Source organism: Pseudomonas sp. TNT3 (assembly GCF_010095445.2).
In the GTDB taxonomy this organism is placed as follows: Bacteria; Pseudomonadota; Gammaproteobacteria; order Pseudomonadales; family Pseudomonadaceae; genus Aquipseudomonas.
On record NZ_WFGV02000049.1, the window covers coordinates 1 to 43,084 of the forward strand.

Consider the following 43,084-nt stretch of genomic DNA (forward strand, 5'->3'; position numbering starts at 1 on the left):
CACCAGCCGACTGTGCAGATCCGCTCCGGCACCGCGCAAGATGTCCCGCTCACCGAGCAGTGCCGCGACATCGCAAGCCATGTCCGCCAAGCCCAGCGCCTGGCCACGCAATAACAAATGCGCGATACGCGGATGCGCCGGCAGCTCGGCCATGGCCTGGCCGTGACGGGTCAACGCCTCACCCTCCAAGGCACCCAGGCGGCCGAGCAGGTCCTGCGCTTGTGCATAGGCTGCAGCTGGCGGTACGTCGAGCCAAACCAGTTGCGTCGGCACCACACCCCAGCGCCCGAGTTGCAACGCCAATCCGGCAAGGTCCGCTGAAAGAATTTCCGCGCTGGCGTATGCCGCCAGCTGTTCGTGCTGATCCTGGGACCACAGGCGATAACACACACCCGGCTCCAGTCGCCCGGCCCGGCCCGCGCGTTGAGTGGCACTGGCGCGGGAGATGCGTTGAGTATCGAGGCGAGTCATGCCGCTGCCGGGATCGAAGCGCGGCACCCGTGCCAGCCCTGCATCGATCACCACGCGCACGCCGTCGATGGTCAGGCTGGTTTCGGCGATGTTGGTTGCCAGGACCACTTTGCGCTTGCCCGCAGGCGCGGGGTCAATGGCAGCGCGCTGCGCAGCCAGGTCCAGCTCACCGTGTAAAGGGCAAAGCAGTACCGGCGTGTGATCACCCAGCGCGTCGATCAACTGCTGGTGCACCCGACGGATTTCCGCCTGCCCCGGCAAGAACACCAGCACACTGCCGGTTTCATCGTTCAATGCTTCGAGAATGGTCTGCACCACCCGCGGCTCGATGAATTCACCGGGCTGGAACGGCCGCCCCCAACGCATCGCCACCGGGTACATGCGGCCTTCGCTGCGCAGGATCGGTGCGTCATCGAGCAATCCGGCCAGACGCTCGCCTTCCAGAGTTGCCGACATCAACAGGATTTTCAGCGGTTGATCATCGCGGAACAGCTCCCGGCCGTTCAGGCTCAGGGCCAATGCCAGGTCAGCGTCGAGGCTGCGTTCGTGGAATTCATCGAAGATCAGCAGGCCTACGCCTTCCAGTGCAGGATCGTCCTGCAAGCGCCGGGTCAGAATGCCTTCGGTGACCACTTCGATGCGGGTGTTGGGGCCTACCTTGCTGTCCAGCCGAATACGATAACCCACGGTTTCGCCGACCTTCTCGCCCAGCTCGCTGGCCAGACGCTCCGCCGCTGCCCGCGCCGCCAGACGACGCGGTTCAAGCATCAGAATGGTCTGCCCGGCCAGCCATGGCTCGTTGAGCAAGGCCAAGGGAACGCGAGTCGTCTTACCAGCGCCGGGCGGTGCTTCGAGCACAGCTTCGTGGCGTGTAGCCAGGGCTTCACGCAGGGCGGGTAAAACATCATCGATCGGTAAAGAAATCATGCTGGCTCCAAAACAGAGCGGCGAGTATAACGGCGAACTGCATCGCGTTTATCACGGTCCTAATTCATACCGACGACGCTTCGTTTCCAGATGACCCAAGGAGGTTTCCCATGCGTGTTCCCTTTCGCCTGATTGGCGGTGTTTTGGTGGCGACTCTGCTGACACAAGTCACCGCGTGCGGATCGATCTTCTACCCCGATCGCCGCGGGCAGATCGACGGCAAGATCGACCCGGCCATTGCTGTGCTCGATGCCGTCGGTTTGCTGTTCTATGTCATTCCCGGGCTTATCGCATTTGCCGTCGACTTCGCCACCGGCGCGATTTACTTCGAACCGGGCAAGACGGCCCAGGTGGCACCGGAAAAACTTCAGGAAGCCATCGGCGCTGACGGCAAGGTCGATAACCGCAAATTGCAGACTATTCTGGAAACCGAACTGGGCCGCAGCTTCCCGCTGGACGACCCACGCCTGATCCAGCACAAGGGCAGCACCCAGCAACTGGCCATGTTCGGTCTGCAACCTGCCGCCTAAGAACCTGTATTGAAAGGAATCGCCGGACTCATGATCTCCAGCGCAGAACACGCCCGCCTGTTGCGGCTGGCGACCCGAGCCTCGGTGGCGGTGGCGTGCACGCTGATCGTCGCCAAAGCGATTGCCTGGTGGTTGAGTGGTTCGGTGAGCATGCTCGCCGGCCTGACCGACTCGGCACTCGACGGTGTGACGTCGTTGCTCAATCTGCTGGCGGTGCATTACGCCCTGCGCCCGGCGGATGACGATCACCGTTACGGGCATGGCAAGGCTGAATCACTGGCGGGCATGGCTCAGGCGCTGTTCATTGGCGGCAGTGCGGTGCTGATCGCCCTGCAGGCGTTTGAGCGGTTAAAAAATCAGGAGCCGGTGGGAGCGCCCTGGATCAGCATCGGAGTGATTATCTTCTCTCTGGGGCTGACCCTGGCGCTGCTGATCCTTCAGCACCGGGTCGTCAAGGCGACCGGCTCCAATGCCGTGCACGCCGACTCGCTGCACTACCGCTCGGACATGCTGCTCAACGGCAGCATTCTGGTGGCACTGATACTGGCAGGATTTGGCTGGCATCAGGTGGATGCGTGGTTTGGCTTGGGCATCGCCGTCTACATACTCTGGAGCGCGATTCAGATCGCCCGGCAAAGCTTTACCGTGCTGATGGACGAAGAGCTGCCGGCGGATGTCAGCCAGCACATGCTCGAACTGGCCTGCAACGTGCCGGGCGTTCTGGGTGCGCATGACTTGCGCACGCGGGTCTCCGGCAACCAGTGGTTTGTGCAACTGCACCTGGAGTTGCCGGGGGACCTGACCCTGTCAGTCGCCCACGGCATCAGCGACCAGGCCGCCGATGCCATTCATGCCGTCTACCCCAAAGCCGAAGTGCTGGTGCACGCCGACCCGCAGGAAGTGGTGCAGGCCGCCCGGGCTCAGAACGTTACCCGGTAACCGCGACTGCTCAGGCAGTTGCCCTGGGCCTGTCGGTACGCTTGCACGGCCGACGGGTCTGGCTGATAGGTGTCGGCACGGGGATCAAAGCCGCTCTGCTCGACGGCGAATCGATAACACTCGTAGCCATCCTGATTGACCACTTCTGGTGGCTGCCCATTCGCCGGATACGCTTCCACGTCGTAACTGTTGCTGGCCGATTGCGGCAGCGGCTGGCCCGCAGGCTCGACCACGACGTAATCCTGAGTGTTCTCCTGATAGGCGTAGTACGAACCTGCCGCCAGGAACAGCAACGAACCGCCAATCCACACTTCCCGTGCGTAGTCGGGCAGGTAACTGACGCGAATGCCACGCGGTGGCTGCACCACCACATAACGCGGTCCCTGCGGGCGATACCAGTAGCCACCGGAATAAAAGTAATCCCGACCACCGTAAGGCACTCGATAATCACGGTCCGGGAAGCGGTCGATCACGTGACCTGGACGATACTGTGGTCCTGGGCCCCAACCGTTGCCGTGGCCATCCGGACGACCCGGCCAGCGATGGTCATCGGGACGTGATCCCGGACCGCCCGCCTGCCAGTGCTGGTTGTTATTGTTGCGCTGTGGAACATCCTGGTAGTAACCACGCTGCGGCTGCTGAGTCTGGCGCACGCTGTCGGGCCGGCCCTGTATCGGCAGATCATTGGCTGGCAGCTGAGGCGGCGGAGGTGGCGATCGAACCCGGCTGTTGTAGTCGGGTTGCGGACGGTTTTGCCCGTTCTGATGCTGGCCGTTCTGTTCGAATTGACGGCTGTTGTCGCCACGAATGATCTCGTTGTTTTGCGGGCGCGGTTGATTCTGCTGCGGAGCGTTCTGCCCATGCGGCTGATTATTCTGTTGAGGATTGTTCTGCGGGCGCTGCTGGTTATTGTTGCCACCATGCCCCTGATTGTTGCCCTGACGGCCGTCACCCCCGCGTTGCCCGCCATCGGGGCCGTGGTTTGGCGGGTCATCGGCCAGCGATTGCGCAGTGACACTGATACACAGCAAACCAACACCGGCCAACTGCCAGATGCGCGACTTCATGCTTTTCCTCACTGCGGGTTAGGGCTTGTACATAAGACTGGGAAAGCACAGGCCGGTTCTGCGACAGGTTATCAGTCACGCAACTTATTTATTGAGGGGCTGGCGATAAATAGCGGGCAAAAGAAAAGGGAGACCCGTCGGCCTCCCTTTGAGAACTTCGTCCGTGCTCGACGCTTTTGACGTCGGCTCACCTCACGCCGTCTTCTGGACAGTGTGTAGCTCGGGGGCCGGCACATCCCCTGTGGGGGTGGCGACCGCAGCTGGCCTGATTGGGCGAGCCGCACTGGACTGTTTGTCCGAGCAGTGATTCTGGTGATAAGAATAGGCTCGTGACGCCGGCAGAGGATTGCGAAGATTGCTGAATTAAACATCACTTGCGCAATTTTTAACCCTGGATAGATAATCCGCCGCAATAGTTATGACAAAGGCCTGACTGATGAGCAAACTCGACAGATACGACTTGAGCATTTTGGCGGAATTGCAGCGTGACGCGCGCATCTCCAATCAGGAGCTGGCCGAACGCATCGGCCTGTCGCCTTCGCCCTGTTCCCGTCGGGTCAAGCAACTGGAAGACGACGGCTACATCTCGCGCCAGGTCGCTTTGCTGGATCGCAAGATGCTGGGCCTGAGCCTGACCGCGTACGTGCTGATCGGCATGGATCGCCACACCCCTGAGCGGTTCGAAAACTTTGAAGCCGCGATTCGCACCTTGCCCCAGGTGCTTGAATGCAGCCTGGTGACCGGGATGGATGCCGACTATCAGCTGAAGGTCGTTGTGCCGGACATGGACCACTATCAGAAATTGCTGCTGGGGCATCTGACGCGGATTGAAGGCGTGACGAGCGTGCGGTCGAGTTTTGTGTTGAATCAGGTGTTGAACAGCACTGAGTTGCCGTTGACTCATCTGCGCAGCTGATTGGTGTGTGTGTTTTCTGTGGCGAGGGGATTTATCGGAATGCCGCACCACCCCGTTCCAGTGCGTAGCGCTGTTAGACAATACTGGGGTCGCTGCGCAACCCAACGGGGATAAATCCCCTCGCCACACAATGCTCCGCCAATCCCCCTGGCGTATACTCGCCCCCGCCCTTATTAGCCCCGCCCGCGCTGGAGATGTTCGATGGATCCTGCAGTATTCGAAGAGTGGATGATGACCGGCCTGGTCTCCATCCTGATCATTTTCATGGGTTTCATCGTTTGGGATCTGGCGAAAAAGTCCAAGGCCGGACGCTTCGGCTCGATGATTCTGTTCTTCGTGCTGGGCCTGGGCGTGGCTGCGTTCATCATCAAAAGCGTCGTGATCGGCCTGATTGAATCCGGCGCCTTATAAGCGCGCGGGCACTTCCTTCCACTGGCCCTGATCGAGCCCTTCGATCGTCCAGTTACCGATCCTGACCCGCACCAGCCGCAATGTCGGCAATCCGACGGCCGCGGTCATGCGCCGCACCTGGCGGTTGCGACCTTCGCGGATGACCAACTCCAGCCAACTCGTCGGCACGCTTTTACGAAAGCGTACGGGCGGGTGGCGTGGCCACAATTCTGGCTCTTCAAGTAGCCGTGCCTCGGCGGGCAAGGTCATGCCGTCGTTCAGTTCAACGCCATCGCGCAAACGCTGCAACTGCTCGGAGCTCGGCTCGCCTTCCACTTGCACCCAGTAGGTCTTGGCCAGTTTGTGTTTCGGATCGGCGATGCGTGCCTGAAGCTGTCCGTCGTTGGTCAGCAACAACAAGCCTTCACTGTCACGGTCCAGGCGTCCTGCCGGATAAATCCCGGGAACATCGATGTAATCCTTGAGCGTCGCGCGCCCTTCTGCGTCGCTGAATTGCGTCAGCACATCAAAAGGTTTGTTGAACAGAATCAGTTTCGGCTCGGCAGGCGGCGCTTTGGCAACCCGGCGAGGGGCTGAGGAGGATGGTGCAGGCTTCACGCCAGGGCGGTGTGAAACAGGACGAGGTGGACGGGGCATGGCGAAATGAACATCTAACGGTCAGGGCTGCTAATGCTAGTAGCCCGACCGTTAAATAACCATCGGCAAATCAGCGGAACGGCGGCTCGTCGAAGCTACGCAGTTTGCGTGAGTGCAGCGAGTTGAGTTCGGTGCGCAACAAATCCACCGCCTCGATGCCGATCTTCAAGTGCTGACTGACCGCGCGCTCGTAGAAAGCGTTGGCCGATCCCGGCAACTTGATTTCGCTGTGCAGCGGTTTGTCCGAGACGCACAGCAACGTGCCATAGGGCACCCGCAAACGATAACCCTGGGCGGCGATGGTGCCGCTTTCCATGTCTACCGCCACGGCGCGAGACAGGTTGATCAGCGGACGCTCCTGAGCCCAGCGCAGTTCCCAGTTACGGTCGTCGTAGGTCAACACGGTGCCGGTGCGCAGACGCTTCTTCAGCTCGTCGCCCTTCTCACCGGTGATGTTCGCCGCCGCTTGCTGCAGGGCCATCTGCACTTCGGCGAGGGCGGGAATCGGGATGTTGGGCGGCACGACCCGGTCAAGAATCCCGTCGCGACGCATATAGGCGTGAGCCAGGACGTAGTCGCCGATGGTCTGGGACTGACGCAAGCCGCCGCAGTGGCCGATCATCAACCAGCAATGCGGGCGCAGTACGGCCAGGTGATCGGTGATGTTCTTGGCGTTGGACGGGCCGACGCCGATGTTCACCAGCGTCACGCCATGGCCATCGCTGGCGATCAGGTGATAGGCCGGCATCTGGTAACGATGCCAGACAACGCCTGCGGCAATCGCCGAGGCTTCGCCGTGGTCCATGCTCTTTTCGATGATCACATTGCCCGGCAGGACCATTCGTACGAAGCGCGGGTCACTGCGCAACTGTTCCAGGCCATGGACGATGAACTGGTCGACATAACGGTGGTAGTTGGTCAGTAGAATCCACGGCTGCACATGACGCCAGTCGCTGCCGGTGTAATGCACCAGACGACGCAGGGAGAAATCCACCCGTGCCGCATCGAACAGCGCCAGGGGCAACGGATCGGTGTTTTCCCAATCGTACAAACCATCGGCAATACCGTCGGTAGCGGCGGACAGGTCGGTACTCGGGAACACGCGCGCCAGCACGGCGGCGGTTACGCCGGAACCGGCCAGCTCATCGCCCTGCTCGACGACGTATGGATACGGAATGTTCTGCTGACTGACGCCGACTTCCACGGTCACGGTAAAGTCGTGCATCAGGGGAACGAGCTGTTCCAGCAAGTACTTACGGAAGGCGGCCGGATGAGTCACGGTGACGCTGTAGGTACCTGGCAGTTGAACCTTGGCGTAGGCGCGAGTGGTTTGCGGGACTTCGCCCTGGCAGTGATAGGTCAGGCGCAGCTCAGGATAACGAAACATCGCACGCTGTTCGGCATCCGGCTCGACACGATCCTTGAGGTAACGCTTGAGCGCCTGGTTCAGCGCGGTGGTTGCACGATTGTGCAAGAGCGCAAGCCGGTCCACGGCTTGCTCGGCGGTTTGAACGACAATAAAAGCTTCGGTCACGATCAGCATCCTGTGTTCTGACTTGCAGAGCTTCATCTTGCCTGTATCGGTGCTTCACGGGAACAGTGGCCTCAACACAAATGCCAAGTCCAGCGCAGATCCATTGTGGGAGTGAGCCTGCTCGCGATAGCGGCGTGTCAGCCAACAATTGTGTTGACTGACACACCGCTATCGCGAGCAGGCTCACTCCTACAATAGGTTTTTGGTGGTCAGAACCTTTGCGGAGTCGAACGCGCCACAATCGCTTCCACATCCAGACCCCGTGGTAACGCACCGTACACCCGCCCCGCCGAACCCAGCCGGCTGGCGATGAATGCGTCACTGACCGCGGCATTGCCGGCCTCCAGCAACAGCTTGGCCTGCAACCCCAACGCAATGTCCTCGGTGAGCTGCCGCGCACGGTATTGAATGTCGCCGGTGTCCTTGAACGCCGCCTGCAATTGGTTGATGTGCGCGGCCAGACGCTTGTCGCCATGGCCGTCACCCAACTCGCTGAACAGCACATCAAGCACGCCCGGCTCTTTCGACAAGGCGCGCAGCACATCGAGGCATTGCACGTTGCCGGAGCCTTCCCACGTCGAATTCACGGGCGCCTCACGGTACAGCCGCGGCAGGATGCTTTCCTCGACATAACCCGCGCCGCCCATGCATTCGGCCGCTTCGTTGATCATCGCCGGCGCGCGTTTGCAGATCCAGTACTTGCCCACCGCGGTCACCAGTCGGGCGAATTTCGCTTCATGGCCGTCGTCCAGATGGTCCAGCGCGCGCCCCATGCGCAGACTCAAGGCCAGGGCCGCTTCGCTTTCCAGGGCCAGGTCGGCCAGGACGTTCTGCATCAAGGGCTGCTCGCTGAGCAGTTTGCCACCGACACTGCGGTGAGCGCAGTGATGGCTGGCCTGGGTCAGGGCCTGACGCATCAGCGAGCTGGAACCGACCATGCAATCGAAACGGGTCATGGCGACCATTTCGATAATGGTCGGCACGCCGCGCCCCTCTTCGCCGACCATCCAGGCCAGCGCTCCCCGAAACTCCACTTCGCTGGACGCGTTGGAACAATTGCCGAGCTTGTTCTTCAGGCGCTGTATGTAGAACTGGTTTCGCGTGTCGTCCGGACGATGCCGTGGCAGCAGAAAGCAAGTCAGTCCCTTGTCGGTCTGGGCCAGCGTCAGGAATGCATCACACATGGGCGCCGAGCAGAACCACTTGTGCCCCACCAGTTCATAGGCCTGGCCCGGACCGCTCGCGCCGACCGGATAAGCCTTGGTGGTGTTCGCCCGAACATCCGTGCCGCCCTGCTTCTCGGTCATGGCCATGCCAATGGTGACACCCGCCTTGTGGGCCATGCCGACGTTGCGCGGGTCATATTCGGTGGCGAGGATTTTAGGCAGCCATTGATCCGCCAGGTCCGGCTGCAGACGCATCGCCGGAACGCTGGCGAAGGTCATGGTGAGCGGGCAACCGCTGCCGGCTTCGGCCTGGCTGTGCAGATAGGTCATCGACGCGCGAGCAACATGGGCACCGGCCTGTGGATGCGCCCAAGGCAATGAGGTCAATCCGTGTTCGACTGCTGTGCGCATCAACTCGTGATAGGCCGGGTGAAACTCCACCAGGTCGATGCGATGGCCGTAACGGTCATGACTGACAAACACCGGTTTGTTCTGATTGGCCAGAAACCCTGCTTCCATCAGCGGCCCGCCGGCCAATGCGCCATACGCGTCGATTCGCGACTCGGCCCAACCCGCGCCAAACCGCCGCGACCACTCCTGCAACGTCAGGTCGATGCGGTACAGGTTGGTACCGTCCAGCGACGGGGGCTGGTTGGTGACTTCGTGGGTTTCGGCGAACTGATGCAAGTTCATGACGGGGCTCCTTTGGGTCAGCCAAGGGGTTTAGTTAAGCACCGCCCCATGGCCGATCAAAGTGTCATATCCGCCTAACTGCCGGCGCTTTCGCCTTGTTGCGGACTGAGCACACGACGATAGAGGGCTGCTTGCAACACCTCGAATTTCACCGGCTTGCTCAGATAATCGATCAAATCGCCAGCTGGGCAGCGCTCCCGATCATTGCTCAGCGCCAGCATGAAGACGGGCAATTGCGCACAGCCTGGCAAGGCCCGAATCTGGCAGCAGACAGAGATACCGTCAGAGGCAGGTAACTGACAATCCAGCAGCACCGCATCAAAAGTTTCACGCTGCAGGTAATCGATCGCTGCAGCTTCATTGTCGGCGGTACGCACCTGGAACCCGAGTTTGAGCAACATGCCGCGCATCACCAGCTGGTTGATGCTGTTGTCATCCACCACCAACACCGTGCAATCGCGAGGCAAACGCAGGCGTGGGAAATGACGGTCCTGCATTGGCGGCTCTATTTCCGGCAGTTCGAACTCGACGTCGAGCTGGAAGCGACTTCCGCGCCCTGGTTCGGAACGATGAGTGAGCCGTCCACCGAGCAATTCGACCAGTTGCCGACAGATCGCCAGCCCCACACCCAGACCGCCGTGTTCGCGCGTCATCGAGCCGTCGAGCTGGAAAAACCGCTGGTACATCGTTGCTTCGCCCAAATCGGTGAAGCCGATGCCGGTATCGATCACGGCGAACGAGAGCGCCAATCGACCCGGCTCTGCAGGTTTGCCTGTCACTCGCAGTGCCAGCCCGCCAATCCGGGTGAATTTGATCGCGTTGTCCAGCAGGCATTCCAGGCATTGGGTCAATTTGGCGCTGTCGCCGTGCAACCGGTCTGGCAATCCGGTTGCGATATCCACTTTGAAATCCAGAGACTTGCTCAACGCGTTGCCTTCGAACTGCACGCGCAGGGCTTCAACCACGCTGCGCAGGCTGAATGACGACGCAGTGGCCTTCAGTTTGCCGGCCTGCAATTCAGTCAGGGTAAGGATGCCGTTGACCATGCGCATCATGTCGCGCGCAGACCCGGCGGCTGTCTGCTGATACTGCGCCAGCTCCTGATCCATCTCGACGGTCTGCATCAACTCCAGCGAACCGATGACACCATTCATTGGCGTGCGCAGTTCATGGGTCAGGGTGGCGAGGAATTCATCCTTGAGCTGGTTGCTGTGCGCCAGTTGCTGGTTCAGTACTTCGAGCTTTTGACCGGCATCGAACAGGGTCTGTGCCTGCTGCTCGCGCATGGAATTGATGCGGTCAGCCAGGGCCAGGGACAGCAACGCCACTTCGATCGCCGAACCGATCTGGCTGGAATACATGGTCAGGAAAACATTCGGCAGGTAACCCAGCACCATCAAGGTGTTGATGATGCCGCCGAGCAAAAAAGCCGACCAGGCGATGATGAAATAACGCGCGACGCGCAGTCCGCGGACCCAGGCGAAAATACCGGCTGCGAAAATCACCACGGTGAAGGTCAGCGCCAGCGCCGTCGCCAACCGCAGGGCCAGGGCGTAACTGGTCATCAATGAGAGCCCGACCACCACCGCCCCAAACGTCACCAGTGCCAACAGCAAGCGGTCGAGCCAGCGACTGTGCACCGCCGTCTGCAGGAAGCTGCGGGCGAACTGACTGCCAAACAGACCGGCACATCCAATGAAGAACGGTGTCGAAGCGTTGGCCCACCAGGGGTTGTTCGGCCAGAAGTACTGTACCGCCGCACCGTTCACCGACAGCTGATACAGGCCGAACGAGGCGATGTAGAAAATGTAATAGAGGTAGCTGGTGTCGCGCACGCTGAGATAGATGAACAGGTTGTAGACCAGCATCCCGAGCAATACGCCATAGATCAGCCCAAGTACATAAAGGCGCAGAGGCTGTTCTTCGAGGAACGCGGTGCTCGACCACAACGTGACAGGGGCCTGAATGGAGCCTTCACTTTGCAGACGCAGGTACAGGGTTTGCACTTGGTCCGGGGTGAAGTTCAGATCAAACAAATAGTTGTTCTGGCGAATTTCGCGACTGTCGAACGGTAATGCGTCACCCGTCTGTCGGGCCAACTGGTAGGTGCCGGCAGCATCGGGCAAGTACAGATCAAGGTGATCGAGGGGCGGATAGGCCAATTCGAGTAACCAGGTCCGTTGCGCAGCCGGATCATGCGGCCGGTAATGCAGGTCGATTTTGAGCCAGAACACCGAACGCGAATAACCGGCGTTCAAGGTGTCTTTATCGTGGGGTTTGAAGTTTCCGGCCGCCGCTTGCGCACGTACGTCGGCAATGGTCGCCTGACCACTCGGGTCTTCGAACACTTGCAAGGCGCGACCCAATGGCAGGCTTTGGGTGGACTCGTCGAACTCGACTGCGCTCGCCAAAAGGGGCAAGCAAAGCAGCAACATCAGCAAATAGCGCATTTAAGCCCCAGCGTGGCCGCTCCGGTTATCCAAGGAAGCCCCTCATTCCTTTTGAGTAGACGTAAAACCGGTATTACCTGTTATTGGTTTGGATCCACTCTAGCATGGCGTTGATGGCCTTTGAACACCATTGTAAAAATTCGTACAACGGCTCTAGCACGGGCGTTTCAGCGAAAAACATCGAAAAATAACTGTTTGCCAGGCTATACGCCCTGGCCCCCTGTAGCAGCTGGCGAAGCCTGCGTTCGACTGCGCAGCAGTCGCAATACCGCCCTCCACAGTGTTTCGGTTAGATCGCGGGTGACGTATAGGCGACTGCTACGCAGTCGAACGCAGGCTTCGCCAGCTGCCACAGGACGGTGGTTGACGCAGGTGTCGTCTTGAGCCAAATGGACCTTCATGACTGATGGGTCGACTGGTGGTAAGCTCGCGCACCATGAATATCTACAGCTCTCGCCCCGTTGTCCTCTGTCTCTCCGGCCACGACCCCAGTGGTGGCGCCGGCTTGCAGGCAGATATCGAAGCCTTGCTCGCGCAGGGTTGTCATGCGGCTCCGGCCGTCACCGCCCTGACCGTGCAAAACACGGTCAACGTCACTGACTTCCGCGTCCTCGACCGCGAATGGGTGTTGGCCCAGGCCAATGCCGTGCTCGACGATTCCGAAGTCGCCGCCGTCAAACTGGGCATGCTCGGTTCTCTGGAAATGGTCGACACCGTCGTCGAACTGCTTCAGGCGCACCCGCATTTGCCGATGGTCTGTGACCCGGTGCTGCGCGCAGGTGGCGGAGGACGACTTGGCAAGGATGAAGTCGGTTACGCCATGCGCGAGCGCTTGCTGCCGCTGGCAATCATTGCCACCCCTAACCTTCCCGAAGCCCGCATCCTCGCCGAACTGCCGGAAGGCACCGCGGACGAGTGCGCTGAAAAACTCCTGCCGTTCGTCAAACACCTGTTGATCACTGGCGGTCACGGCGATGAACAGGACATCCACAACCGTCTATACAGCCGCGACGGGCTTCGCAAGACGTTTACCTGCCAGCGCCTGCCCGGTAGCTACCACGGTTCGGGCTGCACATTGGCGAGCACACTGGCCGGTCGTCTGGCCCTGGGTGAAAACCTCGTCAGCGCTGTGCAGACCGCGCTTAACTACACGTGGCGCACCCTGCGCGATGCAGAGCAGTTGGGTAAAGGGCAGTTCGTACCGCGGCGTCTACCGCTGGATTTCTGCTCGTAACTTCCTATTGGTTAGTAATGCGGTGAGGCTTGTCCGATGAAATTACGTGGCCTTTACGCCATTACCGACAGCCAGTTGCTGGCCGGGAAATTCCTGTCGTATGTGGAGGCGGCGCTGGAAGGCGGTCTCACCCTGCTGCAGTACCGCGACAAGAGCAGCGACGAGGCCCGCCGTCTGCGTGAGGCCGAAGCCCTGCGCGACCTGTGCGATCGCTACAAGACCCGGCTGATCATCAATGACGATGCCGAATTGGCTGCGCGCCTGAACGTCGGCGTCCACCTGGGACAGACCGACGGCCCACTGACCCCGGCCCGCGCCCTGCTGGGTCGTTCGGCGATCATTGGTTCGACGTGTCATGCCCAACTCGATCTTGCCGAACAAGCGGCCAAGGAAGGCGCCAGTTACGTCGCCTTCGGCCGCTTTTTCAACTCCAGTACCAAACCCGGCGCGCCGGCGTGCGATCTCGAACTGCTCGACCAGGCCCGCAGCAAACTGCACCTGCCGATCTGCGTCATCGGCGGTATCACCCTGGAAAACGCCGCGCCATTGGTTGCCCACGGGGCCGATCTGCTGGCGGTCGTTCACGGTCTGTTTGGTGCCGAGAATACGGCGCAAGTGACCCGCCGCGCCCGCGCCTTTAACGAATTGTTCAAATCCTGATTTTTGAGAGCCCGATCATGTCTCGTTCCGAAACCCTGTTTGCCAACGCCCAGAAACACATTCCCGGCGGCGTGAATTCGCCTGTTCGCGCGTTCAAGAGCGTGGGTGGCACGCCACTGTTTTTCAAACACGCTGAAGGCGCCTACGTCACTGACGAAGACGACAAGCGTTATGTGGATTACGTCGGTTCCTGGGGCCCGATGATTCTCGGCCACAGCCACCCTGACGTGCTGGACGCCGTGCGCAAGCAACTTGAACACGGGCTTTCCTACGGCGCACCGACCGAAATGGAAACCCAGATGGCTGATCTGGTGTGCTCGCTCGTGCCGTCGATGGAAATGGTGCGCATGGTCAGCTCCGGCACCGAAGCGACCATGAGCGCCATTCGCCTCGCCCGTGGTTTCACCGGTCGCGACAGCATCATCAAATTTGAAGGCTGCTATCACGGCCACTCCGACAGCTTGCTGGTAAAAGCCGGCTCCGGTGCGCTGACCCAAGGTGTGCCGAGCTCGGCCGGTGTGCCGGCAGCATTTGCCAAACACACACTCACCCTGCCGTTCAACGACATCGAAGCGGTCGAAACGATGCTCGCCGACGTCGGCCAGGACGTAGCGTGCATCATCGTCGAGCCGGTTGCCGGCAACATGAACTGCGTGCCTCCGGCCCCCGGTTTCCTCGAAGGCCTGCGCACATTGTGCGACAAGCACGGTGTGGTGCTGATTTTTGACGAAGTGATGACCGGTTTCCGCGTGGCCCTCGGCGGCGCGCAGGCGCACTACGGTGTCACGCCGGACCTGACGACCTTCGGCAAGATCATCGGCGGCGGCATGCCGGTGGGCTGCTTTGGCGGCAAGCGTGAAATCATGTCGCACATCGCACCGCTGGGCCCTGTGTATCAGGCCGGCACATTGTCGGGTAACCCGCTGGCGATGGCGGCCGGTTTGACCACCCTGCGCCTGATCAGCCGCCCTGGTTTCCACGCAGAATTGACTGACTACACCAGCCGTCTGCTCGATGGTCTGCAACAGCGCGCCGATGCAGCAGGCATTCCGTTCGTGACGACCCAGGCAGGTGGCATGTTTGGTCTGTACTTCAGCGGTGCCGACGACATCGTGACCTTCGATGATGTGATGTCCAGCGACGCGAAACTGTTCGGACGCTTCTTCCATCTGATGCTGGAAGGTGGTGTGTACCTGGCGCCGAGTGCATTCGAAGCCGGCTTCACCTCGATCGCTCATGGCGAAGCCGAGTTGAAACTGACGCTGGATGCCGCCGAACGCGCATTCGCTGCATTGAAATAACGCAGTGCCGCTGACGTTGGCGAGTGCCAGCGTCAGCTTTCACCTACATCCGTGCCCATTTTCCTACTCATCTGCCAGGAATCACCCATAAAGTGGGCGATATATTCCCCGTGCAGCAGAAAAACGAGTAAAGACTTTGTAAGGTTGGCCCTGCTTATTTCATAATGCGCGCTTATTGGATCCCCTCGATGGGTCCGCGTGCCCTTCAGAGGTAAGTCGATTCCCATGAACCGCACCGGCCGCGCCCTTGCATTGGGCTGCCTGTTGCTCCTTCAGCCCTTGCTTGTACAAGCAGGCGGCAACTCGTTGTTAATCCCAGCGATGGGTCGTTGCACCCTCAATACTCAGCCGCAAGATCTGGCACAGGCCCTCGCTGCCTGCCAGAAGGCGTCGGATGAAGGGGATGCGCAGGCACAATACGAGTTGGGTGAGTTCTACTACGACGGCAAAAATGCGCCGCGCGACCTCAATAAAGCCCTGAGCTATTTCGAAAAAGCCTCGCTGCAAGGCCATGCCCAGGCGCAATTCAAACTCGGCACCATGTTCTTCCACGGTGAAGGCGTGACGGCCAATAATGTTCAGGCGTATATCGTGCTGAAGATGGCGGCGGTCAATGGCGCAGAAGATGCGCTGGACACCGCGGATGAAGTGGCCGAGAAAATGCCGCGCGAAGAACTTGAGGTTGCCACTCAGGTGCTCGGGCAGATCTTTCGTAAATACCTGATGGAATTGCAAAGCGCGGACGGGCGTACGCCGTTTTCGCCGCTGCCTTGATCCCGACTCGACCATTGTGTTGAGGGGATTCTGTGACCAGAAGAGAGCTCTGTCAGCTTTCTGTTACTTCTCAGGCATCGGCATCGGGAACGGCATGACATTGCCGACCGCGCCGCGGGCTTCGCTGATTTTCGGCGTACCGAGACGTTCCACTTCATCGATGCGCACAATCGAGTGCATCGGCACAAAACTGCGAACTACACCCTCGAACTGAGCCTTGAGCTTCTCTTCGCTCGGATCGACGACCACTTGCGTGCGCTCGCCAAAGACGAATTCTTCCACTTCCAGGAAGCCCCACAGATCACTTTGATAGATCTGCTTGGCATACATTTCGTACACCTGGCCCTGGTTAAGAAAAATCACCTTGTAGATTGGAGCTTCACGTTTGGTCATGGCGGGCGAGCAACACATCGGGGGATAAAAATGAGGGCGCGAACTATAGCATAGCCGCCGGACGCACAGCGGTAGGAACCTTGGAACATGTTCCCTATAATGCGCGGTTCTTTGAATCACGTGATGACTCTGTCCATGGCCAAGAAGCTTTACATCGAAACCCACGGTTGCCAGATGAACGAGTACGACAGCTCGCGCATGGTCGACTTGCTGGGCGAACACCAGGCCCTGGAAGTCACCGCTCGCGCTGAAGATGCCGACGTGATCCTGCTGAACACCTGCTCCATTCGCGAACGCGCCCAGGATCGGGTGTATTCCCAGCTCGGCCGCTGGCGCGAACTCAAACTGGCCAACCCGGACATGGTGATCGCCGTCGGCGGTTGCGTGGCCAGTCAGGAAGGCGCCGCCATCCGCGATCGCGCGCCGTACGTCGACGTGGTGTTCGGCCCGCAAACACTGCACCGTTTGCCGGAAATGATCGAAGCCGCGCGCGCCACCAAGCTCCCGCAAGTTGATGTCTCGTTCCCGGAAATTGAAAAATTCGACCATTTGCCCGAGCCACGCATTGATGGCCCGAGCGCTTATGTGTCGGTGATGGAAGGCTGCAGCAAGTACTGCACGTTCTGCGTCGTGCCTTATACACGCGGCGAAGAAGTCAGCCGCCCGTTCGACGACGTGATTGCCGAGATCATCCACCTCGCCGAGAACGGCGTGCGCGAAGTGACCCTGCTGGGTCAGAACGTCAACGGCTACCGTGGCAACACCCATGATGGTCGCCTGGCTGATCTGGCCGAGTTGATTCGGGTTGTCGCCGCTGTCGATGGCATCGATCGCATCCGCTACACCACCTCGCACCCGCTGGAATTCTCCGACAGCCTGATCCAGGCCCACGCCGATGTCCCGGAACTGGTGAAACACCTGCATTTGCCGGTGCAATCGGGTTCCGACCGGATTCTCTCGGCGATGAAGCGCAACCACACGGCGCTGGAGTACAAGTCCAAGCTGCGCAAACTGCGCGCGGCTGTGCCAGGGATCTGCATCAGTTCGGACTTTATCGTCGGTTTCCCGGGCGAGACCGAAAAAGACTTCGAACAGACCATGAAGCTGATTGAAGACGTCGGTTTCGACTTCTCCTACTCGTTCGTCTATAGCCAGCGCCCGGGCACCCCGGCCGCTGATCTGGCGGACGAGACCCCGGAAGCGCTGAAGAAAGAACGCCTGAATGCGCTGCAACATCGCCTGAACCAGCAAGGTTTCGAGATCAGCCGACAGATGGTCGGTTCGATCCAGCGGATCCTGGTGACCGATTACTCGAAAAAAGACCCTGGCGAGCTGCAAGGCCGGACCGAGAATAACCGGATCGTCAACTTCCGCTGCGACAATCCAACCTTGATCGGCCAGTTCGCCGACGTGCACATCGATGCCGCGCAGCCGCACTCGCTGCGGGGCTCGTTGATCCAATAGCACCGCACGAATTTGCGGTACGAACTTTTTGTGGCGAGGGGATTTATCCCCGTTGGGCTGCGAGGCAGCCCCAAAAAACAGGACTGCTACGCAGCCCAACGGGGATAAATCCCCTCGCCACAGTCAAAGCGTCAAAATCAGGCGCTTATTTAAGAGCTTTCGCACCTGCTCCACTGGCGTTATCCTTGATTTCATCTTAATTGCCCCAGGGCGGCTAAATACGACCTTGAACGCACCCATCGAACCACATCGTTTCATGCTCGAGCCCTTTGAGGCTCGCCGCTTCGCCAATCTGTGCGGGCAATTCGACGAGCATTTGCGCTTGATCGAACAGCGCCTGACCATCGAGATCCGCAACCGCGGAAACCAGTTCGAACTGATCGGCGACCCCAAGCACACCACCTCCGCGGAAAACCTCCTGCGCCGCCTGTACCGGGAAACCAAAGGTACCGAGCTGTCGCCGGACATGGTTCACCTGTTCCTGCAGGAATCGGCCGTCGAAGAGCTGGACAACGTTTCCCCGTCCGAACCCTCCGTTGCCCTGCGCACCAAGAAAGGCATGATTCGCCCTCGCGGCTTGAATCAGCTGCGCTACGTGAAGGAAATTCTCGGTAACGACATCAATTTCGGCATCGGCCCGGCCGGTACCGGAAAGACTTATCTGGCCGTTGCCTGCGCGGTAGACGCGCTGGAACGCGAGCAGATCCGCCGCATTTTGCTGGTGCGTCCGGCGGTTGAAGCGGGCGAAAAGCTCGGCTTCCTGCCTGGCGATCTGTCGCAGAAAATCGATCCGTACCTGCGCCCGCTCTACGACGCACTCTACGAAATGCTCGGCTTCGAACACGTCGCCAAGCTGATCGAGCGCCAGGTGATCGAAGTTGCACCGCTGGCTTACATGCGCGGCCGGACCCTGAACAACAGCTTCATCATTCTCGATGAAAGCCAGAACACCACCGTCGAGCAGATGAAGATGTTCCTGACGCGGATTGGTTTCGGCTCGACGGCTGTCATCACAGGTGACATCACCCAGGTCGACCTGCCGAAAGGCACCAAGTCCGGGCTGCACCATGTCATCGAAGTGTTGAAAGACGTTCCGGGCATCAGCTTCACCCATTTCAAGCCCAAAGACGTAGTGCGCCATCCATTGGTGCAACGCATCGTCGAAGCCTACGAGCGCTTCGAAAATCGCGTGGCCGACGAAGCCCCCAAGGACAGCCGCCGCGATGCTTGAGCTTGATCTGCAACTGGCTACCCAAGCGTCTGCCCCGAGCGAAGCCGAGTTCCGCCAATGGTGCGAACTGGCCCTGCGCCAGCGCACAGCCGACTCGGAAATGACCATTCGCCTGGTCGATGAAGAAGAAGCCCGGGAGCTCAACCACACCTGGCGGCAAAAGGATTACGCCACCAACGTCCTGTCGTTTCCGGCCGATGTGCCAGACGAATTCCTCGACATTCCACTGCTGGGCGATCTGGTGATCTGCGTGGCGGTGGTCGAGCGCGAAGCGGCTGAACAAGGCAAGGAACTAAAGGCCCACTGGGCGCATCTGGTGATTCATGGCTGCTTGCATCTACTCGGTTACGACCATATAGATGACGACGAAGCCGAAGAAATGGAAGCACTGGAACGAACGTTGCTTGCCGAACTGGGTCATCCGGACCCATACGCGGACGACGAAATTGAAACATCCCCTATCGTTACAACAAAGGATTCAGAGTAATCGCTATGAGCGAAGATCGATCGAGCAACGGGCAGAAGTCATGGCTGGGTAAGCTCACCCAGGCTTTTGCCCACGAGCCGAAAAACCGCCAGGAGCTGCTTGAGCTACTGCGCGATGCACACCAAAACAAGTTGCTGGACAGCGAAGCGCTGGCCATTGTCGAAGGCGCCATTCAGGTGGCTGACCTGCAAGTACGGGACATCATGGTTCCGCGCTCGCAGATGATCAGCATCAAGGCGACCCAGACCCCTCGCGAGTTCCTGCCTGCCGTGGTCGATTCGGCCCACTCCCGCTACCCGGTGATCGGCGAAAGCCACGATGACGTGATGGGCGTGTTGCTGGCCAAGGACTTGCTGCCGCTGATCCTCAAGGAGAACGGCGACAGCTTCAACATCAAGGACCTGCTGCGCCCGGCCACGTTCGTGCCAGAGTCCAAGCGCCTGAATGTGCTGCTGCGTGAGTTCCGCGCCAACCACAATCACATGGCCATCGTCATTGACGAATACGGCGGCGTGGCCGGTCTGGTGACCATCGAAGACGTGCTGGAACAGATCGTCGGCGACATCGAAGACGAGCACGACGTCGAAGAAGACAGCTACATCAAGCCGCTGCCAAGCGGTGATTTCCTGATCAAGGCCCTGACGCCGATCGAGAACTTCAACGAGTTCTTCGACAGCGAATTCTCCGACGACGAGTTCGACACCGTCGGCGGTTTGGTGATGAGCGCGTTCGGGCACTTGCCTAAACGCAACGAAATCACTGAGATCGGCCCTTATCGCTTCCGCATCCTGAATGCCGACAGCCGTCGGATTCATCTGCTGCGCCTGACGCCCATTGCCCGTTAAGGAATGACATGCCCCGCGTAACCCGCCCCGGCTGGCCCGGTAACCTGCTGGCCGTGGTGGCCGGTGCACTGACTACCCTGGCCCTGGCGCCGTTTGATATCTGGCCGTTGGCGTTGCTGGCGGTCGGGTTCTTTTATGCCGGGTTACGCGAACTGAATCCCCGCCAGGCCTTGGGTCGTGGCTGGTGTTACGGTTTTGGCCTGTTTGGCGCCGGCACCAGCTGGATCTACTACAGCATTCACCACTTCGGTGGTGCTTCTGTGCTGCTCGCCGGCTTCCTGATGCTGATTTTCACGGCGGCCATTGCCTGGTTCTTCGCCCTGCCCGCCTGGATCTGGGCGCGCTGGCTGCGGCGTAACGAAGCTCCGCTGGCCGACGCACTGGCGTTCGCAGCGCTGTGGGTCGGCCAGGAAGCCTTTCGCGGCTGGTTCCTGACCGGTTTCCCGTGGCTCTATTCCGGTTACAGCCAGCTGGACGGCCCCTTGTCCGGACTTGCACCACTCGGTGGCATGTGGCTGATCTCATTCACTCTGGCACTCACCGCCGCGCTCCTCTACAACGCGTTGCCGTTGGTTCGTACCGGACGCAAGGGCTTCATTGCTGCTGGCGCAGTGCTGCTGATTGGACCTTGGGTGGCGGGCATGGCGCTCAAGGAACACGCCTGGACCAGCCCCTCGGGCGCGCCACTGACCGTGGCAGCAATTCAGGGCAACATCGAACAAAGCATGAAATGGGACCCTGCGCAGTTGAACGCGCAACTGGCCCTGTACCGCGACATGAGCCTCAGCTCCAAGCGCGTGGACCTGCTGATCTGGCCGGAAACGGCCGTCCCGGTGCTCAAGGAGTCCGCCGAGGGCTACCTCACCATGATGGGCAAGTTTGCGGCGGAACGTAATTCGGCGTTGATTACCGGCGTACCTATTCGCGAAGAAGTCCGGCACGAGAAACGCTTTTTCAACGGCATTACCGTGGTCGGCGAAGGCGACGGTACGTACCTGAAGCAGAAGCTCGTGCCATTTGGCGAGTACGTACCGCTGCAGGACGTGCTGCGCGGTCTGATCGCTTTCTTCGACCTGCCGATGTCAGACTTCGCCCGAGGCCCGGCTGATCAGGCTCTGTTGCAGGCGAAGGGCTATCAGATTGCCCCGTTCATTTGTTACGAGGTGGTGTACCCGGACTTCGCCGCCAGCCTTTCGGCGCGTAGCGATCTGCTGCTGACCATCAGCAACGACACCTGGTTCGGCACGTCAATCGGCCCGCTGCAACACTTGCAGATGGCGCAGATGCGCGCGTTGGAAGCCGGCCGCTGGATGATCCGTGCGACGAACAACGGCGTGACTGGCTTGATCAATCCGTTTGGCCAGATCACCGCTCAGATCCCGCAATTCGAACGCGGCATCCTGTACGGCGAAGTGGTGCCGATGCACAACCTGACGCCGTATTTGCAGTGGCGCTCGTGGCCACTGGTCATCGTCAGCGTGCTGTTGTTTGGTTGGGCGTTGATTGCGAGCCGGATAGCCAAGACCGTTTGAGACTGCTGAGCATTTGTGGCGAGGGGATTTATCCCCGCTGTGCAGCAGGCCCATTTCAGGGCTGCTGCGCAACCCTATCGGTAAAACAACGAATACCCCACCTGCCCCACCGCCTCGTTCATCAACTGGCCGCTCTGCCAGATCGACTTGAACTCCGGCATCCAGCCGCCCAACGGTCGGGCATTGTCGCCGCCCAGAAACCCAACCGGCGCCGGCACTACCTCAAACCCGGCCTTCTCAAAACTCCAGACCGATCGCGGCATGTGGGCAGCTTGAGTCACGACCACCACGCGCTTGATGCCTTGCGGCAATAAGACCTGCGCACTCAACTGCGCATTCTCCCAAGTCGTGCGGCTGAGCCCTTCCTGCCAACGCACGGTCACGCCGAAATCATCCAATAACGAATCGGCCATCATTTTGGCTTCACTGGGTGGTGTGCCGTAGTGCAATCCGCCACTGGTCAGAATCGGCAGCCCCGAGGCCTTGGCAAGTCGCGCCGCATAACGCTCGCGCTCCAGGCCAATGCCCGTAGGTTGATCCGAGCCCCAAGCCGGATCACCCCTTTCGCGCCCCGAACCCAGCACCACGATGGCGTCCGCTCGCTGCCCAAGCGTCGCCCATTCATCGCGAGCCAATGGGGGCATTCGCTCCAGGGCATTCGCGCTCCATTGCACAACGACCGGCAAGCTCATCAACCAGAAACCGCCAAGGCCCAGCGCAAAACACACGCCGGCAAAGCGCGGTCTAGAGCGGCGGAACCACCAGGCAAGCACCAGCAACAGCAGAAGAATGCCGGGCGGCAGCAGAAGTTGTTTCACGAAATAACGAAAAGGCATCGAGCATCTCCAAAGATGCCCGAAGCCTAAGTGCGTTGACGCCTTGCGACAACATATTCGAAAGGACTGTGCGTTGAACTACAGTTGAAAAAGCAGTCGGGACATCGCCTCAAGTGCCCTTATTTGAATTGCAGAGACCGGACCTTTACCGCGTCCCTGCCAGGTGCCTTGTCCTTGAGCCAGATGATCTTGGCCGAACGTGGTGCGTCGAGTTGCTTCACTGCATCTGACAAGCATCCCTGTGTTTCACGTTCACTACGGTCCAGATACGCTTTGACCAGTGCAAACTCTGCAGGACTCAGGCCACGTAGTTCCAACTCCAGGGGGCGCTCATCGCGCAGCCGGTCAGCAGTTTTTGCCGCGTCCAGGGCCATCCCCAGACGATCGATCAGTCTTTCATACAGCTCCGGTTTTGTGACTTTTCGCTGTGACTCAACCATCCCTCACCTCATTGAAGATAAGTCTTGCTCCCCATTTAGAGCTTAGCTTCCATGATCAAACCAGCTGAGTGCTGCGACCAACGGCCCTCGCAGCGTGTTTCACAAGACCTGCGGCAGCAATCAGGGTTTCCCTCGGTAGAGCGCGGTCATGTATGCTACGGCGCTTCCTGTAACTCCACTTCCAGCTCGTCTGGACACCGAAACGCCGATTTGGCGTGCTCACCGTCCAGCGTCGCATTGAAGAGGATTAGGCCACCCCTATTCAGTTCAAAAGTAGCCATGCACGAACAATATCAGCCCCGTGAAATCGAAGCCGCCGCCCAGTCGTTCTGGGACGAGCAAAAGTCCTTTGAAGTCAGTGAACAGCCAGGCAAGGAGACGTTCTATTGCCTGTCGATGTTCCCTTACCCCAGCGGCAAGCTACACATGGGGCATGTGCGCAACTACACCATCGGCGACGTGATCTCCCGCTATCAGCGCATGCAAGGCAAGAACGTCCTGCAACCCATGGGTTGGGACGCCTTCGGCATGCCGGCAGAAAACGCCGCCATGAAGAACAACGTAGCGCCCGCCAAGTGGACCTACGAAAACATCGCCTACATGAAAACCCAGCTGCGCAGCCTGGGCCTGGCGGTGGACTGGTCCCGTGAAGTGACCACCTGCAAGCCGGATTACTACCGCTGGGAACAATGGCTGTTCACCCGCCTGTTCGAAAAAGGCGTGATCTACAAGAAAAGCGGCACCGTGAACTGGGACCCGGTCGACCAGACCGTTCTGGCCAACGAGCAAGTGATCGACGGTCGCGGCTGGCGTTCCGGCGCGCTGATCGAAAAGCGCGAAATTCCGATGTACTACTTCAAGATCACCGCGTATGCGGATGAGCTGCTGGAGAGCCTCGACGATCTGCCGGGCTGGCCTGAACAGGTCAAGACCATGCAGCGCAACTGGATCGGCAAGTCCCGCGGCATGGAAGTGCAGTTCCCGTACAACGTCGATTCCATCGGCGAAGCCGGTACGCTGAAAGTCTTCACCACCCGTCCAGACACCCTGATGGGCGCGACTTACGTGGCCGTGGCCGCCGAACACCCGTTGGCCACCCTGGCCGCGCAGAACAACCCTGAGCTGCAAGCGTTTATCGCTGAATGCAAAGGCGGCAGTGTGGCCGAGGCCGATGTTGCCACCCAGGAAAAGAAAGGCCTGCCGACCTCGCTGTTCGTCGAGCACCCGCTGACCGGTGAGAAACTCCCGGTGTGGGTCGCCAACTATGTGCTGATGCACTACGGCGATGGCGCAGTAATGGCAGTTCCGGCTCACGACGAACGCGATTTCGAGTTCGCCACCAAGTACAACCTGCCGATCAAGTCCGTGGTGCGCACCAGCTCCGGCGATACCAACCCGGCACCTTGGCAGGACGCGTACGGCGAGCACGGCACGCTGATCAATTCCGGCGAATTCGACGGCCTCGACTTCGCAGGCGCTTTCGACGCCATGGAAGTTGCGCTGATCAAGAAAGAACTCGGCGCCTCGCGCACCCAGTTCCGCCTGCGCGATTGGGGCATCAGCCGTCAGCGCTACTGGGGTTGCCCGATTCCGATCATCCACTGCAAAACCTGCGGTGATGTACCGGTCCCGGAAGACCAATTGCCGGTCGTACTGCCAGAAGACGTCGTTCCGGACGGCGCCGGTTCGCCACTGGCCCGCATGCCCGAGTTCTACGAGTGCCAGTGCCCGAAATGTGGCGCACCGGCCAAGCGTGAAACCGACACCATGGACACCTTCGTCGAGTCCTCGTGGTACTACGCCCGCTACGCCTCGCCGCACTATGAAGGCGGCCTGGTGGAGAAGTCCGCAGCTGACCACTGGTTGCCAGTGGATCAGTACATCGGCGGTATCGAACACGCGATTCTTCACCTGCTCTACGCGCGCTTCTTCCACAAGCTGATGCGCGACGAAGGCCTGGTGAGCTCCAACGAGCCGTTCAAGAACCTGCTGACCCAAGGCATGGTGATCGCCGAGACTTACTATCGTCGCGAAGCCAACGGTGCTTACACCTGGTTCAACCCGGCGGACGTCGAACTCGAGCGCGACAGCAAGGCCAAGGTGATTAGCGCCAAGCTGATCGCAGACGGTCTGCCGGTGGAAATCGGCGGCACCGAGAAGATGGCCAAGTCCAAGAACAACGGGGTCGACCCACAGTCGATGATTGACCAGTTCGGCGCAGACACCTGCCGCCTGTTCATGATGTTCGCCTCGCCACCTGACATGAGCGCGGAATGGTCCGACTCCGGCGTGGAAGGCTCGCACCGCTTCCTCAAGCGCGTCTGGCGTCTGGCTCAAGCGCACGTTACCCAGGGCCTGCCGGGCAAACTGGACGTTGCCAGCCTGAACGACGAACAGAAAGCCGTTCGCCGCTCGATCCACCTGGCCATCAAGCAAGCCAGCCACGACGTCGGCCAGAACCACAAATTCAACACGGCCATCGCCCAGGTGATGACGCTGATGAACGTGCTGGAAAAAGCCGCACAAGGCACCGATCAGGATCGCGCTCTGGTTCACGAAGGTCTGGAAGCCGTGACGCTGCTGCTGGCTCCGATCACCCCGCACATCAGCCACGAGCTGTGGAATCAACTGGGTCACGCTGAACCCGTGATCGACGCTGGTTGGCCGGTGCTGGACGAGACCGCTTTGGTGCAGGACAGCCTGACGCTGGTGATCCAGGTCAACGGCAAGCTGCGTGGCCAGATCGAAATGCCGGCCAGCGCAACGCGCGAAGAAGTCGAAGCCGCTGCCCGTACGAATGAGAACGTGCTGCGCTTTGTCGACGGCCTGACCATTCGTAAAGTGATTGTCGTGCCCGGGAAACTGGTCAATATCGTCGCCAGCTAAATTGGATCAGGCGCCAGGTGAGCCTGGCGCCGAGTAAAACCTTTCGGGCCGCATGATCGGCCCACCTGGTTTCAAGGGGAGCAACAAGATGATCAAACGCAATTTGCTGGTGATGGGCCTGGCAGTCCTGTTGAGCGCCTGCGGTTTCCAGCTGCGCGGCACTGGCAACACTGAACTGGCGATCAAGGAGCTCGATCTGAGCGCCCGTAACGCTTACGGCCCAACCGTGACCCAATTGCGTCAGGTGCTTGAGGGCAGCGGCGTCAAAGTCGTCACCGGTGCACCCTACAAGCTGGTGCTGACCGATGAGCAGGAAACCCAGCGCATTCTCAGCTACGCCGGTGCCGGCCGTACTGGCGAGTATCAACTGAGCACGGTGCTCAAATACGACATCCGTGGCCAGGGCGGCGTGGACCTGCTGAACGACAAGATCGAAGTGCAGAAAGTGTTCATCCACGACGGTAACAACCTGGTGGGTTCCGAACAGGAAGCCGACACTGCTCGCGTGGAAATGCGCCGTGACCTGGTCCAACGCATGATGGTCCGTCTGCAACAGCTCACGCCGGCTCAGCTGGATCAGCTGCAACAGACCGCCGACGCCAAAGCCAAGGCTGAAGCCGCGGCCATTGAAGCAGCACAGAAGGCTGAGGCGCAAACTCCGCGCCAGTCGCCTCTCGAACTGCCTCAGCAGTAAGACTTACGGGGCGCTCCGGCGCCCCGTTCGCCCTTTCCTATGAAACTCGCCCCCGCCCAACTCGGTAAACACCTGCAAGGCGCACTTGCGCCGGTCTACATCATCAGTGGCGATGACCCGCTGTTGTGCCAGGAAGCCGCCGACGCCATCCGTGCCGCCGCCCGCCAGCAAGGCTTCGACGAACGACAAGTGTTTGCCGCCGACGCCAGTTTCGACTGGGGGACGCTACTGCAAGCAGGCGCGAGCATGTCGCTGTTCGCTGAAAAGCGTTTGCTGGAGTTGCGCCTGCCCTCCGGCAAGCCTGGCGACAAAGGGGCTGCCGCCTTTATCGAATACTGCTCACGACCGGCTGAAGACACGGTATTGCTGATCAGCTTGCCTAAGCTCGATGGCAGTGCTCAGAAAACCAAGTGGGGCAAGGCGCTGGTCGAAGGTCAGCAGACCCAGTTCGTGCAGATCTGGCCAGTGGATGCCAATCAGCTACCAAGCTGGATACGTCAACGGTTGTCCCAGGCCGGGCTGTCTGCCAGCCAGGACGCCGTTGAGCTGATTGCTGCACGGGTCGAGGGCAACCTGTTGGCCGCGGCGCAGGAAATCGAGAAACTCAAGCTGATGGCCGAAGGTGGCCAGATCACTGTTGAAACCGTTCAGGCCGCGGTGGCTGACAGTGCGCGTTTTGACGTATTCGGCCTGACTGATGCGATTCTAAATGGCGAAGCCGCCCACGCCCTGCGCATGCTCGAAGGCCTTCGAGGCGAAGGCGTCGAACCACCGGTGATTCTCTGGGCCTTGGCTCGAGAGTTGCGTTTGCTGGCCAACCTGTCGCTGCAATACAGTCAGGGCGTGCCTTTGGACAAGGCGTTCAGCTCCGCCCGACCGCCCGTCTGGGACAAGCGCAAGCCACTGATGAGCAAAGCCCTGCAACGCTACTCGGCGCAACGCTGGGCGCAGCTGTTGCTGGAAGCACAACGCATCGATGCGCAGATCAAAGGCCAGGCCGCTGGTTCCCCTTGGATGAGTTTGAGTCGGTTGTCTTTGTTGATGGCGGGTCAGCGGCTCACATTGCCTGCTGAATAAGATCAAAAGATCGTCCGAACGCGGCCCGAGCCTGCGGCAGCTCATACAGAGTATGCAATCTCCTGTAGGAGGGGCCGCAGGCTGCGATCTTTTGACGTTTCTTCCTACACAAAACACATCCATTTGCACTATAGACACTGAACCGGCTTCGGCCGATGATTCGCCCCGCAAAACTCACTCAATTGCGAGAACCGTCATGAGCAAAAAGCCATCAAAAAATGGCCCGAACAAGGCCAAATCCATCATCGCCCAGCCACTGTTCCGCAGCCGTCAGGAACGCGCCGGCAAGGGCAAAGGCAGCTACCGCCGCGAAGCCTTCCAGTCTAATAGCTGGGAGGCTTCTTACTTTCTGGCGGCCTGAAAGGCAAGCGCACGCTCAACATGTTAAGGTCTGCACCTGATTCGTATTCCCTGGACCTGTGCATGCCCCCTAGTCTTTCCCGTCGTTGGCACCTACGCCAATTGATTGCTGCCTCCAGCCTCGTACTGCTTGTCGCCTGCGCGGAAAAACCGACCGCCGCCGACGCCGAACCGCTTCAAACCCGTCCCGTAGCGACAGCCCCAGCGGTGATTCCTCCCGTTGTGCCGACCGGCGAAAACCTTGATATTCAGCCGACGCAGACCTTTGCCGAGTGGCAAGCAGGTTTCCGCAAGGACGCACTGGCTGCCGGCATCCGCGCCGATCTTTTCGACCGCGCGTTCGCCAATGTCAGCCTGGACCCAAGCATCATCCGCGCCGATCGCAGCCAGCCCGAATTCTCCCGCCCCGTATGGGAATACCTCGATGGCGCCCTGTCGCCATTGCGCGTACGTAGAGGCCAGGCCCTGGTTGGCCAATACGCCGACATCTTGCAAAGCATCGAACAGCGTTACGGTGTCGATCGCCAGGCACTGGTCGCGGTGTGGGGCATGGAGAGTAACTTCGGGCAATTCCAGGGCAGCAAGTCAGTGATCAATTCCCTGGCGACGCTGGCCTATGAGGGGCGCCGTCCAGGTTTTGCTCACGCACAATTGATTGCTGCGCTGCAGATCCTGCAACAGGGCGATATCGAGCCAGACAAGATGCTCGGCTCGTGGGCCGGGGCCATGGGTCAGACCCAGTTCATCCCGACGACCTACAACACCCACGCCGTCGACTTCGATGGCGACGGTCGCCGCGACATCTGGGGCAGCCCCGCCGACGCCCTGGCATCGACCGCACATTACTTGCAAAGCTCCGGCTGGCAGAAAGGCCAGCCGTGGGGTTTTGAAGTGCAGCTGGCGAGCGGCTTCGACTACGTTCTGGCCGATGGCACGATTCGCAAGAGTGTCGCCGAATGGCTGCAGCTGGGTGTGAGCTTGCCTGGTGGTGCGCAGGCGCCAGCCGGCTCTGAACACCTGTCTGCCGCCCTGCTGCTGCCGGCAGGTTATCGTGGCCCGGCGTTCCTGGTGCTCGACAACTTCCGCGCGATCCTCAAGTACAACAATTCGTCGTCCTACGCATTGGCGGTGAGCTTGTTGTCGGAACGCTTCAGCGGTGGGGGCCTGATCAGCGGGACTTGGCCGAAAGACGATTTGCCATTGAGCCGCACTGAGCGGATCGAATTGCAAAGCCTGTTGAGCGAGCAGAACTATGATGCGGGCACGGCTGACGGAATTATCGGTGCCAACACCCGCAAGGCGATTCGCAGTGCGCAACAGTCATTTGGCTGGCCGGCGGATGGGTATCCGACGCACAAGTTGCTGGAAGGGCTTCGCAACCGTTAAAAGCATCGCGGGCAAGCCTTGCTCCCACAATGGATCTACGCGAACCACAAACAGTGTGTTCACTTCAGATTATTGTGGGATCAAGGCTTGCCCGCGATGACTGACTGTCAGGCGAAAAAACCTACCGTTTGACAACCACATCCTGCTCCAACACCAGTTCCTTGCTCCCCGCATCGAGTCTCACCAGAGCCCCCATTGGCAACGTCAGGTTCGGATCGCAATGCCCGCTGCGCCACCCGGCCAATACCGGAATCCGCAACGGTTCAAAGGTCTGCTTGAGCAAGCGCGCCAGCGCATCGGCGTCCACACCCGCCACATCCCCCACCAGAACCCCTCGCAGCTTGCCCAGCGTGCCCGCGAGGCGCAGGTGGGTGAGCAGTCGGTCGATGCGATAAAGCGGCTCATTGATGTCCTCGATGAACAGGATGACGCCTTCGGCATCAATCTCGTAAGGCGTGCCCATGGTCGCGGCAATCATCGACAGATTGCCCCCCAGCAAACGCCCGTGGGCGATGCCCGGCTCGATGGTGGTCAACGGGTAAGCCACCGGGTGCGCGAGCACGCTGCCAGCCTTCACCTGACCTCTGAGCATGTTGAAAAACGAAGACTCGGTCGGCTTTTGCTTGTCCCCCAACAAATCGGCATTCAGCAGCGGCCCATGAAACGTCACAAACCCGGCGTACCGACTGATCGCCAAATGCAGGGCGGTGATATCGCTATAGCCTATGAATGGCTTGGCGTTATTGCGTAGCAACTCGAAATCAATCCGGTCGAGTAAGCGTGGCGTACCGTATCCACCACGAAGACAAATGATGGCATCGACTTCGCTGTCAGCGAACGCCGCATGCAAATCGTTGAGCCGCACATCGTCAGTGCCGGCCAAGTAGCCATCCGTTTCATACACCCCTGCAAACACCCGCAGCGAATAACCGCGAGCGCGCATCCAGGTGGTGGCTTTATCCGTATCCAGCCTCGCAGGGCCGGCGGGTGCAATAACGCCAATCAACCCTTGCGCTGGCAAGGCCGGGACAGACTTGTGAGGAAAAAGAGTGTGGTGCGGTCTAGCGGTCATCCTTGAATCTCCCTGCGTGAACACATCAAACACACAGTAGTCAGGAACGGGGACAAACAGAAGAGGTTCGGTTGCCCCGCGGGTTGCGGGAAAATGCAGCGGGCACTGTGAGACAGGCAAAAAAAGCCCGCAAGGCCGGATAAGCCATGCGGGCGTTTTATTTCTTGCACCGGCACATTACAAGGCGGCTATCAACTCGGCCTTAACCAGTTTCGCCTGCTCGTCGGCATGGTACGAAGAACGCACCAGCGGGCCGGAAGCGACGTTCTTGAAGCCCATCTTGTAACCTTCCTCGGCGAACCAGGCGAAGGTGTCCGGGTGCACGAAGCGCTCGACCGGCAAGTGGCTGCGGGACGGTTGCAGGTATTGGCCCAGGGTCAGCATGTCGATGTCGTGCTCGCGCATGCGCTTCATGACTTCGATGACTTCGTCGTCGGTCTCGCCCAGACCCAGCATCAAGCCGGACTTGGTCGGAATGTGCGGCATCATCTGCTTGAAGCGTTGCAGCAGGGTCAGCGACCACTGGTAGTCCGAACCCGGGCGCGCGGCCTTGTACAGGCGCGGTACGGTTTCCAGGTTGTGGTTGAACACATCCGGTGGCTCGGCAGCGGTGATTTCCAGCGCAACGTCCATGCGACCACGGTAATCGGGAACCAGTGTTTCAAGCTGTACGTTTGGCGACAGTTTGCGAATCTCGCGGATGCAGTCGGCAAAGTGCTGGGCACCGCCGTCACGCAGATCGTCGCGGTCCACAGAGGTGATCACCACATACTTCAGCTTCAGGTCGGCAATCGCGATGGCCAGGCTTTCCGGCTCGTTGACGTCCAATGGCTTCGGACGACCGTGGCCCACGTCGCAGAACGGGCAGCGACGGGTGCAGATGTCACCCATGATCATGAACGTCGCAGTGCCGCCGGAGAAGCACTCGCCCAGGTTCGGGCAGGACGCTTCTTCGCACACGCTGTGCAGCTTGTGTTTGCGCAGCAGGGCCTTGATACGGTCGACTTCCGGAGATACCGGGATGCGCACGCGAATCCAGTCAGGTTTCTTCGGCAGTTCGGTCGTCGGAATGATCTTTACCGGGATGCGTGCAACCTTCTCGGCGCCGCGCAGCTTAACGCCGGCTTCAACCTTGGCACGCGGGGCCGGGCGCTCGGTGACATCCAGCGTCGGGATCATGGTTTGCACTGCATCAGTAGTCATATCAGTCGATTCCGCCCGTTAGGGTCGTCTGCTCAGCATAGTCGAGGTGTTTGACGAGCTGCGCGCGCAGCCGGGCACTTACCTCGGCAAATTCAATCGATCCTGCGTGATCGCTCAGCTGGGTCATCGCCAGCCCGGCGTAGCCGCAGGGATTAATCCGTCGAAACGGTTCCAGGTTCATGTCCACATTCAGGGCCAGGCCATGAAAGGAACACCCGTGGCGAATACGCAGCCCCAGGGACGCTATTTTCGCCCCGTTGACGTAGACACCCGGTGCATCCGGCTTGGCCGCTGCCGTGACGCCATAGCTGGCCAGCAGCTCAATCAGGCAGTGCTCCATGCGGGTGACCAGGTCACGCACACCGAAACCGAGCTTGCGAACATCAAGCAACAGGTAGGCTACCAGTTGACCGGGACCGTGGTAGGTCACCTGTCCGCCGCGATCAACCTGCACCACCGGAATATCACCCGGGAGCAACAAGTGTTCGGCTTTACCAGCCTGACCCTGGGTAAACACCGGCGGGTGCTCGACCAGCCAGATTTCGTCGGCGGCATCGGTGCCGCGTTCGTTGGTGAAGCGTTGCATGGCATGCCAGACCGGCTCGTAAGCCATCTGGCCGAGCTCGCGAAAGCCCAGCGTGCCAGACATCACAGCACCATGTGCACGAAACCGGTAGCCCGCAACTCGCTGTTGATGTCGTACAGCTGTTCTTGACCGGTGGCGATGATGTGCAGCTGGATGGTCGTGTACTTGCCGTTGGTGCTCTGGCGTTCAGCAAACGTCTTGAGGTCAACGGTCGCGTGTTTCTCAAGGATCGCGATGATCTTGTCCTTGAAACCCACGCCGGTGTCGCCGATTACTTTAATCGGGTAATCCGCGCAGGGAAATTCGATCTTTGGCGCCTTTACTTCGGTATCGGTCATGGCGTAACGGCCTCGTGAGCGTAAGCCGTGGCAACGAACATGGCCCCGCTCCTTATTGGAACGAGGCCATGCAGGTCCACACTAAATCAGTTGAACAAGCCGTAGAAGAATAGACGGATGCTATCCCACATGCGACGGAAGATACCACCCTCGTCGACCGCGTCCAGAGCAATCAGGTCTGCGCTGTGCACAACCTTTTCGTCCAGTTTCACTTCGACTTTACCGATCACGTCGCCCTTGGCGATTGGCGCAATCAGCTGTGGGTTCATGGTCATGCTGGCGACGAGCTTTTTCAGCTGGCCTTTTGGCAGGGTCATGGTCAGGTCTTCAGCCAGGCCGGCCTTGACTTGATTGGTGGTGCCTTTCCAGACAGGAGCCTGAGCCAGCTCGGCGCCTTTCTGATAGAAGGTCTGTGTTTCGAAGAAACGGAAGCCATAAGTCAGCAGCTTCTGGGTTTCGGAAGCACGGGCCACGTCGCTGTTGGTGCCGAACACTACCGCGATCAGGCGCATGCCATCACGGACAGCCGAGGACACCATGCAATAGCCGGCTTCATCGGTGTGACCGGTTTTCAGGCCGTCGACGGTCTTGTCGCGCCACAACAACAGGTTGCGGTTCGGTTGCTTGATGCCGTTCCAGAAGAACTCTTTCTGCGAGTAGATCGCGTAATGAGCCGGGTCTTCGTGGATGATCGCGCGAGCCAGCACGGCCATGTCATGAGCCGACGAGTAATGCTCCGGGTTCGGCAGGCCGGTCGGGTTCATGAAGTGGGAGTTGGTCAGGCCCAGATCGGTGGCGGTTTTGTTCATCATGTCGGCGAATGCGTCTTCGCTGCCCGCGATGTGCTCGGAGAGCGCAACACTGGCGTCGTTACCCGACTGAATGATGATGCCGTGCAGCAGGTCGCTGACAGTCACCTGCGAGCCAACCTTGATGAACATCCGCGAACCACCGGTACGCCAGGCGTTTTCGCTGACCGTTACCGGATCGTTTTCGCCGATCTGGCCACGACGGATTTCCAGGGTCGCGATGTAGGCTGTCATCAGCTTGGTCAGGCTGGCCGGAGGCAGACGCTGGTCACCGTTGTTCTCTACCAGCACATTACCGCTGCTGGCGTCCATGAGCACATAGGATTTAGCGGCCAGTTGGGGTGGCGAAGGCATCATCTCAACCGCGAACGCGGCAGGCGAGATGAGCAGCGGTACTAGCAGGCACAGTCGTTTGGCAAAGGTGGTGATGTTCATCCGTCTCTCGAAATCGCTAATGGTACTGCCCAGAGGCAAATCTAATCAGACAACCTTCTAACGGGTCGTCGCGTGTTCAGTTGTTCACTCAGAGCCCTTGCCGGGCTTTTGTTCTTCAACGAGCCAACAACCAGGTCCACCCCCCAAATAGCAAGTGAACCGTCATTCAAGTACTGCGTACTACTCGGCAGTGACCAGGCTCGGCGAACCGAGATTGGCCAGCCGCACGCTGTTCTGCACTTGCTGGATTTCACCCTGTGAGCCGATTGGCCCCAGGCGAACCCGATGCAGTGTCTGTTGATTGCGCACGATCGAACTGATGAAAACCGGAGCGCTCACCATTCCGCTCAGCTTCGATCTCAGGAGTTCTGCAGCGTCCGGGTTGGCGAACGCGCCCACCTGCAGATACTGGCCAGACGCTGGTACAGAAGCGTTTTTTTTTGCATCGATCTGCACGGGCACTACGGCCGCTGCGTGCTGCTGCGGCGGTGGCGTCCATTGTTCGACCGTACCGGCCGACGCGGTTATGACCGGGGCCTTGTTCTGTGCAACCTGCGGTTCGTTAAGCATCAACGGCGCCGGACGCCCCTTCGCGGCCCACCACTGCTGCGGATCGATACCTTCGACCTTGACACGCGCCGTGCCGGTTTCGGCATAGCCGAGCTTCTTGGCAGCCGCGTAGGACAGGTCGATGATCCGGTCCGAATAGAAGGGGCCACGATCATTGACCCGCAGGACTACCGACTTGTTATTGTCCAGGTTGGTCACCCGAACGTAACTTGGCAGTGGCAGGGTCTTGTGAGCGGCGCTCATGCCGTACAGGTCATACACTTCGCCGTTGGCGGTGTTCTGCCCATGGAACTTGGTGCCGTACCAGGACGCCGTGCCCGAGGCCACATAGGTCTTGGACTCTTGTAGCGGGAAGTAAGTCTTGCCCAGCACGGTGTACGGGTTGGCCTTGTAGGGGCCGGTATGCAGGGTTGGCGTGGCATCCGGGATGCGCGATACGTCGACGTCCCACCATGGCGCGCCGTCCTTGTGAGCACGGTTGATGTCCAGCCCCGGCGTCGAGCGCACGGCAGTGGATGAGGATTTCTGAGCCGGCGCGCGGCTGGTCGAACAACTGGCGACCAGCACTGCCAACGCGGCGAATGCCATCAGCTTCAGGGGTTTATTCATAGGCAATGCCCGCATTACTTGACGCCCCGTGCTTGGACCAGCTGTTCAGACAGTTGATGTACGGCCATGGCGTACATCACGCTGCGGTTATAACGCGTGATCGCGTAAAAATTCTTCAGGCCCATCCAGTATTCAGGGCCGTTGTCACCTTCCAGGCGGAAAGCGGTGACCGGCATATCATCGCGCAGCGCATCATGACTTGACCACCCCAACGCTCGCAACTCCCCGACGGTTTTAGTCGGTTCAATGCCAGTGGTCAAACCTTCCTCTACCTGATCGCCACGAACATCGGCGCGACTGACCACCGGCTCACCAGCGACCCAGCCATGACGCTTGAAATAACTGGCGACGCTGCCGATAGCGTCATCCGGGTTGTTCCAGATATTGATGTGGCCGTCACCGTCAAAGTCCACTGCATAGGCGCGAAAGCTGCTGGGCATGAACTGCGGCAGGCCCATCGCCCCGGCGTACGAGCCCTTGAGGGTCAACGGATCGACTTGCTCTTCACGGGCCAGCAGCAGGAACTCACGCAGTTCCTTGCGGAAAAATTCGGCACGAGGAGGATAGTCGAAGCCCAGGGTCGACAACGCGTCGATCACCCGGAAATTGCCGGTATTACGTCCGAAAAAGGTCTCAACCCCAATGATGGACACGATAACCTGCGCCGGCACTCCGTATTCCTGCTCCGCGCGGGCCAGCACGGCCTCGTGCTGACGCCAGAAATCCACGCCCCGGGCGATACGCGCATCGGAGATGAACATTGGCCGGTACTCGTTCCACTGTTTGACCCGCTCGGCAGGCTTCGAGATCGCGTCCAGAATCGACTGCTTGCGCTCGGCTTCGCGGAACACGCCCATCAGCTGCTCACCAGCGAAACCGTAGTCGCGGGTCATTTCACCGACGAATTCAGCCACCTGGGGTGAGCCTTCGTAATCGCCGGCCAGCGCGTCTTGCGCTGTGCCAAGGATGCTTACCAGGCCGACCCACGGCGCGTATCGAGTCGCCCAGCCACGCATTACTTGCATTGAAATCTTCACCTTATTCAAACTTGTGCGATCCACTTACGATGGGTATGGATCGACATCAAAACCCCAAACGCTGACAGCAGCGTCACCAACGAAGTTCCTCCGTAGCTAATGAACGGCAACGGCACCCCTACAACCGGCAACAGGCCACTGACCATACCGATGTTGACGAAAACGTAAACAAAAAAAGTCATGGTCAGGCTGCCCGCGAGCAATTTGCCGAACAATGTCTGGGCCTGGGCGGTAATTACCAGCCCGCGACCGATCAATAAAAGGTAAATCAGTAGCAGCGCACAAATGCCCACCAGGCCGAATTCTTCACCCATTACCGCGATGATGAAGTCGGTGTGGCTTTCCGGCAGGAAGTCCAGGTGGGACTGGGTGCCCAGCAACCAGCCTTTGCCGAATACACCGCCGGAACCGATGGCCGCTTTCGACTGAATGATGTTCCAGCCAGTGCCAAGCGGATCGCTCTCAGGGTCGAGAAACGTCAGGATTCGCTGCTTCTGGTAGTCGTGCATGATGAAAAACCACATGGCGATGGCCACAGGCACTGCAGCGGCCAGCACACTGATAATCCAGCGCCAGCGCAGTCCGCCCATGAACAGCACGAAGGCGCCGCCCGCAAGAATCAGCAGCGAGGTGCCCAGGTCGGGCTGGCGCACGATCAGGATGAAGGGCAATCCGATCAGGAACAGACTGACGCCCACATGTTTGAGCTGCGGCGGCAAGGTGCGCTTGGACAGGTACCAGGCGATGGTCGCCGGCATCAGGATCTTCATGAATTCCGAGGGCTGGAAGCGAATCACCCCGGGAATGTTGATCCAGCGCGTCGCACCCATGGCGTTATGGCCCATGACGTCCACCACCACCAGCAAGAGCACGCCGACCACATAACCGACTGGCACCCAGCGAGCCATGAAGCGCGGTTCGAACTGGGCGATGACAACCATGGACACCAGGCCGATGCCAAACGACGTGGCTTGTTTGGCCAGAAGATCCCAGCTCTTGCCACTGGCTGAATAGAGGACGAACAGGCTGCCGGCGGCCAGGGTCAGCAACAGGATCAGCAACGGGCCATCGATGTGCAGTCGTTGCAACAGCGTCGCCCGGCGACGCATCACATCCTCACTGGAGAGCATGCGATCAAAATTATTCATCACGGGCCGTAGCCTCCGCACTGATAGGGCTGGCGTACTCGGCTTTCAATCGGCCGTCCTGACCCAGAAGCCAGGCATCCATCACTTGGCGTACCACGGGTGCGGCGACGCCAGAACCGGACTCGCCGTTCTCGACCATCACCGACACGACGATTTTCGGGTTATCGGCCGGCGCAAAGCCCACGAACAAGGCGTGGTCACGGTGACGCTCCTGAACCTTCGAGCGGTCGTACTTCTCACCCTGCTTGATGGCGACCACCTGGGCCGTACCACTCTTGCCGGCGATTCGGTACTGGGAACCTGCAGCGGCCTTGCGCGCGGTACCCCGAGCGCCGTGCATCACCTGCTGCATGCCGTGGTTGACCTTGTTCCAGTCGGACGGGTCACGCAGGACGATGTTCGGCATCGGGTTTTCATCTTTCGGCCTCTCACCTTCGACGGTCTTGGCCAGGTGCGGGCGGTTCCAGATGCCTTTGTTGGCGACCAGCGCCGTGGCTTGCGCCAATTGCAGCGGTGTCGACTGCATGTAGCCCTGACCGATCCCGAGAATCAGTGTTTCGCCCGGGAACCACGCCTGACGACGGGTTGCACGCTTCCATTCACGGGACGGCATCAAGCCCGGTGACTCCTCGAACATGTCCAGGGAGACCTTCTGGCCAATGCCGAACTTGCCCATGTAGGCGGACAGTCGATCGATGCCCAACTTGTGGGCCAGGTCATAGAAGTAGGTGTCGTTGGACCGCATGATTGCCGTATCGAGGTCCACGAAGCCGTCGCCGCTGCGGTTCCAGTTACGGTACTTGTGATCGTAATTGGGCAGCTGGTAATAGCCGGGGTCGAAGACTCGGGTCGACGCGGTGACCACACCGGAATCAAGGCCTGCAATGGCCACGGCGGGCTTGATGGTCGAGCCAGGCGGGTACAGGCCTCGCAGGACACGGTTGAACAGCGGACGATCAATGGAGTCACGCAGCTCCGCATACGCCTTGAAGCTGATGCCTGTGACAAACAGGTTCGGATCGAAACTCGGCTGGCTGACCATCGCCAGCACTTCGCCGGTCGCCGGGTCCAACGCCACAACGGCGCCACGCCGACCGCCCAGCGCCGCTTCTGCGGCTTCCTGCAATTTGATGTCCAGGCTCAGGACGATGTCCTTGCCGGGAATCGGATCGGTACGCTTGAGCACACGCAACACGCGGCCTCGAGCGTTGGTCTCTACTTCCTCGTAGCCCACCTGACCGTGCAACTCGGGCTCGTAGAAGCGCTCGATGCCGGTTTTGCCAATTTGATGGGTGCCGCTGTAACTCACCGGGTCCAGAGTCTTCAGCTCTTTCTCGTTGATCCGCCCCATGTAACCCACCGAGTGCGCAAAATGCGCACCCTGCGGGTAGTGACGGACCAGTTGCGCGACCACTTCAACCCCTGGCAGGCGGAACTGGTTCACGGCGATTCGTGCTATCTGCTCTTCGGTCAACTCGAACAGGATCGGCACCGGCTCAAACGGCCGACGCCCCTGCCGCATGCGCTTCTCGAAAATCACCCGATCCTCAGGCGTCAGCTCCAGCACCTGGACGATCACGTCGAGCACTTGCTGCCAATCGCCAGAGCGCTCACGGGTCATGCTCAGGCTGAAGCTGGGCCGATTGTCGGCAATGACCACACCATTGCGGTCGAAAATCAGCCCACGGGGAGGCGGAATCGGCTGCACATGGACGCGGTTGTTTTCCGAAAGGGTCGAGTGGTACTCGTACTGAATCACCTGGAGGAAATACAGCCGCGCGATCAGCACACAAATCAGCACTACCACCGCAATAGCCCCGAACACGACGCGGCCACGCACCAGACGGGCGTCTTTTTCGTGGTCCTTGATGCGGATCGGCTGAGGCATGAGGGCAGAACTACTTGTGGTAAGGGTGGCCGGACAGCACTGTCCAGGCACGATACAGCTGTTCGCCGATCAGGATCCGCACCAGCGGGTGCGGCAACGTCAACGGCGAGAGTGACCAGCGCTGATCCGCCCGCGCACACACTTCCGGCGCCAGCCCTTCCGGGCCACCGACCATGAAATTCACTGTGCGCGAGTCCAGCCGCCAGCGATCGAGCTCGACCGCCAGTTGCTCGGTGCTCCAGGGCTTGCCGTGGACTTCGAGTGTGACAATCCGCTCGTTCGGCCCGACCTTGGCCAGCATGGCTTCGCCTTCCTGGCGGATGAAACGAGCCACGTCGGCGTTTTTGCCACGGGTGTTGAGCGGTATTTCCACCAGTTCCAGCGCCAGCTCGGAAGGAAGACGCTTGGCATATTCATGCCAGCCTTCTTCCACCCATTTGGGCATGCGTGAACCGACGGCGATCAGTCGCAGTCGCACAGCGAACCCTTATTGCTGGTCTTTGTTGAGCTTGGTGAAATGCTCATGGGTGTTCTCTGGGCTGTGGTGTGCAGCGCTGGCCGAACGGCTTTGCTCGGCACCGGCCCACAGACGCTCCAGGTCATAGAACTGACGGGCAGAGGCAGTCATCATGTGCACGATGACATCATCCATGTCCAACAGGACCCAATCGCTGTCGCCCTTGCCTTCTTCACCCAGTGGCTTGACGCCTTGGGCTTTGACGGCTTCGCGGACTTTGTCGAGCATCGCGCCGATCTGGCGGTTGGACGTACCGGTCGCGATGATCATGAAGTCGGTGATGCTCTGCTTTTCACGAACATCGATGACCTGGATGTCCTGGCCCTTCACGTCTTCCAGGGCTGCTACGGCAACCTTGACCAGTTCTTCGCCACGCAGCTCCGGCCCGGTTTGGACTTCTACTGGCAGCGGGGCGCTCTTGAACGTGCCTTTGCGCTTTACTTTGGTTTGGTCTTTGTCAGTCATATAAAACTCGTTTTGCTCGTATGTTCAGGCGCTTCAATACACGTTGTTGCACGTGCCTTGAGGCACTCCTATTCAGTTCGACGCACGGTAAAGTCCGTGCGCATCGATGTAGGCCAGGACCGCGTCGGGCACCAGGAAACGTACCGACTTACCGCTGGCCAGCAGTTGACGGATCTGGGTGGCGGATACCGCAAGCGGTGTCTGCCAGACGAATGCAATCTGTCCGCTCGGCCCTTTGAGGGCCAGCGGGTCGCTCACCGAGCGCGCTGCCAGCAGGTTGCGCAAGGCATCCGGCGGTTCGCTGTCGGCATCCGGGCGTTGCAGCACCAGGATGTGGCAATGCTGGAGCAACTCTTCCCAGCGGTGCCAAGTGGGCAGGCCGCAAAAAGCGTCCCAGCCCAAAAGTAGAAAAACCTGGTCTTCAGCGGCCAGCTCGGCACGCATCAGTTCCAGGGTATCGATGGTGTAGGACGGTTTGTCCCGCTGCAATTCGCGGGCATCCACTACCAACGGCGCCACACCGGCCACCGCGCACTCAACCATTGCCAGACGGTCTTTTGCCGACACTTGCGGCGTGCCGCGATGAGGCGGCCGGGCACTCGGCGTCAGTCGCAACTCATCCAGCGCCAGCGATTCGGCGACTTCCAGTGCACCGCGCAAATGGCCGATGTGCACCGGGTCGAACGTCCCACCCAGCATGCCAATGCGTCGCGGGGCGGGCTCGCGGGCAGGGACCGGCGTTGTCAGATCGAGGTCGCCCAAGTCAAACAGACGCCTGGCCGCGCAACTGGCCATCACCGACCACGATGTACTTCTCGCAGGTCAGACCTTCGAGACCCACCGGGCCACGGGCGTGCAGCTTATCAGTAGAAATGCCAATCTCGGCACCCAATCCGTATTCGAAGCCATCGGCGAAGCACGTCGGAGTGTTGATCATCACCGACGCCGAATCGACTTCCGCCACAAAACGCCGGGTATCGCCGACGTTTTCACTGACGATCGAATCGGTGTGATGGGAGCCGTACTGATTGATGTGTTCGATCGCCTGGTCCAGGCCATCAACGACACGGATCGACAGAACCGGCGCCAGGTATTCGGTATTCCAGTCTTCTTCCGTCGCCGCTACCGCATCGATGATCGCCCGGGTGCGCTCACAACCGCGCAATTCAACGCCTTTCTCGCGGAACTGTGCAGCCATGGACGGCAGGAAATCCCCGGCAACGGCTTGATCCACCAGCAGCGTTTCCATCGCGCCGCAAATGCCATAACGGTAGGTCTTGGCATTGAAAGCGATGCGCTGGGCTTTCGGCAGATCGGCATGAGCACTGACATAAACGTGGCAGATGCCGTCCAGATGCTTGATCACGGGTACACGGGCATCGCGGCTGACACGCTCGATCAGGCCACGGCCGCCACGGGGCACGATGACGTCGACGTATTCCGGCATGGTGATCAATGCACCAACGGCGGCACGGTCGGTGGTCTCGACCACTTGTACAACGGCGGCCGGCAGTTCTGCCTCGGCCAGACCGCGCTGGATGCAAGCGGCAATCGCCCGGTTGGAATGAATCGCCTCGGAGCCGCCGCGCAGAATGGTCGCGTTACCGGACTTCAGGCACAGGCTTGCAGCATCGATGGTCACGTTGGGGCGGGATTCATAGATGATCCCGATCACACCCAGCGGTACGCGCATCTTGCCGACCTGAATACCTGAGGGTCGAAAACTCATGTCGCGTATGGCACCCACCGGGTCTGGCAGGGCCGCGACCTGGCGCAAGCCGACGATCATGCCGTCGATGCGATCCGGCGTCAGCGCCAGGCGCTCAAGCAGCGCGGGCTCAAGACCATTGGCGCGACCAGCAGCCAGATCCAGTTCATTGGCAGCGGTCAGCTCGGCGCGTGCAGCGTCCAGCGCATTGGCGGCAGCTTGCAGGGCGCGGTTTTTCTGCGCGGTGCTGGCACGGCCGATGACGCGGGACGCTTCGCGAGCAGCGCGACCCAGGCGGGTCATGTAGTCAAGAACGGACTCAGTCATGGTCTTGGCGAGGTCTTAGATAAGGTTTGATAAAGAGTAAAGCGGCAGATTATAGCTGTCGTGTCTCCTGACTAACAGCAGTGACGGGCGGATGGTCGAAATGGAAGGCGATTTGCCGACGTTCAGACGTGATTAAGCTTCAAATTGTTATCATCACGACTCATTCACCGCTGATAAACGCTACTGATCATGACCAATCTGACTCTTCGAGCGTCCGCTACGCGGCAGCCCAAGGCGCTTCCAGATGCGTTTTTCAACCGCGACGCCCAAACGCTGGCCCGGGATTTACTCGGCAAAGTTATCCGTCATCGGGTCGGTGATCTATGGCTCAGTGCCCGAATCATCGAAACCGAGGCCTATTATTTCGACGAAAAAGGCAGCCACGCCTCACTCGGCTACACAGAAAAGCGTAAGGCTTTGTTTCTGGATGGCGGCCACATCTATATGTACTACGCCCGAGGTGGCGACTCTCTGAACTTCAGCGCCCACGGTCCCGGCAACGCCGTACTAATCAAGTCCGCCTACCCATGGACAGATGACTTGAGTGGACCGGCAAGCCTGGCGCAGATGCTGCTCAACAGCCCCGACGCCCAGGGACGCCCTCGCCCCTCGCAAAAGCTGTGTGCCGGTCAGACCCTGCTGTGCAAGGCACTCGGGCTGAAAGTCCCCGTCTGGGATGGCAAGCGCTTCGATCATGAGATATTGCTGGTGGAAGATGCCGGCCCTGCTCCCACCCACATCATTCAAACCACACGACTGGGCATCCCCCATGGACGTGACGAACACCTGATGTACCGCTTCGTTGATGGCGCCTACGCGCCCTATTGCACGCGGAACCCGTTGCGACGCGGACAGGTCGAAGGGCGGGATTATTTTTTGCTGACTTGAACGATGGACGCCCCACTTGTGGGAGATTCTATGTTGCCCAGCAACACAAAATTCTCAAGCCGATAGGTATTCGCTCTGATTTTTCATCAGAGCGAACGCCACCCGACAGAGCTTGCGAGCCAAGGCCACCAAAGCCTGAGTTTT

At 59.8% G+C, this 43,084-nt stretch carries 41 protein-coding genes; 19 read left to right on the forward strand and 22 right to left on the reverse strand.

Annotated features, from left to right (window positions below):
* Positions 1–1,398, reverse strand: a 1,398-nt coding sequence (hrpB, locus tag GBC55_RS23350; protein WP_247266983.1) for an ATP-dependent helicase HrpB, incomplete at its 3' end; no start/stop codon positions are given.
* A gap of 110 nt (positions 1,399–1,508) precedes the next feature.
* Between hrpB and GBC55_RS23355 the strand changes: the two genes are divergently transcribed.
* Positions 1,509–1,928, forward strand: coding sequence for a polyribonucleotide nucleotidyltransferase (locus GBC55_RS23355; protein WP_162439954.1), 420 nt, complete (start codon positions 1,509–1,511; stop codon positions 1,926–1,928).
* 30 nt (positions 1,929–1,958) lie between these two features.
* Entirely contained in the window at positions 1,959–2,867 is a 909-nt protein-coding gene (locus tag GBC55_RS23360) for a cation diffusion facilitator family transporter (protein ID WP_162439953.1), read from the forward strand.
* Here GBC55_RS23360 and GBC55_RS23365 read toward each other — a convergent pair.
* A complete protein-coding gene (locus GBC55_RS23365) occupies positions 2,849–3,934 on the reverse strand; it encodes a DUF6515 family protein (protein WP_162439952.1) in 1,086 nt (361 codons plus the stop codon). The genes GBC55_RS23360 and GBC55_RS23365 overlap by 19 nt on opposite strands.
* Positions 3,935–4,370: 436 nt before the next feature.
* Here GBC55_RS23365 and GBC55_RS23370 point away from each other — a divergent pair, with 436 nt between their 5' ends.
* Both GBC55_RS23370 and GBC55_RS23375 read left to right on the forward strand, forming a co-directional pair.
* The gene (locus GBC55_RS23370; protein ID WP_007937367.1) at positions 4,371–4,850 is read left to right on the forward strand and encodes an Lrp/AsnC family transcriptional regulator; all 480 of its coding nucleotides are present in this window, start codon (positions 4,371–4,373) and stop codon (positions 4,848–4,850) included.
* 201 nt (positions 4,851–5,051) lie between these two features.
* Positions 5,052–5,261: a DUF2788 domain-containing protein gene (locus GBC55_RS23375; protein ID WP_026077819.1), complete on the forward strand. Its 210-nt coding sequence runs from the start codon at positions 5,052–5,054 to the stop codon at positions 5,259–5,261.
* Here GBC55_RS23375 and GBC55_RS23380 read toward each other — a convergent pair.
* The 4 genes from GBC55_RS23380 to GBC55_RS23395 form a co-directional block, all read right to left on the reverse strand.
* Positions 5,256–5,897: a pseudouridine synthase gene (locus GBC55_RS23380; RefSeq protein ID WP_162439951.1), complete on the reverse strand. Its 642-nt coding sequence runs from the start codon at positions 5,895–5,897 to the stop codon at positions 5,256–5,258. The genes GBC55_RS23375 and GBC55_RS23380 overlap by 6 nt on opposite strands.
* 70 nt (positions 5,898–5,967) lie before the next feature.
* The gene (gene amn, locus GBC55_RS23385; RefSeq protein WP_178114332.1) at positions 5,968–7,467 is read right to left on the reverse strand and encodes an AMP nucleosidase; all 1,500 of its coding nucleotides are present in this window, start codon (positions 7,465–7,467) and stop codon (positions 5,968–5,970) included.
* A 173-nt stretch (positions 7,468–7,640) separates the two neighbouring features.
* Complete coding sequence (locus tag GBC55_RS23390) at positions 7,641–9,290, reverse strand: acyl-CoA dehydrogenase family protein (protein ID WP_162439949.1); 1,650 nt, start codon at positions 9,288–9,290, stop codon at positions 7,641–7,643.
* A 74-nt stretch (positions 9,291–9,364) separates the two neighbouring features.
* Positions 9,365–11,740, reverse strand: a complete 2,376-nt coding sequence (locus tag GBC55_RS23395; protein WP_162439948.1) for a hybrid sensor histidine kinase/response regulator — start codon at positions 11,738–11,740, stop codon at positions 9,365–9,367.
* 436 nt (positions 11,741–12,176) lie between these two features.
* On the opposite strand from GBC55_RS23395, the gene GBC55_RS23400 reads away from it, so the two are divergent.
* From GBC55_RS23400 to GBC55_RS23415, 4 genes are all read left to right on the forward strand, one after another.
* Positions 12,177–12,974 (forward strand): hydroxymethylpyrimidine/phosphomethylpyrimidine kinase, encoded by a 798-nt coding sequence (locus GBC55_RS23400; RefSeq protein ID WP_162439947.1) that lies wholly within the window; start codon positions 12,177–12,179, stop codon positions 12,972–12,974.
* 36 nt (positions 12,975–13,010) lie between these two features.
* Complete coding sequence (thiE, locus tag GBC55_RS23405) at positions 13,011–13,634, forward strand: thiamine phosphate synthase (protein WP_162439946.1); 624 nt, start codon at positions 13,011–13,013, stop codon at positions 13,632–13,634.
* Positions 13,635–13,651: 17 nt separating this feature from the next.
* Positions 13,652–14,935 carry a glutamate-1-semialdehyde 2,1-aminomutase gene (hemL, locus tag GBC55_RS23410; protein WP_162439945.1) on the forward strand — a complete coding sequence of 428 codons (1,284 nt, stop codon included), beginning with the start codon at positions 13,652–13,654 and terminating at the stop codon, positions 14,933–14,935.
* A gap of 225 nt (positions 14,936–15,160) precedes the next feature.
* Positions 15,161–15,709 (forward strand): tetratricopeptide repeat protein, encoded by a 549-nt coding sequence (locus tag GBC55_RS23415; protein ID WP_162439944.1) that lies wholly within the window; start codon positions 15,161–15,163, stop codon positions 15,707–15,709.
* A 63-nt stretch (positions 15,710–15,772) separates the two neighbouring features.
* Here the strand turns inward: GBC55_RS23415 and GBC55_RS23420 are convergent, their stop codons facing one another.
* A complete protein-coding gene (locus GBC55_RS23420) occupies positions 15,773–16,102 on the reverse strand; it encodes a DUF1820 family protein (protein WP_007894425.1) in 330 nt (109 codons plus the stop codon).
* Between the two features lie 135 nt (positions 16,103–16,237).
* Here GBC55_RS23420 and miaB point away from each other — a divergent pair, with 135 nt between their 5' ends.
* The 5 genes from miaB (at position 16,238) to lnt (ending at position 21,661) form a co-directional block, all read left to right on the forward strand.
* Complete coding sequence (gene miaB, locus GBC55_RS23425; protein ID WP_162439943.1) at positions 16,238–17,566, forward strand: tRNA (N6-isopentenyl adenosine(37)-C2)-methylthiotransferase MiaB; 1,329 nt, start codon at positions 16,238–16,240, stop codon at positions 17,564–17,566.
* 226 nt (positions 17,567–17,792) lie between these two features.
* Entirely contained in the window at positions 17,793–18,797 is a 1,005-nt protein-coding gene (locus tag GBC55_RS23430) for a PhoH family protein (protein WP_162439942.1), read from the forward strand.
* Complete coding sequence (gene ybeY, locus GBC55_RS23435; protein ID WP_162439941.1) at positions 18,790–19,284, forward strand: rRNA maturation RNase YbeY; 495 nt, start codon at positions 18,790–18,792, stop codon at positions 19,282–19,284. Before GBC55_RS23430 ends, ybeY begins: the two co-directional genes overlap by 8 nt.
* 5 nt (positions 19,285–19,289) lie before the next feature.
* Positions 19,290–20,129, forward strand: coding sequence for an HlyC/CorC family transporter (locus GBC55_RS23440; protein ID WP_045062079.1), 840 nt, complete (start codon positions 19,290–19,292; stop codon positions 20,127–20,129).
* An 8-nt stretch (positions 20,130–20,137) separates the two neighbouring features.
* A complete protein-coding gene (lnt, locus tag GBC55_RS23445) occupies positions 20,138–21,661 on the forward strand; it encodes an apolipoprotein N-acyltransferase (RefSeq protein WP_162439940.1) in 1,524 nt (507 codons plus the stop codon).
* 74 nt (positions 21,662–21,735) lie between these two features.
* On the opposite strand, the gene GBC55_RS23450 is transcribed toward lnt, so the two are convergent.
* Together GBC55_RS23450 and GBC55_RS23455 are read right to left on the reverse strand one after the other, a co-directional pair.
* Complete coding sequence (locus GBC55_RS23450; RefSeq protein ID WP_162439939.1) at positions 21,736–22,497, reverse strand: YdcF family protein; 762 nt, start codon at positions 22,495–22,497, stop codon at positions 21,736–21,738.
* A 119-nt stretch (positions 22,498–22,616) separates the two neighbouring features.
* Positions 22,617–22,937 (reverse strand): hypothetical protein, encoded by a 321-nt coding sequence (locus GBC55_RS23455; RefSeq protein WP_162439938.1) that lies wholly within the window; start codon positions 22,935–22,937, stop codon positions 22,617–22,619.
* Between the two features lie 279 nt (positions 22,938–23,216).
* Between GBC55_RS23455 and leuS the strand changes: the two genes are divergently transcribed.
* The 5 genes from leuS (at position 23,217) to GBC55_RS23480 (ending at position 29,340) form a co-directional block, all read left to right on the forward strand.
* Positions 23,217–25,823: a leucine--tRNA ligase gene (leuS, locus tag GBC55_RS23460; RefSeq protein ID WP_162439937.1), complete on the forward strand. Its 2,607-nt coding sequence runs from the start codon at positions 23,217–23,219 to the stop codon at positions 25,821–25,823.
* Between the two features lie 88 nt (positions 25,824–25,911).
* Complete coding sequence (gene lptE / locus GBC55_RS23465) at positions 25,912–26,517, forward strand: LPS assembly lipoprotein LptE (RefSeq protein WP_162439936.1); 606 nt, start codon at positions 25,912–25,914, stop codon at positions 26,515–26,517.
* A 39-nt stretch (positions 26,518–26,556) separates the two neighbouring features.
* Entirely contained in the window at positions 26,557–27,594 is a 1,038-nt protein-coding gene (holA, locus tag GBC55_RS23470) for a DNA polymerase III subunit delta (protein WP_162439935.1), read from the forward strand.
* Positions 27,595–27,790: 196 nt separating this feature from the next.
* A complete protein-coding gene (gene arfA / locus GBC55_RS23475; protein WP_094470475.1) occupies positions 27,791–27,955 on the forward strand; it encodes an alternative ribosome rescue factor ArfA in 165 nt (54 codons plus the stop codon).
* Between the two features lie 62 nt (positions 27,956–28,017).
* A complete protein-coding gene (locus GBC55_RS23480) occupies positions 28,018–29,340 on the forward strand; it encodes a lytic murein transglycosylase (RefSeq protein ID WP_162439934.1) in 1,323 nt (440 codons plus the stop codon).
* A 121-nt stretch (positions 29,341–29,461) separates the two neighbouring features.
* Here GBC55_RS23480 and GBC55_RS23485 read toward each other — a convergent pair whose 3' ends face one another.
* The 13 genes from GBC55_RS23485 to GBC55_RS23545 form a co-directional block, all read right to left on the reverse strand.
* A complete protein-coding gene (locus tag GBC55_RS23485; protein ID WP_162439933.1) occupies positions 29,462–30,412 on the reverse strand; it encodes an LD-carboxypeptidase in 951 nt (316 codons plus the stop codon).
* A 177-nt stretch (positions 30,413–30,589) separates the two neighbouring features.
* Entirely contained in the window at positions 30,590–31,591 is a 1,002-nt protein-coding gene (gene lipA, locus GBC55_RS23490) for a lipoyl synthase (RefSeq protein WP_162439958.1), read from the reverse strand.
* 25 nt (positions 31,592–31,616) lie between these two features.
* Positions 31,617–32,264, reverse strand: coding sequence for a lipoyl(octanoyl) transferase LipB (gene lipB / locus GBC55_RS23495; RefSeq protein ID WP_162439932.1), 648 nt, complete (start codon positions 32,262–32,264; stop codon positions 31,617–31,619).
* On the reverse strand, positions 32,264–32,539 hold the full coding sequence (locus tag GBC55_RS23500) for a DUF493 domain-containing protein (protein ID WP_162439931.1): 276 nt from the start codon (positions 32,537–32,539) through the stop codon (positions 32,264–32,266). The genes lipB and GBC55_RS23500 overlap by 1 nt, the downstream gene beginning before the upstream one ends.
* A gap of 86 nt (positions 32,540–32,625) precedes the next feature.
* Positions 32,626–33,783 carry a D-alanyl-D-alanine carboxypeptidase family protein gene (locus GBC55_RS23505; protein ID WP_162439930.1) on the reverse strand — a complete coding sequence of 386 codons (1,158 nt, stop codon included), beginning with the start codon at positions 33,781–33,783 and terminating at the stop codon, positions 32,626–32,628.
* A 180-nt stretch (positions 33,784–33,963) separates the two neighbouring features.
* Positions 33,964–34,977: a septal ring lytic transglycosylase RlpA family protein gene (locus GBC55_RS23510; protein WP_162439929.1), complete on the reverse strand. Its 1,014-nt coding sequence runs from the start codon at positions 34,975–34,977 to the stop codon at positions 33,964–33,966.
* Positions 34,977–35,987, reverse strand: a complete 1,011-nt coding sequence (gene mltB / locus GBC55_RS23515) for a lytic murein transglycosylase B (protein WP_162439928.1) — start codon at positions 35,985–35,987, stop codon at positions 34,977–34,979. The genes GBC55_RS23510 and mltB overlap by 1 nt, the downstream gene beginning before the upstream one ends.
* Positions 35,988–36,004: 17 nt before the next feature.
* Positions 36,005–37,108 (reverse strand): rod shape-determining protein RodA, encoded by a 1,104-nt coding sequence (rodA, locus tag GBC55_RS23520; protein ID WP_162439957.1) that lies wholly within the window; start codon positions 37,106–37,108, stop codon positions 36,005–36,007.
* 31 nt (positions 37,109–37,139) lie between these two features.
* Positions 37,140–39,035 carry a penicillin-binding protein 2 gene (gene mrdA, locus GBC55_RS23525; RefSeq protein WP_162439927.1) on the reverse strand — a complete coding sequence of 632 codons (1,896 nt, stop codon included), beginning with the start codon at positions 39,033–39,035 and terminating at the stop codon, positions 37,140–37,142.
* 10 nt (positions 39,036–39,045) lie between these two features.
* Positions 39,046–39,513: a 23S rRNA (pseudouridine(1915)-N(3))-methyltransferase RlmH gene (gene rlmH, locus GBC55_RS23530; RefSeq protein WP_003185785.1), complete on the reverse strand. Its 468-nt coding sequence runs from the start codon at positions 39,511–39,513 to the stop codon at positions 39,046–39,048.
* A gap of 9 nt (positions 39,514–39,522) precedes the next feature.
* On the reverse strand, positions 39,523–40,017 hold the full coding sequence (gene rsfS / locus GBC55_RS23535; protein ID WP_162439926.1) for a ribosome silencing factor: 495 nt from the start codon (positions 40,015–40,017) through the stop codon (positions 39,523–39,525).
* Between the two features lie 72 nt (positions 40,018–40,089).
* Positions 40,090–40,779 carry a nicotinate-nucleotide adenylyltransferase gene (gene nadD / locus GBC55_RS23540; protein WP_268932914.1) on the reverse strand — a complete coding sequence of 230 codons (690 nt, stop codon included), beginning with the start codon at positions 40,777–40,779 and terminating at the stop codon, positions 40,090–40,092.
* Position 40,780: 1 nt separating this feature from the next.
* The gene (locus GBC55_RS23545; protein WP_162439925.1) at positions 40,781–42,052 is read right to left on the reverse strand and encodes a glutamate-5-semialdehyde dehydrogenase; all 1,272 of its coding nucleotides are present in this window, start codon (positions 42,050–42,052) and stop codon (positions 40,781–40,783) included.
* A 189-nt stretch (positions 42,053–42,241) separates the two neighbouring features.
* Here GBC55_RS23545 and GBC55_RS23550 point away from each other — a divergent pair, with 189 nt between their 5' ends.
* Positions 42,242–42,940, forward strand: coding sequence for a DNA-3-methyladenine glycosylase (locus GBC55_RS23550; RefSeq protein WP_162439924.1), 699 nt, complete (start codon positions 42,242–42,244; stop codon positions 42,938–42,940).
* Positions 42,941–43,084: the final 144 nt, after the last annotated feature.

Coding starts and splice junctions, on each gene's coding strand:
- GBC55_RS23355 (WP_162439954.1), top strand. CDS start 1,509: ATGCGTGTTCCCTTTCGCCTGATTGGCGGTGTTTTGGTGGCGACTCTG.
- GBC55_RS23360 (WP_162439953.1), top strand. CDS start 1,959: ATGATCTCCAGCGCAGAACACGCCCGCCTGTTGCGGCTGGCGACCCGA.
- GBC55_RS23365 (WP_162439952.1), bottom strand. CDS start 3,934: ATGAAGTCGCGCATCTGGCAGTTGGCCGGTGTTGGTTTGCTGTGTATC.
- GBC55_RS23370 (WP_007937367.1), top strand. CDS start 4,371: ATGAGCAAACTCGACAGATACGACTTGAGCATTTTGGCGGAATTGCAG.
- GBC55_RS23375 (WP_026077819.1), top strand. CDS start 5,052: ATGGATCCTGCAGTATTCGAAGAGTGGATGATGACCGGCCTGGTCTCC.
- GBC55_RS23380 (WP_162439951.1), bottom strand. CDS start 5,897: ATGCCCCGTCCACCTCGTCCTGTTTCACACCGCCCTGGCGTGAAGCCT.
- amn (WP_178114332.1), bottom strand. CDS start 7,467: ATGAAGCTCTGCAAGTCAGAACACAGGATGCTGATCGTGACCGAAGCT.
- GBC55_RS23390 (WP_162439949.1), bottom strand. CDS start 9,290: ATGAACTTGCATCAGTTCGCCGAAACCCACGAAGTCACCAACCAGCCC.
- GBC55_RS23395 (WP_162439948.1), bottom strand. CDS start 11,740: ATGCGCTATTTGCTGATGTTGCTGCTTTGCTTGCCCCTTTTGGCGAGC.
- GBC55_RS23400 (WP_162439947.1), top strand. CDS start 12,177: ATGAATATCTACAGCTCTCGCCCCGTTGTCCTCTGTCTCTCCGGCCAC.
- thiE (WP_162439946.1), top strand. CDS start 13,011: ATGAAATTACGTGGCCTTTACGCCATTACCGACAGCCAGTTGCTGGCC.
- hemL (WP_162439945.1), top strand. CDS start 13,652: ATGTCTCGTTCCGAAACCCTGTTTGCCAACGCCCAGAAACACATTCCC.
- GBC55_RS23415 (WP_162439944.1), top strand. CDS start 15,161: ATGAACCGCACCGGCCGCGCCCTTGCATTGGGCTGCCTGTTGCTCCTT.
- GBC55_RS23420 (WP_007894425.1), bottom strand. CDS start 16,102: ATGACCAAACGTGAAGCTCCAATCTACAAGGTGATTTTTCTTAACCAG.
- miaB (WP_162439943.1), top strand. CDS start 16,238: ATGGCCAAGAAGCTTTACATCGAAACCCACGGTTGCCAGATGAACGAG.
- ybeY (WP_162439941.1), top strand. CDS start 18,790: ATGCTTGAGCTTGATCTGCAACTGGCTACCCAAGCGTCTGCCCCGAGC.
- GBC55_RS23440 (WP_045062079.1), top strand. CDS start 19,290: ATGAGCGAAGATCGATCGAGCAACGGGCAGAAGTCATGGCTGGGTAAG.
- lnt (WP_162439940.1), top strand. CDS start 20,138: ATGCCCCGCGTAACCCGCCCCGGCTGGCCCGGTAACCTGCTGGCCGTG.
- GBC55_RS23450 (WP_162439939.1), bottom strand. CDS start 22,497: ATGCCTTTTCGTTATTTCGTGAAACAACTTCTGCTGCCGCCCGGCATT.
- GBC55_RS23455 (WP_162439938.1), bottom strand. CDS start 22,937: ATGGTTGAGTCACAGCGAAAAGTCACAAAACCGGAGCTGTATGAAAGA.
- leuS (WP_162439937.1), top strand. CDS start 23,217: ATGCACGAACAATATCAGCCCCGTGAAATCGAAGCCGCCGCCCAGTCG.
- lptE (WP_162439936.1), top strand. CDS start 25,912: ATGATCAAACGCAATTTGCTGGTGATGGGCCTGGCAGTCCTGTTGAGC.
- holA (WP_162439935.1), top strand. CDS start 26,557: ATGAAACTCGCCCCCGCCCAACTCGGTAAACACCTGCAAGGCGCACTT.
- arfA (WP_094470475.1), top strand. CDS start 27,791: ATGAGCAAAAAGCCATCAAAAAATGGCCCGAACAAGGCCAAATCCATC.
- GBC55_RS23480 (WP_162439934.1), top strand. CDS start 28,018: ATGCCCCCTAGTCTTTCCCGTCGTTGGCACCTACGCCAATTGATTGCT.
- GBC55_RS23485 (WP_162439933.1), bottom strand. CDS start 30,412: ATGACCGCTAGACCGCACCACACTCTTTTTCCTCACAAGTCTGTCCCG.
- lipA (WP_162439958.1), bottom strand. CDS start 31,591: ATGATCCCGACGCTGGATGTCACCGAGCGCCCGGCCCCGCGTGCCAAG.
- lipB (WP_162439932.1), bottom strand. CDS start 32,264: ATGTCTGGCACGCTGGGCTTTCGCGAGCTCGGCCAGATGGCTTACGAG.
- GBC55_RS23500 (WP_162439931.1), bottom strand. CDS start 32,539: ATGACCGATACCGAAGTAAAGGCGCCAAAGATCGAATTTCCCTGCGCG.
- GBC55_RS23505 (WP_162439930.1), bottom strand. CDS start 33,783: ATGAACATCACCACCTTTGCCAAACGACTGTGCCTGCTAGTACCGCTG.
- GBC55_RS23510 (WP_162439929.1), bottom strand. CDS start 34,977: ATGCGGGCATTGCCTATGAATAAACCCCTGAAGCTGATGGCATTCGCC.
- mltB (WP_162439928.1), bottom strand. CDS start 35,987: ATGCAAGTAATGCGTGGCTGGGCGACTCGATACGCGCCGTGGGTCGGC.
- rodA (WP_162439957.1), bottom strand. CDS start 37,108: ATGCGTCGCCGGGCGACGCTGTTGCAACGACTGCACATCGATGGCCCG.
- mrdA (WP_162439927.1), bottom strand. CDS start 39,035: ATGCCTCAGCCGATCCGCATCAAGGACCACGAAAAAGACGCCCGTCTG.
- rsfS (WP_162439926.1), bottom strand. CDS start 40,017: ATGACTGACAAAGACCAAACCAAAGTAAAGCGCAAAGGCACGTTCAAG.
- GBC55_RS23545 (WP_162439925.1), bottom strand. CDS start 42,052: ATGACTGAGTCCGTTCTTGACTACATGACCCGCCTGGGTCGCGCTGCT.
- GBC55_RS23550 (WP_162439924.1), top strand. CDS start 42,242: ATGACCAATCTGACTCTTCGAGCGTCCGCTACGCGGCAGCCCAAGGCG.